The 44,796-nt window shown below is 68.6% G+C and carries 45 protein-coding genes and 2 tRNA genes (1 of these 47 cut by a window edge); 18 read left to right on the top strand and 29 right to left on the bottom strand.

Annotated elements, in window-relative coordinates:
* Positions 1 to 186 precede the first annotated feature (186 nt).
* Together E5K04_RS10480 and E5K04_RS10475 are read right to left on the bottom strand one after the other, a co-directional pair.
* Positions 187 to 262 (bottom strand) — tRNA-Asn (locus tag E5K04_RS10480).
* 14 nt (positions 263 to 276) lie between these two features.
* Positions 277 to 367, bottom strand: a tRNA-Ser gene (locus E5K04_RS10475).
* 213 nt (positions 368 to 580) lie between these two features.
* Between E5K04_RS10475 and E5K04_RS10470 the strand changes: the two genes are divergently transcribed.
* Positions 581 to 2,173 (top strand): NAD+ synthase, encoded by a 1,593-nt coding sequence (locus E5K04_RS10470; protein WP_136553759.1) that lies wholly within the window; start codon positions 581 to 583, stop codon positions 2,171 to 2,173.
* Positions 2,174 to 2,782, top strand: coding sequence for an outer membrane lipoprotein chaperone LolA (gene lolA / locus E5K04_RS10465; protein ID WP_136553757.1), 609 nt, complete (start codon positions 2,174 to 2,176; stop codon positions 2,780 to 2,782).
* 71 nt (positions 2,783 to 2,853) lie between these two features.
* Here the strand turns inward: lolA and E5K04_RS10460 are convergent, their stop codons facing one another.
* The 10 genes from E5K04_RS10460 to E5K04_RS10415 form a co-directional block, all read right to left on the bottom strand.
* Positions 2,854 to 4,116 carry a dicarboxylate/amino acid:cation symporter gene (locus E5K04_RS10460; protein ID WP_136553755.1) on the bottom strand — a complete coding sequence of 421 codons (1,263 nt, stop codon included), beginning with the start codon at positions 4,114 to 4,116 and terminating at the stop codon, positions 2,854 to 2,856.
* A 134-nt stretch (positions 4,117 to 4,250) separates the two neighbouring features.
* The gene (locus E5K04_RS10455; protein WP_136553752.1) at positions 4,251 to 5,027 is read right to left on the bottom strand and encodes an MBL fold metallo-hydrolase; all 777 of its coding nucleotides are present in this window, start codon (positions 5,025 to 5,027) and stop codon (positions 4,251 to 4,253) included.
* Positions 5,020 to 5,793 (bottom strand): TatD family hydrolase, encoded by a 774-nt coding sequence (locus tag E5K04_RS10450; protein WP_136553750.1) that lies wholly within the window; start codon positions 5,791 to 5,793, stop codon positions 5,020 to 5,022. Before E5K04_RS10450 ends, E5K04_RS10455 begins: the two co-directional genes overlap by 8 nt.
* 40 nt (positions 5,794 to 5,833) lie before the next feature.
* A complete protein-coding gene (locus tag E5K04_RS10445; RefSeq protein WP_136553748.1) occupies positions 5,834 to 6,205 on the bottom strand; it encodes a PilZ domain-containing protein in 372 nt (123 codons plus the stop codon).
* A 12-nt stretch (positions 6,206 to 6,217) separates the two neighbouring features.
* The gene (holB, locus tag E5K04_RS10440; protein WP_136553746.1) at positions 6,218 to 7,204 is read right to left on the bottom strand and encodes a DNA polymerase III subunit delta'; all 987 of its coding nucleotides are present in this window, start codon (positions 7,202 to 7,204) and stop codon (positions 6,218 to 6,220) included.
* Positions 7,204 to 7,824 (bottom strand): dTMP kinase, encoded by a 621-nt coding sequence (gene tmk, locus E5K04_RS10435; protein ID WP_205700340.1) that lies wholly within the window; start codon positions 7,822 to 7,824, stop codon positions 7,204 to 7,206. Before tmk ends, holB begins: the two co-directional genes overlap by 1 nt.
* Positions 7,824 to 8,816: an endolytic transglycosylase MltG gene (gene mltG / locus E5K04_RS10430; protein ID WP_136553742.1), complete on the bottom strand. Its 993-nt coding sequence runs from the start codon at positions 8,814 to 8,816 to the stop codon at positions 7,824 to 7,826. The genes tmk and mltG overlap by 1 nt, the downstream gene beginning before the upstream one ends.
* A gap of 53 nt (positions 8,817 to 8,869) precedes the next feature.
* Positions 8,870 to 9,397 (bottom strand): DUF2946 family protein, encoded by a 528-nt coding sequence (locus E5K04_RS10425; protein ID WP_168929207.1) that lies wholly within the window; start codon positions 9,395 to 9,397, stop codon positions 8,870 to 8,872.
* Positions 9,398 to 9,406: 9 nt separating this feature from the next.
* Entirely contained in the window at positions 9,407 to 11,899 is a 2,493-nt protein-coding gene (locus E5K04_RS10420) for an ABC transporter permease (protein ID WP_136553738.1), read from the bottom strand.
* Positions 11,896 to 12,594: an ABC transporter ATP-binding protein gene (locus tag E5K04_RS10415; RefSeq protein WP_136553736.1), complete on the bottom strand. Its 699-nt coding sequence runs from the start codon at positions 12,592 to 12,594 to the stop codon at positions 11,896 to 11,898. Before E5K04_RS10415 ends, E5K04_RS10420 begins: the two co-directional genes overlap by 4 nt.
* Between E5K04_RS10415 and E5K04_RS10410 the strand changes: the two genes are divergently transcribed.
* Complete coding sequence (locus tag E5K04_RS10410; protein ID WP_136553734.1) at positions 12,593 to 13,189, top strand: arylesterase; 597 nt, start codon at positions 12,593 to 12,595, stop codon at positions 13,187 to 13,189. The two genes, E5K04_RS10415 and E5K04_RS10410, sit on opposite strands and share 2 nt — an antisense overlap.
* 376 nt (positions 13,190 to 13,565) lie before the next feature.
* Here E5K04_RS10410 and selD read toward each other — a convergent pair whose 3' ends face one another.
* Positions 13,566 to 14,606, bottom strand: coding sequence for a selenide, water dikinase SelD (gene selD, locus E5K04_RS10405; RefSeq protein WP_136553732.1), 1,041 nt, complete (start codon positions 14,604 to 14,606; stop codon positions 13,566 to 13,568).
* Positions 14,607 to 14,624: 18 nt separating this feature from the next.
* Here selD and mnmH point away from each other — a divergent pair, with 18 nt between their 5' ends.
* Positions 14,625 to 15,665, top strand: coding sequence for a tRNA 2-selenouridine(34) synthase MnmH (mnmH, locus tag E5K04_RS10400; protein WP_136553730.1), 1,041 nt, complete (start codon positions 14,625 to 14,627; stop codon positions 15,663 to 15,665).
* The gene (gene mnmC / locus E5K04_RS10395; protein ID WP_136553728.1) at positions 15,665 to 17,623 is read left to right on the top strand and encodes a bifunctional tRNA (5-methylaminomethyl-2-thiouridine)(34)-methyltransferase MnmD/FAD-dependent 5-carboxymethylaminomethyl-2-thiouridine(34) oxidoreductase MnmC; all 1,959 of its coding nucleotides are present in this window, start codon (positions 15,665 to 15,667) and stop codon (positions 17,621 to 17,623) included. Before mnmH ends, mnmC begins: the two co-directional genes overlap by 1 nt.
* Here mnmC and E5K04_RS10390 read toward each other — a convergent pair.
* Entirely contained in the window at positions 17,620 to 18,048 is a 429-nt protein-coding gene (locus tag E5K04_RS10390; RefSeq protein ID WP_136553726.1) for an acyl-CoA thioesterase, read from the bottom strand. The two genes, mnmC and E5K04_RS10390, sit on opposite strands and share 4 nt — an antisense overlap.
* 156 nt (positions 18,049 to 18,204) lie before the next feature.
* On the opposite strand from E5K04_RS10390, the gene E5K04_RS10385 reads away from it, so the two are divergent.
* The 8 genes from E5K04_RS10385 (at position 18,205) to E5K04_RS10350 (ending at position 26,238) form a co-directional block, all read left to right on the top strand.
* The gene (locus E5K04_RS10385; protein WP_136553724.1) at positions 18,205 to 18,771 is read left to right on the top strand and encodes an isochorismatase family protein; all 567 of its coding nucleotides are present in this window, start codon (positions 18,205 to 18,207) and stop codon (positions 18,769 to 18,771) included.
* Positions 18,762 to 19,652 carry an EamA family transporter gene (locus tag E5K04_RS10380; RefSeq protein ID WP_136553723.1) on the top strand — a complete coding sequence of 297 codons (891 nt, stop codon included), beginning with the start codon at positions 18,762 to 18,764 and terminating at the stop codon, positions 19,650 to 19,652. The genes E5K04_RS10385 and E5K04_RS10380 overlap by 10 nt, the downstream gene beginning before the upstream one ends.
* Complete coding sequence (locus E5K04_RS10375; RefSeq protein WP_136553721.1) at positions 19,649 to 20,605, top strand: GlxA family transcriptional regulator; 957 nt, start codon at positions 19,649 to 19,651, stop codon at positions 20,603 to 20,605. The genes E5K04_RS10380 and E5K04_RS10375 overlap by 4 nt, the downstream gene beginning before the upstream one ends.
* 113 nt (positions 20,606 to 20,718) lie before the next feature.
* Positions 20,719 to 21,645, top strand: a complete 927-nt coding sequence (locus tag E5K04_RS10370) for an alpha/beta hydrolase family protein (RefSeq protein ID WP_136553719.1) — start codon at positions 20,719 to 20,721, stop codon at positions 21,643 to 21,645.
* Between the two features lie 59 nt (positions 21,646 to 21,704).
* A complete protein-coding gene (locus E5K04_RS10365) occupies positions 21,705 to 22,349 on the top strand; it encodes a 2OG-Fe(II) oxygenase (RefSeq protein WP_136553717.1) in 645 nt (214 codons plus the stop codon).
* A 70-nt stretch (positions 22,350 to 22,419) separates the two neighbouring features.
* The gene (aroC, locus tag E5K04_RS10360) at positions 22,420 to 23,526 is read left to right on the top strand and encodes a chorismate synthase (RefSeq protein WP_136553715.1); all 1,107 of its coding nucleotides are present in this window, start codon (positions 22,420 to 22,422) and stop codon (positions 23,524 to 23,526) included.
* A gap of 20 nt (positions 23,527 to 23,546) precedes the next feature.
* Entirely contained in the window at positions 23,547 to 24,866 is a 1,320-nt protein-coding gene (locus E5K04_RS10355; RefSeq protein WP_136553712.1) for an EAL and HDOD domain-containing protein, read from the top strand.
* Between the two features lie 19 nt (positions 24,867 to 24,885).
* Entirely contained in the window at positions 24,886 to 26,238 is a 1,353-nt protein-coding gene (locus E5K04_RS10350) for an EAL and HDOD domain-containing protein (protein ID WP_136553710.1), read from the top strand.
* 1 nt (position 26,239) lies between these two features.
* Here the strand turns inward: E5K04_RS10350 and corA are convergent, their stop codons facing one another.
* From corA to E5K04_RS10305, 9 genes are all read right to left on the bottom strand, one after another.
* On the bottom strand, positions 26,240 to 27,238 hold the full coding sequence (corA, locus tag E5K04_RS10345; RefSeq protein ID WP_136553707.1) for a magnesium/cobalt transporter CorA: 999 nt from the start codon (positions 27,236 to 27,238) through the stop codon (positions 26,240 to 26,242).
* Positions 27,231 to 28,733, bottom strand: a complete 1,503-nt coding sequence (locus tag E5K04_RS10340) for a Ppx/GppA phosphatase family protein (protein ID WP_205700339.1) — start codon at positions 28,731 to 28,733, stop codon at positions 27,231 to 27,233. Before E5K04_RS10340 ends, corA begins: the two co-directional genes overlap by 8 nt.
* A gap of 79 nt (positions 28,734 to 28,812) precedes the next feature.
* On the bottom strand, positions 28,813 to 29,520 hold the full coding sequence (gene phoU / locus E5K04_RS10335) for a phosphate signaling complex protein PhoU (RefSeq protein ID WP_136553780.1): 708 nt from the start codon (positions 29,518 to 29,520) through the stop codon (positions 28,813 to 28,815).
* Between the two features lie 77 nt (positions 29,521 to 29,597).
* Entirely contained in the window at positions 29,598 to 30,257 is a 660-nt protein-coding gene (rpiA, locus tag E5K04_RS10330; protein ID WP_136553705.1) for a ribose-5-phosphate isomerase RpiA, read from the bottom strand.
* A gap of 71 nt (positions 30,258 to 30,328) precedes the next feature.
* Entirely contained in the window at positions 30,329 to 30,805 is a 477-nt protein-coding gene (gene ispF / locus E5K04_RS10325; protein WP_136553703.1) for a 2-C-methyl-D-erythritol 2,4-cyclodiphosphate synthase, read from the bottom strand.
* Positions 30,793 to 31,497, bottom strand: a complete 705-nt coding sequence (ispD, locus tag E5K04_RS10320) for a 2-C-methyl-D-erythritol 4-phosphate cytidylyltransferase (RefSeq protein ID WP_136553701.1) — start codon at positions 31,495 to 31,497, stop codon at positions 30,793 to 30,795. Before ispD ends, ispF begins: the two co-directional genes overlap by 13 nt.
* Complete coding sequence (gene dnaQ / locus E5K04_RS10315) at positions 31,494 to 32,216, bottom strand: DNA polymerase III subunit epsilon (RefSeq protein WP_136553699.1); 723 nt, start codon at positions 32,214 to 32,216, stop codon at positions 31,494 to 31,496. The genes ispD and dnaQ overlap by 4 nt, the downstream gene beginning before the upstream one ends.
* Positions 32,217 to 32,256: 40 nt before the next feature.
* Positions 32,257 to 32,700, bottom strand: coding sequence for a ribonuclease HI (rnhA, locus tag E5K04_RS10310; RefSeq protein WP_136553697.1), 444 nt, complete (start codon positions 32,698 to 32,700; stop codon positions 32,257 to 32,259).
* Positions 32,697 to 33,428, bottom strand: a complete 732-nt coding sequence (locus E5K04_RS10305) for a methyltransferase domain-containing protein (protein WP_235844340.1) — start codon at positions 33,426 to 33,428, stop codon at positions 32,697 to 32,699. The genes rnhA and E5K04_RS10305 overlap by 4 nt, the downstream gene beginning before the upstream one ends.
* A gap of 18 nt (positions 33,429 to 33,446) precedes the next feature.
* Here E5K04_RS10305 and gloB point away from each other — a divergent pair, with 18 nt between their 5' ends.
* A complete protein-coding gene (gloB, locus tag E5K04_RS10300; RefSeq protein WP_136553695.1) occupies positions 33,447 to 34,202 on the top strand; it encodes a hydroxyacylglutathione hydrolase in 756 nt (251 codons plus the stop codon).
* 161 nt (positions 34,203 to 34,363) lie between these two features.
* Entirely contained in the window at positions 34,364 to 36,391 is a 2,028-nt protein-coding gene (locus tag E5K04_RS10295) for a lytic transglycosylase (RefSeq protein WP_136553693.1), read from the top strand.
* Positions 36,392 to 36,448: 57 nt separating this feature from the next.
* Here the strand turns inward: E5K04_RS10295 and dtd are convergent, their stop codons facing one another.
* Entirely contained in the window at positions 36,449 to 36,901 is a 453-nt protein-coding gene (gene dtd, locus E5K04_RS10290) for a D-aminoacyl-tRNA deacylase (RefSeq protein ID WP_136553691.1), read from the bottom strand.
* A gap of 84 nt (positions 36,902 to 36,985) precedes the next feature.
* Here dtd and yaaA point away from each other — a divergent pair, with 84 nt between their 5' ends.
* Positions 36,986 to 37,762 (top strand): peroxide stress protein YaaA, encoded by a 777-nt coding sequence (gene yaaA, locus E5K04_RS10285; protein ID WP_136553689.1) that lies wholly within the window; start codon positions 36,986 to 36,988, stop codon positions 37,760 to 37,762.
* Positions 37,763 to 37,818: 56 nt separating this feature from the next.
* Here yaaA and E5K04_RS10280 read toward each other — a convergent pair whose 3' ends face one another.
* The 4 genes from E5K04_RS10280 to E5K04_RS10265 form a co-directional block, all read right to left on the bottom strand.
* Positions 37,819 to 38,094 (bottom strand): acylphosphatase, encoded by a 276-nt coding sequence (locus E5K04_RS10280; RefSeq protein ID WP_136553686.1) that lies wholly within the window; start codon positions 38,092 to 38,094, stop codon positions 37,819 to 37,821.
* A 167-nt stretch (positions 38,095 to 38,261) separates the two neighbouring features.
* Complete coding sequence (locus E5K04_RS10275) at positions 38,262 to 38,456, bottom strand: hypothetical protein (protein WP_203525597.1); 195 nt, start codon at positions 38,454 to 38,456, stop codon at positions 38,262 to 38,264.
* A gap of 191 nt (positions 38,457 to 38,647) precedes the next feature.
* The gene (gene metG / locus E5K04_RS10270) at positions 38,648 to 40,702 is read right to left on the bottom strand and encodes a methionine--tRNA ligase (protein WP_136553684.1); all 2,055 of its coding nucleotides are present in this window, start codon (positions 40,700 to 40,702) and stop codon (positions 38,648 to 38,650) included.
* Positions 40,703 to 40,763: 61 nt separating this feature from the next.
* Positions 40,764 to 42,029 (bottom strand): MFS transporter, encoded by a 1,266-nt coding sequence (locus tag E5K04_RS10265; protein WP_136553682.1) that lies wholly within the window; start codon positions 42,027 to 42,029, stop codon positions 40,764 to 40,766.
* 284 nt (positions 42,030 to 42,313) lie between these two features.
* On the opposite strand from E5K04_RS10265, the gene apbC reads away from it, so the two are divergent.
* Positions 42,314 to 43,405: an iron-sulfur cluster carrier protein ApbC gene (apbC, locus tag E5K04_RS10260; protein ID WP_136553774.1), complete on the top strand. Its 1,092-nt coding sequence runs from the start codon at positions 42,314 to 42,316 to the stop codon at positions 43,403 to 43,405.
* Between the two features lie 60 nt (positions 43,406 to 43,465).
* Entirely contained in the window at positions 43,466 to 44,248 is a 783-nt protein-coding gene (gene murI, locus E5K04_RS10255) for a glutamate racemase (protein WP_136553680.1), read from the top strand.
* On the opposite strand, the gene E5K04_RS10250 is transcribed toward murI, so the two are convergent.
* Positions 44,240 to 44,796, bottom strand: partial view of an aminotransferase class I/II-fold pyridoxal phosphate-dependent enzyme gene (locus E5K04_RS10250; protein ID WP_136553678.1) — the final stretch only. The gene runs 604 nt beyond the window's last position; 557 of the gene's 1,161 nt are visible here — the last part of the coding sequence; its start codon lies beyond the right edge, outside the window; the stop codon is at positions 44,240 to 44,242. The genes murI and E5K04_RS10250 overlap by 9 nt on opposite strands.

Raw genomic sequence — 44,796 nt, 5'->3', positions numbered from 1 at the left:
ACACCTCCTTGTGGCGCCTAGTGTGAGGCTCTCGTGGTGTCTAGGAAAGGAGGGGCGATTCAAGCTGCGGTGCGGGAAGGGGCGGGAAATTTGCAGCAGGCTGCAACGAGTGCAGCAAAAATGCAGCAAAAAAGGCGGCGCAAAGCAAAAAGCCCACCTAAAGGCGGGCTAAATGCTTGAATCTATTGGCTCCCCGAGCAGGGCTCGAACCTGCGACCTGCGGATTAACAGTCCGTCGCTCTACCAACTGAGCTATCAGGGAACAAAACCTTAAACTGGCGGAGAGGGGGGGATTCGAACCCCCGTCAGGGTATTACCCTGAACACGCTTTCCAGGCGTGCGACTTAAACCACTCATCCACCTCTCCAGGTGCTCCGACTCGCCGGTTGACAGCATTTCGTCGTCAGAGGCTGCGCATTGTATAGGCCATTTTTTTACAAGGCAAGCCTTTTGTGAAATTTCCTGCGAAAAACCCGCGATTGCGATGTTTTGCCAGCGAGCGCCGGCGGCGCCCGCGCGCCCGCCGGCCGGGTAAAACGGGGTAGAATGGCGCGTCTACTTCACTCAGCCGCCCTGCCCCATGCGCATCGCCCTTGCCCAGTTCAACCCCGTCGTCGGCGACATCGCCGGCAACACCCGCAGGATCCTCGAACTCGCCCGCGAGGCGATGGCCGCCGGCGCCGACGTGCTGGTGACGCCGGAGCTGGCACTCACCGGCTACAGCCCGGAGGACCTGCTGCTGCGCGGCCACTTCTTCCGTGCGGTCAGCGCGGCGATGGACGAGCTCCTGGAGCTGGACGGCATCACGCTGGTGATCGGCCACCCGGTGCGGCTGGGCGCGGAGACCTTCAACGCGGCGACCGTGCTGCGCGACGGCAACCGTCTGGGCCAGTACCACAAGATGCTGCTGCCGAACGACCAGGTATTCGACGAGTGCCGCTACTTCACGCCGGGCGCGGCGCCTTTGGTGTTCGAGCAGGACGGCGTGAAGCTGGGCGTGCTGATCTGCGAGGACATCTGGTCGGTCGAGCCGGCCGCCGAGGCGGCCGACGCCGGCGCCGAGGTGCTTGTCGCGCTCAACGCGTCGCCGTTCCACCGCGACAAGGTCGCCACCCGTCAGGAAACCGCGCGCTACCGCGTGCAGGAAACCGGCCTGCCGCTGCTTTACGTGAACCTGGTCGGCGGCCAGGACGAACTGGTGTTCGACGGCGCGTCGTTCGCGCTTGATGCCGAGGGCGAGGTCGCGGTGCAGGCGCCGGCGTACGACGAGGCGCTTATCTTCGTCGACGTCGAGTGTGGCCGGGTGATGCCCGGCGACCAGGCGAGCCTGCCCGCGCCGACCGAGAGCGTGTACCGCGCGCTGGTGACCGGCGTGCGCGACTATATCGGCAAGAACGGCTTTGCCGGCGCCCTGCTCGGCCTCTCCGGCGGCGTCGACTCGGCGCTGACGCTGGCGGTGGCCGTCGACGCGCTCGGCGCGGACAAGGTGCACGCGGTGATGATGCCCAGCCGCTACACCGCCGACATCTCGCTGATCGACTCGCGCGACATGGTGAAGCGGCTGGACGTGCGCTACGACGAGATCGACATCTGGCCGACCTACGAGAGCTTCATGGCGGCGCTCTCGCCCGCCTTCGCGGGGCTGGCGGCCGACACCACCGAAGAGAACCTGCAGGCGCGCATCCGCGGCACCTTGCTGATGGCGCTCTCCAACAAGAGCGGCAAGCTGGTGCTGACCACCGGCAACAAGTCGGAGATGACCACCGGCTACTGCACGCTGTACGGCGACATGGCCGGCGGCTTCGCCGTGCTGAAGGACGTCGCCAAGACCCTGGTGTTCGAGCTGTGCCGCTGGCGCAATACGGTGGGCGAGGTGATCCCCGAGCGCATCATCACCCGGCCGCCGTCGGCCGAGCTGCGCCCCGACCAAAAGGACCAGGACAGCCTGCCGCCTTACGAGGTGCTCGACGCGATCATGCAGCGCTACGTCGAGGAGAACCGCTCGGGCGAGGAGATCATCGCCGAGGGCTTCGCCGAGGCCGACGTGCGCCGCGTGGTGCGCCTCTTGAAGATCAACGAATACAAGCGCCGCCAGGCGCCGGTCGGGCCGCGCATCACCCACCGCGCGTTCGGCAAGGACTGGCGCTACCCGATCACCAACCGGTTCAGCTAAATGAAGAAATCCCTGCTTTTCGTGCCGCTGCTGGCGGCGCTGGCGCTGCCCGCGCACGCGGCGGCCGTCGCCCAGCTCAAGGCCTTCGTCGCCGGCACCCGCACCGTGTCGGCGCAGTTCGAACAGACCGTCACCAGCCAGGGGCGGCAGGAGCGCGCACACGGCACGCTGGAGATCTCGCGCCCGGGCAAGTTCCGCTGGAGCTACGCCAAGCCCTACGAGCAGCTGATCGTCGGCGACGGCAAGCGGCTGTGGATCTACGACAAGGAACTCGCGCAGGTCACCAGCCGCGCGCTCGACGCGGCGCTGGGCTCGAGCCCGGCCGCGCTGCTGGCCGGCGACAACGCGATCGAGGCCAACTACAAGCTGCGCGAGGCCGGCAAGCAAGGCGGCGTCGAGTGGCTGGTCGCCACCCCGCGCCAGGCCGACAGCGGCTTTTCGTCGCTGAAGATGGGCTTTTCCGGCAATACGCTCAAAGAAATGCAGCTGACCGACAGCTTCGGCAACGTCACCGACATCCGCTTTGACGCGCTGAAGAAGAACCCGCCGCTCGCGGCCGACCGCTTCCGCTTTGCCGCGCCGCCCGGCGTCGACGTGCTGAGCGAATAAGCGCAAGCCTGCACAAGAAAACAGCCCGGCCGCTTGCGCGTGCCGGGCTGTTTTTATGTGAGAAGCCGTGTTCAGGCGTTCTCGGTGGCGACCGCAGCCACTTCGGGCTCGATATCGCCCGCGTAGACGTCGCGTTCCAGTTCGCCCTCGCTCTTGGCGACCAGCACCGCCGAGAGGGTGTCGCCGGAGACGTTGGTCGGCGTGTTGATCATGTCGATGATGCGGTCGACTGCGGCGATGGCGGCGATCACTTCCAGCGGCAGGCCGACCGACGCGAGCACCAGGCTCATCACCACCAGGCCGGTCCCCGGCACGCCGGCTGCACCGATCGCTGCGAGCGTGGTGGTCAGCACCACGGTGACCTTCTGCATCAGCGTAAGCTCGATCCCGTAGGCGTTGGCGGCGAAGATCGCCACCGCGCCCAGGTAGGTCGCCAGGCCGTTCATGTTGATGGTCGCGCCCAGCGGCAGCACGAAGGACGCGATGCTGTTGTGCACGCCGAGCTTCTCTTCGGCGACCTGCATGTTCAGCGGCAGCGTCGCGTTCGAGCTGGTGGTCGAGAACGCGAACAGCTGCACCGGCAGCATCTTGCGGATGAAGTGCCACGGGTTGAGGCCGAACACGGTCAGCAACAGCGCGTAGACGACAACCAGCATGGTCAGGCAGGCCAGATAAATGGTGCCGACCAGCGCCGCCAGCTCGGACAGGATCGCGAAGCCATTGTCGGCGGTCACGTAGGCCATCAGCGCGAACACGCCGTAGGGCGCGAACGACAGCGCGATGTTCACCAGCTGGAATACCACATGGTTGAGCGAGCGGAAGAAGTCGGCGACCACTTCGCCCTGCTTGCCGGCCAGGTTGATCGACAGGCCGAAGAAGATCGCGAACACGATCACCGGCAGGATGGCGCCGTCGGCGAAGGCCTTGAACGGGTTGGACGGCACGATGGCCATGATGGTGTCGACGAAGGACGGCACTTCGGCCACCTTGGCCACCGCCGGCATTTCGTAGCCCAGCCCCTGGCCGATGCCGAAGAAGCTGGCCAGCGTCATCGACAGCGCGCCTGCGGCGGCCATCGTCACCATGTAGATCAGCAGGGTCTTGCCTGCGACGCGGCCCATCTTCTTCAGGTCGCGCATCGCGGTCACGCCGCACACCAGCGACACGAAGATCACCGGCATCACGACCATACGGATCAGGGTGATAAACAGGTCGCCGACCGGCTTGAGGACCATCGCCCAGTCGCCGGCGATAAAGCCGGTGGCGACGCCCAACACTAGGCCAAGCAGAATCTTGGCCCACATGGGCAGGGGCGCCCGGGATGCCTTGCTCATTCTCTCCACTCCCTTTTATTCGGTTCTGAATACCCGAATGTAGTGGGGAGCGTCACCCGCCGTCAACTTCGAAAGCACTTGCTTTTGGCATAATGGGCTAAGAAAACGCGTTATATAGCAACCGAGTAGCGCGATCAGACCAAATGAAAGTCGAAAGATGCGCCGTCGTGCGCTACCTCGACCCCGCGCGGGCAGCGCGCGGACAAGGCGTGGTATTCGAGTTCGTGGGTCATGTGGATCAGTACGGTGCGCTCGGCGCCCAGGCACTCGGCCCACGCCAAAGCCTCGTCCACCGACAGGTGCGACGGGTAGGGGCGCTCGCGCAGGCAGTCGAGGAACAGCAGCCGCACGCCAGAGAGCAGGGCGACGCTGTCGCCGGGGATGTCGGAGACGTCGGTCAGCCACGCCATGTCGCCGATGCGCCAGCCGGTGCACGGCCAGCTGCCGTGCTTGAGCGGCACCGGCGTCACCACCGTCGTGCCGAGCGAGAATGGCCCGTCGACGTCGTGCGGCACCAGCACCGGTTTGTCCCACACCGGCGTCGCCGGCATCAGCGTGTAGCCGAAGCGGGTGCGGATGTTCTCCATGCTGAAGGCGTTACCGAACAGGTCGATCGGGCCGCGCTTCACGTAGCAGAACGCGCGCAGGTCGTCGATGCCGCCCAGGTGGTCGGCGTGCGGGTGCGTGTAGAGCACCGCGTCGACACGGGTAATCCCCTCGCGCAGCGCCTGCGCGCGCAAGTCCGGCCCGGTGTCGATCAACACGCCCGCGCCGGGCACTTCGACGTAGGCCGAGCAGCGGGTGCGGCGGTTCTTCGCATCGGCCGACACGCAGGTCGGGCATGTGCAGCCGATCGCCGGCGTGCCGGAGCTCGACCCGCAGCCAAGGACGGTGATGCGCCCCTTAAGCACGACGCGCCTTGGCGAACAGCCTGAAGAAGTTTTCGGTACTCGCCTCGCCGATCGCCTCGGCGCTCACCCCGCGCAGGGTGGCGATATGTTCGGCCACATGCGCGACAAAAGCCGGCTCGTTGGTCTTGCCGCGGTAAGGTACCGGCGCAAGATACGGCGAGTCGGTCTCGATCAGCAACCGGTCAAGCGGCACCTTCTGCGCGACCTCGTGGATCTGCTTCGCGTTCTTGAAGGTGACGATGCCGGAGAACGAGATATAAAAGCCCAAGTCGAGCGCCGCACGCGCGACATCCCAGCTTTCGGTGAAGCAGTGCATCACGCCGCCGGCCTCCCCCGCGTTTTCAGAGCGCATGATGGCGAGGGTGTCGTCGGCCGACTCGCGGGTGTGGATCACCAGTGGCAGGGCGGCGCGGCGCGCGGCGCGGATATGGCGTGCGAAGCGCTCGTGCTGCCAGGAGAGGTCTCCCTTGCACCAGTGGTAGTCGAGGCCGGTCTCGCCGACGCCGACCACCTTGGGGTGCGCCGCGTATGCGACCAGCTCGTCTTCGCTGGGGGTGAACGCGTCTTCGCTGTCCGGGTGCACGCCGACGGTGGCGAACAGTTCGTCGTTCTGCTCGGCGAGCGCGAGCACGTCGGGGTAGCTGTCCATCGCGACGCCGATCACCACCGCGTGCGTCACCCGCGCCACGCGCATATTGGCAAGGACCTCGGGCAGGCGCGCCGCGAGGTCGGGAAAATTCAGGTGGCAGTGCGAATCGACGTACATGGCAGGCCCGGTGTCGCCGCCCCTTGGGCAGCGGTATGCATTACATGGTGTGGGTGGTGCGGCTCGAGTTGAGCACGCCGCCCAGCAGTTTCTCGATCTTGTCGCGCGCCTGGCTGCCGGCTTCGTCGGCGGCAAACTCGACGCCGATGCCCTGCGTGCGGTTGTTGTTGGCGCCGGCGGGGGTGATCCACACCACCTTGCCCTTGACGGCGACCTTGGCCGGCTCGTCCATCAGCGTCAGCAACAGGAACACCTCGTCGCCCAGCTGGTACTCGCGCGCGGACGGGATGAAGATGCCGCCGTTGCCGACGAAGGGCATGTAGGCGGCGAACAAGGCGCTCCGCTCGCGGATCGACAGCGACAGCACGCCGGCCCGGCCGGCGTCGGCACGCTCTGGGGCGTTGGCTTCCATGCTAGGTCTCCTTCAGGCAAAAACCTTCAGATACTCCACCAACAGCGCCTCAAGCTGCAAGCGCACGTTGAGCGTGTGTTGTCCGAACGGTACCAGGCGGGTCAGCGCGTCCTGGCAGCGCATCAGCGCGGCCAGGTTGGCGCGCCGCGCCAAAAGCGCCACGGCGTCCGCCTCGTCCGGATGGTAGCGCACGCGGTGCGCGAGCCTTTGCGCGGCGATGTCGGCGAGCCACTTGGCCAGCCACTCCAAGGGCTGGGCGAGCGGCAGCTTGTGGCGGTCGACCTCTTCAGCGGCGGCGAGCACGCCGACCAGCGTCGGCGTCTTCAGCGCGGACAGGAACTGCGCGCGCAGGCGGTACAGCGCCTCGTCGTGTTCGAACACCGGCGCGCCGCCATGCCAGGCCAGCTCAGCCTCGGCGTGGGCGACGCCCTGCGCCTTGAGCCAGGCAAGCGCGACCTCGTGCGACGGGCGCGACAGCGAAAACTTGCGGCAACGGCTGCGGATGGTCGGCAGCAGGCGCTGCGGACGGTCGGCGACCAGCAGGAACACCGTGTTGTCCGGCGGCTCCTCGAGCACCTTGAGGATGGCGTTGGCGGCAGCCAGGTTCAGCTTCTCGGCCGGCTCGACCAGCACCACGCGGCGGCCGTGCCGGTGCGCGGTCAGCTGCGAGAACTCGATGATCTCGCGCACCGCCTCGATCTTGATCTGGGACAGCTTGCGGGCGCTCTTGCCGCCCTCCTCCTTGCCCTCGTCGGCGGCTTCCGGGCACAGGTGGCGAAAATCGGGGTGGGTGCCACTGGCGAGCCAGCGGCAGGACTCGCAGCGGCCGCAGCCACGCCCGTCTTCCAGCGGCGTGTCGCACAGCAGCGCGCGGGCGAGCGAATACGCGAAGTCGACCTTGCCGATGCCCTCGGGGCCGGTCAGCAGCCAGGCGTTGGGCAGGCTGTCGAACTCGCGCACGATGCGCCGCCAGTCGTCCTCTTGCCACGGGTAGCGCATCAGGCCTGCTCCGCGAAGCGTGCCAGCAGTTGCGCAAGCGCCTGCTGGATCACGGTAATCGGCTGCGTCGAGTCGATCACCACGAAACGCGGGTCGTCCTTGGCGCGCGCAAGGTAGGCGTCGCGCACCCGGCGGTGGAAGTCGGCCGCCTCGCGCTCGAAGCGGTCGAGGTTGCGGCTCGCGGCCATGCGCGCCGCGGCGACCTCGGTCGGCACGTCAAACAGCAGGGTCAGATCCGGCTGCAGGCCGCGCTGCACCCATTCTTCCAGCACCTCGATGCGATCAAAGGCAAGGCCTCGCCCGCCGCCCTGGTAGGCGAAGGTCGCGTCGGTAAAGCGGTCGGACACCACCCAGCGCCCGGCCGCAAGCGCCGGGCGGATCACCTGGGCCAGGTGCTCTTCGCGCGCGGCGAACATCAACAGCGTCTCCGTCTCCAGCGACACCCGGGTGTCGACCGCGAGCAGGAGTTCGCGCAGGCGCTCGCCAAGCGCGGTGCCGCCGGGCTCGCGGGTAAACACCGCGTCGACGCCAAGCTGTGCGAGGGTGTTCTGGATAAACGAGAGATGGGTGCTCTTGCCGGCACCGTCCACGCCTTCGAGCGTGATGAAACGCGCGCGCATCACTCGCCTTTCTTCAGGATGAACTTGCGGACCGCCGCGTTGTGCTCGGGCAGCGATTCGGAAAAATGGGTGGTGCCGTCGCCGCGCGCGACGAAATACAGCGCACGGCTCTCGACGGGCTGGGCGGCGGCGGTCAGCGCCGCCTGCCCGGGCAAGGCGATCGGCGTCGGCGGCAGGCCCGCGCGGGTATAGGTGTTGTACGGCGTGTCGCGGCGCAGGCCTTCCTTGCCGATGCGGCCCTGGTAGCGCTCGCCCATGCCGTAGATCACCGACGGGTCGGTCTGCAAGCGCATGCCGATCTTCAGGCGGTTGACGAACACCGACGAAACCTGCGGCCTGTCGGCCTCCTTCGAGGTCTCCTTCTCGATCAGGCTCGCCATGATCAGCATCTCGTACGGGTTCGAGTACGGCAGCCCCTCCTGGCGCGCGTCCCACGCGCTTTGCAGGTGCTGCTGCATGGTGCGGTAAGCGCGGCGCATCACGTCGACGTCCGAGCTGCCGGGCACGAAGAAATAGGTGCTCGGGAAGAACATGCCCTCGGCGCTCTGCCCGGTCGCGCCGAGTTCGGCCATGACCCTATCCTCGCTCCAACCGGCGCTGACCGGCTTGAGGTCCTTCTCGCGCGCGAGCGCCTGGCGGAACTGGCGGAAGGTCCAACCCTCGATCACCGTCACGCTGGGCTGGTCCGGGCTGCCCTCGGAGAGGCGGCGCAGGATCTGCCACATCGCGACCGGGCTCGAGAATTCGTAGAGGCCGGCCTTGAGCTTGCGGTCGGCGCCGCTCGCGCGCGAGAGCGCGATCATCACCCAGCGGTTGCGGATCGCGCCTTCCTCTTCAAGGGTGCGGGCGACCTGCGAGAGCGTGCGGTTGGGGCCGACGGTCACGCTGTAAGGCGTTGTCGGCAGGGAGACCGGCACGGCGACGACCCAGGCGAGCCAGAGGGCGCCGGCGGCCAGCAGTGCGGCGAGCGTACGGATGAACAGGGAACGCATCAGGCGGAATACGGATCGGGTGAAAAAGTGGCTGCCATGATACCACCACGCGACTAGGGCCCGCGCGGGGTCAGTTGCAGGCCAAAGCGCGCGGCGAGTGCATCGTGGCCGGCGAGCGCGAGCGGCAGTTCCACCCCGCCCAGCATCACCGTCGCAGGCAGGCCCGCCGCCTCGCCGTCCCAGCCGGGCAACAGCTCGTCAACCAGCGGCAACAGCTCCCTGTCGTCGATCAGCGCGAGCGAGCCTGCGAACGACGCGTAGAGCTCGCCCTCGGGCGTCAGCCACAGCGCGTCAACGCTGCCTGTCACGCCATCGGGCGCGGCACGCCAAGCCCCCGCCTCGCGGCGGATCACCCTTGGCGCGCGCGCGCACGCGACAAACACCTGCTGCGGGCCGTTCTGCACGTAGGCACGCCCGGCGGTGTCGAGCGCGTAGTTGCGCGCAAGAAAGTCCGTGAGCGCGGCGTTGCCCACCCGCTCGCCGGTGAGCCACCAACGCCCGCGGGCGTCCAGCGCGAGAAAGCCGTACACCGCCGGCACGTCGGGCCACTTGGCCATCGCGGCCAGTACCATCGCGTCCATCATTGCTCCTTAACCCTGCTCGTTCCTGAGTACCGCCAGGGGCGGCACCCGCGCGACCTTGCGCAGCAGCGGCCAGCCAGCGGCGAACACCAGCAAGAGTCCAGCCAGCACGCCGCCGGGGACCAGCCAGAGGGCCGGCCAGTGCGCGAGCGCGAGCACCTTCACAGAGACCACCGCGCCGGCCGCCCACGCGCCGGCACCGGCGATCAGGCCCGCCAAGGCGCCGACAAAGGCCAACTCGCCGGCAAGCATCGCCGTCAACTGGGCGCGCGAGGCGCCCAGCGCGCGCATCAGCGCCATGTCGACCTCGCGCTCCTGCCGCGTCGCGGCGAACACCGCCCACATCACCAGCACGCCGGCGGCCAGCGCCAGCACGAACATCAATTCGATCGCGTGCGCGAGCCGCTCGACGATGGCGCGCACCTCGGCGATCACATTGCCCACGTCGATCACCGTCAGGTTCGGCAGCGCGTGCACCAGTTCGCCGACAAAGCGCTCGCGCGCAGGCGGCAGGTAAAAGCTCGCGATGCGGCTTGCCGGCAGGTGCTCGAGCCAGGCCGGTGGCGCGAGCACGAAGAAGTTGGCGCGGAAGCTGTCCCACGCGACCTTGCGCAGGCTGGTCACCTTCGCTTCGAAGCGCTCGCCGCCCGACTCGAAGGCGAGCGTGTCGCCCATGCGGATGCCCAGCGTAGCGGCGATGTCCTCCTCGACCGAGAACTGCGGCGTTGCCGGCGTGCCCCACCAGCGCCCGGCGCTGACCGTGTTGGCGGCCGGCAGGCCGGCGCTCCACGACAGGTTGAATTCGCGCTCGGCCAGGCGCCGCGCACGCGCGTCCTCGTAACGCGCGGGGTCGAGCGGCACGCCGCCGATCGCAACCAGCCGCGCGCGCACCATCGGGTAGGTCGGTGGCGGCACCAGGCGCGCCCTGGCGAACGCCGCGTCGAACGCCGCCTGCTGGTCGGCCTGCAGGTTGATCACGAACTTGTTCGGCGCGTCAGCCGGTACGCTCGCCTGCCAGGCGCCGACCAGGTCGGCGCGCACCACCGTCATCAACAGCAGCGCGAACAGCCCGACCGACAGCGCGACGATCTGCGCGAGCGCGAGCGTCGGCCGCCGCGCGAGGCTGGCCACCCCGTAGCGCCAGCCCGGCCGGCTGCCGGCGCGCGGCGCGCGCATCAGCTTCAACAGGCCCCACGCCATCAGCGCGGCGAGCGCGAGAAAGCCAGCGAGCGCCGGCAGCAGCCACAGCGCGATCAGCGCGTCGCCTAGTTGCAGCGCGGCGAGCAGCAACAAGGCCGCCAGCGACAGCAGAGGCCAGGCAACGCCGGCCCTGGGCGGCGGCAACTCGGCGCGCAGCACCGCAAGCGCCGGCACCTGGCGCAAGGCGAGAATCGGCGGCCAGGCGACGCCGAGCGTCAGCACCAGCGCCGCGGCGAAGCCGACCAGCACCCCGGCGGCCGACGGCGCAGGCAGCGGCAACGACAACAAGGGCGCGACGGCCGCGGCAAGCGCCGACTGCACCGCAAAGCCGGCGAGCACGCCGACCACGCCGGCGGCCACGCCCAGCCAGGCGAGCTGCCAGCCGAACAGCGCGCCGATCGCGCCGGACGACTGCCCCTGCGCGCGCAAAAGCGCGACGGTGCGCCAGTGGCGCGCGAGATACCGGCGCACCGCGAGCACCACCGCGGCAACCGACAGCGCGACGGTCAGCAGCGCGGTCATGCCCAAGAAACGGCGCGCGCGCTCGAGCGCGACGCGCACCTCGGGCCGCGCCTCTTCGACGTTCTCCAGCCGCGCGCCGTTTGGCAGCCTGGGCTTCACCCAGGCGCCGAATTCGGCGACGCGCGCGCTGTCGCCGGCGACCAAGAGCCGGTAGCGCACGCGGCTGCCCGGCCCGATCAGGCCGGCGGCCGCCAGGTCCGCCTCGGCCATCATCAGCCGCGGCACGAAGCCGTACATGTCGGCGATCGCGTCCGGCTCGCGGATCAACAAGTTGCCGACCGTCAGCCTGAGGCGGCCGACGCTGACCTTGTCGCCGGCCTTGAGCCCCAGCCGCTCGGCGAGCCGCGCGTCGACCCACGCCTCACCCGGCGCCGGCCCCCGCGCGAGCACCCGCTCGCGCCCCGCCGCGTCGGCGATGGTCAACTCGCCACGCAAGGGGTAGGCCGCGTCGACCGCCTTGATGTTGGCGAGGGTCACCCCGGCGTCGGTGCCGGCCATCGACGGGAAGGTGGTGGTGTGCGCGAGCGTCAGCCCCAGCCGCGCCGCCTCGGCCTGCCAGGCGGCAGGCGCCGGTGCGCCGGACGACACCGACAAATCGGCCGCCAACAGTTGCGCCGCCTGCTCCGACAGCGCGCGCTCGAAGCGCGACGCGAACATCGACACCGCGCTGATCGCGGCGACCGCCAGCGCGAGCGACAAGGCGAGCACCGTCAGTTCACCCGCGCGCGCCTCGCGCAGCAACAGGCGCCAAGCAAGCGCCGCCTTCGGGAAGCGATTCATGCGCCGGCCCCGCCCAGCACGCCGTCCTCGATACGCAATACCTGCTCGCAGCGCGCGGCCAGCTTCATGTCGTGGGTGACCAGCACCAGCGCGGTGCCCGCCTCGCGGTTCATGCCGAACAGCAGGTCGCCGACCTCGTGACCGGACGCGGCGTCCAGGCTGCCGGTCGGCTCGTCGGCGAACAGCAAGGCCGGCTCGCCGACAAAGGCGCGCGCCAGCGCGACGCGCTGCTGCTCGCCGCCGGAGAGGTGGCGCGGGTAGTGGCCGAGGCGGTGGCCAAGCCCCACCCGCCCGAGCATCGCGCGCGCGGCCGCCTCGGCGCCGGGATAGGCGGCCAGCTCCAGCGGCAGCAGCACGTTTTCCAGCGCGGTCAGTTGCGGCAACAGCTGGAAGTTCTGGAACACGAAGCCGACCCTCGCGAGGCGCAGCGCGGCGCGCGCGTCTTCATCCAACGCGGAGAGCGGCTGCCCGAACAGCGTCACCTCGCCGCCGCTGGCGTGATCGAGCCCGGCCAACAGCGCGAGCAGCGTCGACTTGCCCGAGCCGGACGCGCCGACGATCGCCAGCGACTGGCCGCGCGCGAGGGAAAGCGACGCTTCCTTAAGGATGGTCAGGTGCTCGCCGTGGTAGTCCACTTGCCGACTGAGTGCGCTCGCCACCAGAATCGGGGCATTGTCATCGTGAAGGTTGGTCATGCTGCGTCTTTTCTTTTGCCTGTGGGTAGCCCTCGCCGCGCCGTGGGCGGCGGCCAAGACCGTACTCGTGTTCGGCGACAGCCTGTCGGCCGCGTACGGCATGAAGACCGAGGCGGGCTGGGTCGCCCTGCTGGGGCAGCGCCTCGCGCCGGCGCACCGCGTGGTCAACGCGTCGGTCAGCGGCGAGACCAGCGCGGGCGGCCTCGCCCGCCTGCCCGCCACGCTAGCACGCGTGAAGCCCGACGTGCTGGTGCTGGAGCTGGGCGGCAACGACGGCCTGCGCGGCCTGCCGCCGGCTGAGCTCTCGCGCAACCTTGCGCGCATGGTCGAGCTGGCGCGCGCGCGCGGCACCCGCGTGCTGCTGGTCGGCATGGCGCTGCCGCCCAACTATGGCCCCGACTATACGGCAAGGTTCCGCGCCGTTTATGACGACTTGGCAAAAAAGGCACGCCTCGCCTACGTGCCGGTGCTGGTCGCCGGCTTCGAGACGCGCATGGACTGGTTCCAGGCAGACGGCATCCACCCGACCGCCACCGCGCAGCCGGTGATGGCGGCCACCGTAGAGAAGGCGCTGCGCCCGCTGTTGAAACCGTAGGGCAACAAAAGCGTCATCTTGCCCACAAGGCGGGGGGACAAGGCTGGGGAGCAGCTGTGGATAAGCCGCGCGGATGCCCGCCCCACGGGGCATCGCCAGCTGCTGCGCAAAAAACGGGCAATCCACCATACGCCCCGAAATCCACGGCCACCGGCATGGCCAGACAAAAACGGCTGCAAACGCGCAACCCCGTTGCGCCCTTGCAGCCGTTTGTTTGGTTTGGGGAGAAGGATTCAGAGTGTATTCACGCGCTCGCGAGCGAAGGCGAGACAAGGCGAAAACGGCGGAGAAAGCGGAATGTACAGAGGGTACATGAGCATTTCGCAGCCGTTTTCAACGCCGTATCGTCGATGCGCAGCAGATCGTGGACAGTTTCTCAGCGTACCGCGACGCGCGGCGCCCCTTCGGTCAACCGGCCGATCACCGCCGCATAGCCGAAGCCAGCGGCGTGAAACAGCGCGAGCACTTCGTCGGCGTGCGCCGCGTCGACCGTCGCCAGGAGGCCGCCGCTGGTCTGAGGGTCGACCAGGATGCGCTGCTGCCAGCTTGCGACATCCGGCGCGAAGTCGACGTCGTGGCCGAAGCTCGCCAGGTTGCGCTCGATCGCGCCCGGGCCGACGCCCGCCTCGGCGAACGGCCGCGCCTCGGCGATCACAGGCACGCGGGACATCTCGACCTCGGCGCCCAGCTTGGCGCCGCGGCACACCTCGAGCAGGTGGCCCAACAGGCCGAAGCCGGTGACGTCGGTCAGCGCGTGCACGTCCGGCCGCGCGGCCAACTGGCTGCCGACGCGGTTGAGCTGGGTGGTCGACGCGATCAGCGCGTCGTAGCCGGCCTGGGAGAGTTCGCCGCGCTTCATCGCCTGCGCGAGCACGCCGACGCCAAGGCCCTTGCCGAGGATCAGCACGTCGCCCGCACGCGCGTCCGAGTTGCGCTTGAGCTCGGCCGGGTCGACCACGCCCAATGCGACCAGGCCGTAGATCGGCTCGGGCGAGTCGATCGAGTGGCCGCCGGCGACCGGGATGCCCGCCGCGTGGCAGACCGACTCGCCGCCGTCGAGGATGGCGCGGATGGTTTCGGGCGGCAGCACGTTCACCGGCATGCCGACGATGGCCAGCGCCATGATGGGCGTGCCGCCCATCGCGTAGATGTCCGAGATCGCGTTGGTCGCGGCGATGCGGCCGAAGTCGAACGCGTCGTCTACGATCGGCATGAAGAAGTCGGTGGTCGCGACGATCGCCTGCCGCTCGTTGAGCTGGTACACCGCGGCGTCGTCGGCCGTCTCGCGGCCGACCAGCAGGTTGGGGAACGCCATCTTCTCGCGCGCGCCGGAGAGAATGGTCTCGAGCACCGCCGGTGCAATTTTGCAGCCGCAACCGCCGCCGTGCGACAATTGCGTCAATCTGATATCCGACATGAAAAGTCCTTCAAAATCATGCTTTACAAGCAGGCCAACGTAGCACAGCTGGTGGAGTTTGACGAGGTGATCGACGTGCGCTCGCCGTCCGAGTTCGCCGAAGACCATATCCCCGGCGCGATCAACTGCCCGGTGCTGGACGACGACGAGCGCCGCCTCGTCGGCACGCTCTACAAGCAGGATTCGCCGTTCGCCGCGCGGCGGGTCGGCGCGGCCCTGGTCGCGCGCAATATCGCCCGCCATATCGAGGAGAAGTTCGCCGACCGCCCCAAGCGCTGGAAGCCGCTGATCTACTGCTGGCGCGGCGGCCAGCGATCCGGCTCGATGGCGCTGATCTTTTCGCAGGTCGGCTGGTACGCGCACCAGCTCGACGGCGGCTACAAGGCGTACCGGCGCGACCTGCTCGAGCGCTTCGACACCCTACCCGCCACGCTCGACTTGCGCGTGGTGTGCGGGCCGACCGGCTCGGGCAAGAGCCGGCTGCTCGGCGCGCTTGAGCGCGCCGGCCGCCAGGTGCTCGATCTCGAAGGCCTCGCCCGCCACCGCGGCTCGGTGCTGGGCAAGCTGCCGGACGCGCCGCAACCGTCGCAGAAGCACTTCGACTCGCTGTTGATGCAGGCGATGCTATCGCTCGACCCGGCGCGCCCGGTCTACATCGAGTCCGAGAGCAAGAAGATCGGCACCGTCGCGCTGCCGCAGGCCCTGTTCGACCGCATGCACGAGAGCCGCTGCGTGCTGGTGGAGGCGCCCTTGGCCGAGCGCGTGCGCTTCCTGCTGGAAGACTACGACTTCTATGTGGCGGAGCCGGCGCGCCTGATCGAGCAGCTGAACTGTCTGAAGGCCCTGTACCCGAAGGAGACGCTAGCCGCGTGGCGCACGCTGATCGAGGGCGGCGACTTCGACACTCTGGTTTCACTGTTGCTCACCGAGCACTACGACCCGCTGTACCGCCGCTCAATGGGCAAGCACTACGCGCACCTGGCCCAAGCGACGCCGCTTGCGCTTGCCACGCTGGACGACGCCGCGCTCGACACGGCCGCACGCTTGCTGGACGCCTGATGCAGCACGCCGACCTCGACTGGGAAGACGGCCAGCCGCGCTCGCGCGCCTTCGGCGACGTCTATTTCTCGCGCGACAGCGGGCTTGACGAAACCCGCCACGTCTTTCTCGCCGGAAACCACCTGCCCGAGCGCTTCGCCGCGCTTGCGGCCGGCGAGCGGCTGACCGTCGCCGAGACGGGTTTTGGCACCGGCCTCAACTTCCTCGCCGCCTGGCAGTTGTTTGACGCGGTGGCGCCCGCCGGCGCCCGCCTCGACTTCGTCAGCACCGAGAAGTACCCGCTCTCGCTCGCGGACCTTACGCGCGCGCTCGGCGCGTGGCCGGCGCTCTCCCCTTACGCCAACGCCTTGCTCGCCCTGTACCGCGGCGTGGTACCGGGCTTTCAGCGCTTCGTATTCGCTGGCGGCCGCGTGGTGCTCACCCTGCTTGTCGGCGACGTGCTCGAGACGCTGCCGCAGCTTGATGCGCGCGTTGACGCGTGGTTCCTCGACGGCTTCTCGCCGGCGAAGAACCCCGACATGTGGGTGCAGGCGCTGTTCGACGCGATGGCCGCGTGTTCGGCGGCAGAGGCAAGCTTCGCGACCTTCACCGCCGCCGGCTTCGTGCGCCGCGGCCTGACGGCCGCCGGTTTCGCGGTGAAGAAGGTGCCGGGTTTCGGCAGCAAGCGCGAGATGAGCGTCGGCACCCTCTCGCACGCGCCCGAACGTCTCTGGCGGGCGCCGTGGCTGGCCCGCCCTGCCGTCGTAACCGGCCGGCGCGCGCTGGTCATCGGCGCCGGCATCGCCGGCGCCAGCGCCGCAGCCAGCCTCGCCCGCCGCGGCTTCGCGGTGACGGTTATCGAGCGGCACCCGCACGCCGCGCAGGAGGCGTCGGGCAACCCGCAAGGCGTGCTCTACCTCAAGCTCTCCGCGCACGGCACCGCGCAGACGAGCCTGCTGCTCGCCGCGTACGGCTACGCGCTGCGCACGCTCTCTTGCACGCTCAACAAGGGAGAAGACTGGGATGACTGCGGCGTGCTGCAGCTCGCCTTCGACGAGGCCACCGCGCACAAGCAGGACGCGCTCGCCGCAGCCTTCCCCGAAGCGCTGCTCAAGCGTGTCGACGCTGCCGGGGCGAGCGAGCTCGCCGGTATCGCGCTCGCCGAAAAAGCGCTGCACTTCCCGGAAGGCGGCTGGATCAAGCCGCCGGCGCTGGTGAACGCGCTGCTCGCGACACCCGGCGTCTCCTGCCACTACGGCGTGGCGGCACAGGCGCTCGCGCGCATGGATGATATCTGGCGGCTGACGCTGGCAAACGGCGAGACGCTGGACGCGGACCTGGTGGTGGTCGCCTGCGCCAACCAAAGCGGCGCGCTGCTGCCGGACGCGCTGCTGCCGCTCAAGCCTATCCGCGGCCAAGTGTCGGTCGCGCCGGCCACCCCTCAAAGCGCTCGGCTCAAGACCGTGCTGTGCGGCGAAGCCTACGTCGCGCCGGCCGCCGACGGCGCGCACACCTTCGGCGCGACCTTCGACTTCAAGTCGACCGACACCACGGCGACACTCGCCGACCACCGCGCCAACCTGGCCGCGCTGACCGAGCTCTGCCCCGCGCTGTTTGCGGCGCAGGGCGGCGACGCGCCCGCGCCCGGGGCACTCGGCGGCCGCGCCGCGCTGCGCTCGAGCACGCCGGACTACCTGCCGCTGGTCGGCCCGCTGGCAAGCAGCGCGGGCATCAGCGAGGCCTACGCCGAACTTGCCCGCGACGCGACGCTGCCGCTGACCACGCCCATGCCCTGGCTGCCCGGCCTTTACATCAGCGCCGGCCACGGCTCGCGCGGCATGGTCAGCGCGCCCCTGGCCGGCGAGCTGATCGCCAGCCTCGCCTGCGGCGAGACGCTGCCGCTGCCCGGCCCCATCGTCGACGCGCTGTCCCCGTCGCGCTTCGCGCTGCGCGCGCTGATGCGCAGGAAAAAGGCCTAAACCGGGGCGGCCACTGCCGCCTCGCACAGCGCGCGGATCTTTGCCGGCAAGGGCACGCTCTTGCCGGCGGCGTAGTCGACCCACACCAGCGTCACCTCGCCCAGCGCGTAGACGGTGTCGCGGTCGTCGCCCACGTAGAAGTGGTGGCGCAGCCTGAGGCTGGAGCGGCCCAGATGCTCCAGTTCGATCGACACGGTGACGGTCGCCGGGTAATTGATCTCGCGCTTGAAGTGGCAGGCGGTGTGCGCGATCACCGGGCCGACCGCGCCCGGCTCGATCGGCAGGCCGATGTCTTCCAGCCACTGCACGCGCACTTCTTCGAGCAGGCGGAAGTACACCGTGTTGTTGAGGTGGCCGATCGCGTCGAGGTCGCCCCAGCGCACCGGCAACTGCTTCTCGCCCAGGCTGGGCAAAGTTTTCTGCATCGCGTACCCTTTCCTTTTAATGCAAAAAGAATAACACGCCGCACCACGGCATGGCCGGATCCGCCCCCCGTCCTGTCCGGGTACGCCCTCGCCGCGGCGCTTGCCGGCGCGCATGCTGTGGCCGTCAACCACACGCCCCGCCACCAAGGAGAGACCATGCCCGCCGCCCTGATCGTGATCGACGTCCAGCAATCCTTCCTGCACCGCCCGTACTGGTCGGATGAGGACCTGCCCGCGTTCCGCGCGGCCCTCATCCGGCTGGTCGCCGGTTGCCGCGCGCGCGCCGTGCCGGTGGTGCATGTGCTGCACGAAGACGGCGAGTGGCCGTTCGACGCGGCAAGCGGCCTGGTACGCCCGCTTGACTGGCTGCCCGCAGAGGCTGATGCGACCTTCATCAAGCAGGTGCACAACGCGCTGACCGGCAGCGGCCTCGCCGACTGGCTCGCCACGCGCGGCGTCGACACCCTGCTGATCGCCGGCATCCGCACCGAGCAGTGCTGCGAGACGACCGCCCGCGTCGCCGCCGATCTGGGCTACCGGGTCGACTTCGTCAGCGAGGCGACGCTGACCTTCGCGATGCAGGATGCGCACGGGCACTCCGTCAGCGCGGCCGCCATCAAGGCGCATACCGAGCTGGTGCTCGCCGGCCGCTTCGCGACCATCCGCGACGTTGACGCTGCGCTCGCGGCGCTGGACGCACGGGAGGGCGCAGCATGTCCATAAGGGACCGCCTGCTCGCGCTCGCCGTCGTCGCGGTGTGGGGCTTCAATTTCGTGGTGATCAAGTGGGGCGTCGCCGGCGTACCGCCGTTCGGCCTGGGCGCGCTGCGCTTTGCCGCCGCCTTCGGCTGCGGGGTGTTCCTGGTGCGTGCGCCGGCACTGCCTTGGCGCTACCTCGCCGCCTACGGGCTGACCATGGGCTTTGGCCAGTTCGCCTGCCTGTTCTGGGCGATCAAGGCCGGCATGCCGGCGTCCGCCGCGTCCATCGTGCTGCAGGCGCAGGCGCTGTTCACCCTGCTCCTCGGCGCCTTGTGGCTTTCCGAGCCGGTCAGCGCCCGCCAGTGGCTGTCGCTCGTGGCGGGCAGCGCGGCGCTTGCACTGATCGCGCTGGACGGCGGCAAGGCGCTGCCGTGGCTCGGCCTCGCGCTGACGCTCGCCGGTGCCGCCAGCTGGGCGATGTCCAACCTGGTGGTGCGCCGTGCGGTGCGCGACGGCTACCGGCCGGACGCACTCGCGCTGGTGGTCTACGCAAGCGCGGTGCCCATCCTGCCCTTCGCGCTGATGTGGGCGCTGTTCGAGCAGGGCGCGACCGACTGGCCGTCGGTGTTTTCCGCGAAGAGCGTGTTCGCCGTCGCCTACCTGGCGCTGGTCGCCACGCTGTTCGGCTACGGGGTGTGGAGCCGGCTGCTCGCCCGCCATCCGGCAAGCCAGGTCGCGCCGTTCAGCCTGCTGGTGCCGCTGTTTGGCGTGCTGTTCTCGGTACTGCTCTTGGGCGAGCGGCTGAGCCCCCTGCAGATCGCCGGCGGCGTGCTGCTGATCGGCGCGCTGTTGGCCGGTAGCGGCACGCTGCGCCTGCCCGCCTTTCGGCGCAAGGCGGCCGGATGAATACACCCGTCTATTTCGTGCTGACGCCGAACTACCTCGCGCTCGACTTCGCGGGCCCCGCCGAGGTGCTGCGCGTCGCCGCCGACGAGGGGCTCGCGCTCACCCTGTCGACGGTCGGCCCCGAGCGGCGTTGCCAAAGCTCGCTGGGGCTCGTCAGCGAGATCGACCCGCTGCCGGACGCGCTGCCCGACAACGCGCTGCTGGTGCTGGTCGGCACCGTCAACGAGGCGCACGACTATCAAACCGAGCCGGCCCTAAGGCTGGTGCACTGGCTTGGCAGTAGCCTGCGCACGGACACCCGCGTCGCGTGCATCTGCTCGGGGGCGCTCATCGCGGCGATGGCCGGCCTGCTGGATGGCCGGCGCTGCACCACCCACCACGCGCTCACCGCGACGCTGCGCACGCTCGCGCCTACCGCGCTGGTCGAGGAAAACCGCCTGTTCGTCGAGGACGGGCCGCTGGCCACCTCGGCCGGCATCACCGCCGGCGTCGACCTTGCGCTGCGCCTTGTCGAGCGGCTGGGCGGCGTGGAACTGGCCGCCCGCGTCGCCCGCCGCATGGTGGTGTGGGCGCGGCGCAGCGGCGCCGACCCGCAACTGCCGCCGCAACTGGCCGCGCGCAAACACCTGCACCCGGCGGTGCACCGCGCGCAGGACGCGCTGGACGCGGACCCCGCGCGTGGCTGGACGCTCGCCGAACTCGCCCGTCTCGCCTGCGTCAGCGAACGCCACCTGAGCCGGCTGTTCCGCGAGCACGCCGGCTGCAGCGTCGGCGCGTACCGGCAGGCGCTGCAGCTGGCACGCGCCCGCGCCGCGCTCGAACAAGGCGCGACGGTCGAGGCGGCGGCGAGCGAGGCAGGCTTCGACAGCGCGCGCACGCTGCGCCGGCTGTGGCGCGCGCGCTACGGCGACCCCCCTGCCGCCGGCCGCGTACACCGAACCCGTGGGCGATAGCGCTCGCACACGCCATGCCAACGTGATTCAATCGTCCGTTTGAAAGACTGCCGCCGCTACACGGGTGCGGCAGGCCGATGGCGCGCCAGACGCCGCAGACGAGAAAGAGGGTCATGCACACACGCGAAGAAAGCCTGTATATCGACGTGGGCGGCGGCGAGCGCCTGCACCTGCGCCGCATCCGCCACGCCACGCAAGAAGACGGCCCGCCGCTGCTCATGCTGCACGGGGTGATGGGCAACGGCCGCATCTTCTATAGCGATTCGGGCAAGGGGCTCGCGCCGTGGCTCGCCGCCCAGGGCTGCGACTGCTTCGTGCTCGACCTGCGCGGGCGCGGCCAGAGCACGCCGCCGATCAGCCGCGCGAGCCGCCACGGCCAGCACGAGACGATCTGCGCCGACCTGCCCGCCGCGCACGCACTGGTGCGCCGCCTGCGCCCGGACAGGCCCGCGCACTGGGTCGCCCACTCCTGGGGCGGCGTGCACATGCACAGCTGCCTCGCGCGCCACCCCGAAATCGCCGCCGGGGTCGCCAACGCCGTCTACTTCGGCAGCAAGCGCAGCGTGCACGTGAAGAACCTCAACAAGCTGATCGAGGTCGACCTGTTCTGGAACCTCGCCGCGCGCGCGCTGGTCCGCGCCGTCGGCTACCTGCCGGCCAGAAAGCTGCGCTTGGGCGCCGACAACGAGAGCGACCGCAGCCACCTGGACAGCAAGCGCTGGGCGAAGGTCGCGCCGTGGGTCGACGCCGACGACGGCTTCGACTACCGAGCGGCCGCCCAGCGGGTGGCGCTGCCGCCTACCCTCTACTTCGCCGCGCCGCGCGACCCCTGCCGCGGCCACGTCGACGACGTGCGGCGTTTCCGCGACGAATCGGGCGCGCACCTGGGACGCGTGCACCTGCTCTCTCGCGCGCTCGGCCACCGCCACGACTACGACCACGTCAGCCTGCTCACCCACCCGGACGCCGCCGCCGACCACTTCCCGCTGGCGCTTGCGTGGCTCTTGGGCGACTACGCGCACGTCAGGGAAAATATCTAGCTGTATTTCATCATTCAGGCGATCTGCTTATGGCAACATGGAGCCAAAGGAGAACGCAGATGGAAACGCTGTACCGCACACAGGCTGACAGCCTCACCGACCGCATCGTCGACGCGCTCGCGACCCAAGGCTGGGTCGTCGTCGACGACGTGTTCACGCCCGCAGAAGTGCAGGCATTGCGCGAGGCGTGCCTCGCGCGCTGGGACGGCGGCGACTTCCGCGCGGCGGCCGTCGGCAAGGGCGGCGGCGAGGCGGTGCGCAGCGAGATCCGCTCCGACTCGGTACTGTGGCTGAACGAGGCAGACGACGCGCCGGCGATCACCCGCTACTTCGACACCATGGACGCGCTGCGGGTCGCGGTGAACCGCGGCCTCTACCTGGGCCTTGCCGACCTCGAGGCGCACTTCGCGGTCTACCCGGCCGGCAGCTTCTACAAGAAACACCTCGACCGCTTCCGCGACGACGACGCGCGCACGCTGACGTCCGTGTTTTACCTGAACGAGGGCTGGCCCGCCGGCGCCGGCGGCGAGCTCAGGCTGTATCTGGACGCCGATTGCCGGCAATCGGTCGACATCCGCCCGCAAGCGGGCACCATGGTGCTGTTCCTGTCCGACCGCTTCTGGCATGAGGTACTGCCGGCACGCCGCCAGCGCCTGTCGCTGACCGGCTGGTTCCGCCGCCACGGCGGCGTGATGACGTGGTAATCACCAATCGCGTGGTAGAATCCCTAGATAATTAAACGGCCCGGCGGCGCCGGGCACAGCAGGGGATTCTATGTCTGGCAATAGCATGGGACTGTTGTTCACGGTCACCTCCTTCGGCGAGAGCCACGGCCCGGCGATCGGCTGCGTGGTCGACGGCTGCCCGCCCGGCCTCGAGTTGTGTGCCGAAGACATCCAGCAGGACCTCGACCGCCGCAAGCCCGGCACCAGCCGCCACGTGACGCAAAGGCGCGAGGCGGACGAAGTCGAGATCCTCTCCGGCGTCTACGAGGGCAGGACCACCGGCACGCCGATCGCGCTGTTGATCCGCAATACCGACCAGCGCTCGCGCGACTACGGCAATATCGCCGACACCTTCCGTCCTGGCCACGCCGACTACAGCTACTGGCACAAGTACGGCGTGCGCGACCCGCGCGGCGGCGGGCGTTCGAGCGCGCGCGAGACCGCGGTGCGCGTCGCCGCCGGCGCCATCGCCAAGAAGTGGCTGACCGAGAAGTTCGGCATCGTGATCCGCGGCCACCTCACGCAACTGGGCGAGATCGAAATCCCGTTTACCGGCTGGCCGCACGTCGCGGCCAACCCCTTCTTCGCCGCCGACGACGCCATCGTGCCGCGCCTCGAAGACTATATGGACAGCGTGCGCAAGTCGCTCGACTCGGTCGGCGCCCGCCTGCGCGTGGTGGCGGAAAACGTGCCGGTCGGCTGGGGCGAACCGGTGTACGACCGGCTGGACGCCGACATCGCGTGGGCGATGATGAACATCAACGCGGTCAAGGGCGTCGAGATCGGCGCGGGCTTCGCGTCGGTCGCGCAAAGGGGCTCCGAGCACGGCGACGAGCTGACCCCCGAGGGCTTCGCCAGCAACCACGCCGGCGGCATCCTGGGCGGCATCTCGACCGGGCAGACCATCGAGGTCGGCGTCGCCATCAAGCCGACCTCCAGCATCGCCCAGCCGCGCCGCTCGATCGACAAGGCAGGCAACGCGCTGACCATGGAGACGCACGGCCGGCACGACCCCTGCGTCGGCATCCGCGCGGTGCCGGTCGCCGAGGCGATGCTCGCGCTGACGCTGATCGACCACGCGCTGCGCCACCGCGCGCAGAACATGGACGTCGCGGTCGGCACTCCGCGCATCGCCGGCCCTGCCCGTTCGATCTGACCCAGGCAAGAGGCCGGCCCATGCTCAAGACCCTTTTCGGCGCCCGCGACAGCACGCGGCACGCGCAGGCGGACGACCAGCCGCTACCTTCGGCGATCGGCTTCGCGCGGCAGCAAGCGCTGTTCGACGCAAGGCTCAGGCTGTGCGGCAACGACTTCTCGCTCAGCCGCGCGCTGGGCGAGACGGGCGCGCACGGCGCGCACTTCGACCGCCAGCTGTTGCAGGTGCTCGCCAACCTCGGCGCGGTACGCGAGAACTCGCCGCGTTTCGCGCTGGTGCGCCTGCAGACGGCCGCTTCCGTCGACGCACCCGAACTCTTAGCGCTGCCCGCGTCGCGCCTGATCCTCTACCCAGCACTCGATAGCGCAGACTTCACCGCGCTCGAGGCGACCTCGGCGCGGCTCTCGGCGTTCAAGTCCCGCGGCGGCCGCCTCGCGCTGCCCGCCACCGACCACGGCCAGCCGCTGCCCGCGTCGCTGCTCGCGCTCGCCGACCTGGTGGTGCTCGACCTCGCCGGCGACAGCCGCAGCGTCCTGGGCGCGCTCGCCGGCCGCGGCCTGCCCGCCGCCCCGACCCTGCTGGCCGACCGGATCGGCTCCGAGGAGGCGCTGGCGGCCTGCCTGAAGCTTGCCGGGCACCGCCGGCTGCTGCTCTCGGGCAGCGTCTTCGCCCAGCAGCGCCCGCGCGTCGACGCGCGCGCACAGGCGTCGAGGCTGCGCGTGCTCGAGATCCTGCGCCTGCTGCGCTCGGGCGCGCCGGTCGCCCAGATCGAGGCGCAGTTCAAGCTCGACTCGACGCTGCTCTTCAAGTTGCTGCGCTACATCAACTCGCCGGCGATGGGCTTCTCGCGCCGCATCCAGACGCTGGAAGAGACGCTGATGCTGATGGGGCGCGATGCACTGCTGCGCTGGCTGTCACTGCTGTTGTTCACCGCCGGCGACGAGGACGCGGCCGCCGGCGCGCTGATGGAGCGCGCGCTGCGCCGCGGCCGCTTCATGGAAACGCTGGGCGGCGAGCTGGGCGCCAAGCGCATCGAGTGCGAACACCTGTTCCTCGCTGGGATGTTCTCCGAGCTCGACAAGCTGCTGGGCATGCCGATGGCCGAGGCCGTCGCCCCGCTTGAATTGCCGGTGCCGGTGCGCCAGACCCTGGTCGACGGGCGCGGCCTGTTCGCGCCACACCTCAACCTTGCGCGCGCGCTGGAAACGGGCGACGACGCGCAGGCGGGCACACTCGCGCGCATGCTGGGCGTCGGGTTCGCCCGCGCTGGCATGCTGGACGTCGAGGCGGCACAATGGGCGGAATCGCTCAGCTGCGCGCCAGAGACCGCCCCCGACTGAACTTCCACCAGGCAAGCCCATGCTCAAATCCCTGTTCGGCAACCGCGCCGACGCGGCCCCCGCCCCGGCCACGCCGGAAAACGGCGAGGCGCCGCTGCCGGCGACGCTCGGCTTCGTCGGCCACCAGCCGATCTACACCGCCCGCCACGAACTGGTCGCCTACGAGTTCGCGCCGCGTGACGCCGGCCACCGCAACATGATGGCGGCCGGCACCCTCAACCGGCACGACCAGCTGCTGCTGCAGACGCTCGAAAACCTCGACATCTTCAGGCTGCTCGAGCGCCGGCGCGCGTTCATCAACCTGTCGCTGGACGCGCTGGACGACCCGCTGCTGCCTTCGCTCGCAGAGAAGCGCGCGATCTGCATCGTGTCGCCGGCCGAAAACGACGGCGCGCTCACGGCCGCGCTGCCCGCGATCAAGGCGCTGCGCGCGGCCGGGCTGTCGTTCGCGCTGGAGCCCGCGCTGTTCCCGGAAACCCGCTTTTCGCCTGCCGTGCTCGACGTGCTGTTCGCCGAGATGAATTTCCTCGTGCTCGACTTCTCGGCGCAGACGGAAGACCTGCTCGAGCCCCTGCTCGCCCGCCTGCCGCAGCGCTACCCGCACGCGCGCTGGTACGCGCGCAACGTCAACTCGATGGAGGCTTACGAGGTGTGCCGGCGCAGCCAGGGCGCCAGCGAGCGCTTCGTGCTGTTCAGCGGCCCCTACCTGACCCGGGCGCCGGCCCGCCACGGCAGCGGCAAGGTCGACACCGGCCAGTTGAGGGTGATGGAAATCCTGCGCCTGTTGCGCAGCGGTGCCGACAACGAGGCGATCAACGCGCAATTCAAGCTCGACTCCGTGCTGCTGTTCAAGCTGTTGCGCTTCATCAATTCGCCGGCCAACGGCCTGAGCCGCCAGGTGCAGACGCTGGACGAAACCTTGTTGCTGCTCGGCCGCGAGGCGCTGTTCCGCTGGCTGTCATTGCTGCTGTACACCGCGCCGCGCGAGGATGGCCGCAACCGCACGCTGCTCGAGCGCTCGCTGTGGCGCGGGCGCTTCCTGGAAAGCCTGGGCCGTGCGCAGGGCAATAACCGCCTCGAGTGCGAACACCTGTTCGTCACCGGGATGTTCTCGACGCTGGACGCGCTGTTCGAGCAGCCGTTGTCCGACGCGATCGCCCCGCTGTCGCTGCCACCCACCATCTCGTCGGCGCTAATCGACGGCCAAGGCCTGTTCGCGCCCTACCTCGCGCTCGCGTTCTCGCTGGAAAAAGGCGACAGCGCACGCGCCGCCGCGATCGCCGCCCGGCTGGGCTGCCAGCCCGAAGCGGTCAACCGCCTGCAGCTCGAGGCGATGGCCTGGGCGCAGAAGGTCGCCGCCGAGGGGGGTTGAACTACAGCCAGCGCCGCCGCCAGAACGTCCCGACGATGGCGGCGGCGATCACCCCCATCAGGCCGAGCACGCCGAAGTAACCCCAGCGCCAGCCTAGCTCCGGCATGTACTCGAAGTTCATCCCGTAGATGCCGGCGATCAGCGTCAGCGGCATGAACACGATGGAGATGATGGTCAACACCCGCATCTGCTGGCTCAGGCGGTTCGACTGGATGGACAGATAAAGGTCGAGCATGCCGGAGACCATGTCGCGCGCCGCGTCGAGCGACTCGCTCAGGTGCAGGCAATGGTCGTACGCGTCGCGCAACCACAGCCTTGTCTCGTCGCCGAACAGTGCGTGTTCGCCGCGCGTCATCTGCGCGAGCATCTCCCTCAAGGGCAATAGCGCGCGGCGCAGGCGGATCGCGTCGTACTTCAGCCGGTGGATGCCGCGCAGCACCAGCGTGCCGCGGTCGGCGACCAGCTGGCGGTCGAGCGACTCGACCCGGCTGGTGAACGCGTCGAGCACGTCGAAATAGGCGTCGATGATCGCGTCGATCAGCGCGTACGCCAGAAAATCGGCGCCGCGCGCGGCCAGCAACCCGTCGCCGCGGCGCAGCCGCTCGCGCAGCTGGCTGAACACGCCCAGGGGATGCGGCTGGAAGCTCAGCACGAAGTCCCGCCCGACCACCAGCGAGACCTGCTCGTAATGCAGGCGGACGGAGGCGCCGCGTTCGGAGAACACGCGGGTGGACAGGAACAGGTAACCGTCGTACGCCTCGACCTTGGGACGCTGGCGCGCATTGAGGATGTCTTCCTCCACCAGCGGGTGCAGCCCGAAGCGCTCGCCGATCGCGCGCATGGTCGCGGTGTCAGCGACGCCGTACACGTTGAGCCAGCGCACCGGCGCGCGGCTCTGGTAGGCGAGCCCTTCCTCGACGCTGGCGAACCGCGTCTCGGTGAGCGCGCCGCCGCCGTACTCGAACAGCAGGACTTCCGGGGCCGCTGCAGGCTCAGTCATCAGCCTGCCGCACGTCGAGCGCCAGCTTCAGGCCGATGCGCCGCCACTGCACGGCCTCCTGCTCGAGCGCGCTGGCGGTCAGCGGGTTCTCCTCCAGCCAGGCGGCGGGCAGCTCGAAGCGCACGCCGCGCGGCTGGGCGAACAGCACCGCGCCGGCCGGCAGGGCCAGCGGGCGTCGGCTACGGCAGAACAGCACGGCCATCCTCAGCGCGAGCACGCTGTACCACAGGTCCGGCTGCTGCGCGAAGTCCCTCATCTTGCCGCTGTCGCCGCGCTGGCACAGCACCAGCGTCGAGAGCGCTGCCTGTTCGGGGCGCGAGAAGCCGGGCATGTCCGCGTTCTGCAGGATGTAGGCCGAATGCTTGTGGTAGGCGGTATGCGCAATCGACAGCCCGATCTCGTGCAGCGCGGCCGCCCAGCCCAGACGCCTGAGCGTCAGCACCTGGCAATCCTCGCCGGCGAGCTGGCGGTAGAAGTCGAGCGCCAGCGCCTTGACGCGGGCCGCCTGCGCCGGGTCGGCGTGGTAGCGCCGCGTGAAGGTCGCTACAGTCTGTTCGCGCTGGTCGCGCTCGCGGCCGCGGCCGAGGATGTCGTACAGCACGCCGTCGCGCAGCGCGCCGTCGGCGATGGTCATCGCGTCGACGCCCAGTTCCTCGAACACCGCGAGCATCACTGCGAGCCCGCCGCAGATCACCGGCGCGCGGTCGGCCTTCAGCCCGTTCAGTGAAATCTTGTCGATGCGGCCGATGCGGATCAGCGCGTTGCGCAATTCGCGCATCCCGCCATAGGTGATGTTGCCGGCCGACCAGTCGTTCAGTTCGAGCAGGTCACGGATCGAGCGCGCGGTCCCCGAGGTACCGACCCCCAGCTCCCACGACGTGCGCGGGAACACGTGCGCGACGCGCTGCAACTCGGCGCGCGCGGCGTACACCGCGCGGTTGAACGAGGCCGAGTCGATCCGCCCGCCCTCGAAGAAACGCAGCGTGTAGCTGACGCAGCCTAAGGGCAGGCTCTCGGTCACGTGCGCCTGGAAGTGGCTACCGACGATCAGCTCGGTCGAGCCGCCGCCGATGTCGACCACCAGCCGCCGCTCGCGGGTATTCGGCAGCGAGTGCGCGGCACCCAGATAGATCAGGCGGGCCTCTTCGCGGCCGGCGATGATCTCGATCGGGAAACCCAGCAGGCGCTCGCCCTCGGCGATCAGCTCGGGCGCGTTGCGCGCGACGCGCAGGGTATTGGTGCCGACCACGCGCACCTGCGCGCCTTCCAGCCCGCGCAGGCGCTCGCCGAAACGGGCGAAGCAGGCGAGCGCCCGTCCGACGCTCGCCTCGTCGAGCACCTTGTCCGGGCCCAGGCCCGCGCCCAGCCGGGTCGTCTCCTTCAGCGAGTCGAGGGTGAACAGCTGGCCGTCGACCACGCGCGAGATCTGCAGGCGAAAGCTGTTCGACCCCAGGTCGACCGCCGCCAGCACCGGATGGGGAAAATCGGCACGCATCAAACGCAGGCTCCCAGCAAAAAGAAAAAAGCGGCAACCATGTTACCGCTTTCCTTCCACCTACATGAAGCCCGATCGCTTACACGGACTGGCCAAGTTCCCGCTTGATCGCGTCGATCGAGGTGTGGCGGATGTCCTTGCCCTTGACCAGATAGACGACGTACTCGGAAATGTTCTTGGCGTGGTCGCCGATGCGCTCGATCGCCTTGGCGATGAACAGCGTGTCGATCGACATGCTGATGGTGCGCGGGTCTTCCATCATGAAGGTGATCAGCTGGCGGACTTCGGCGCTGAAGTCGTCGTCGAGCTCGCGGTCCTCCTCGGCGAGATCCAACGCCGCCGTCGCGTCCAGCCGGGCGAACGCGTCGAGCGCGCGGCGCAGCATCGCCACCGCCGCCTCGGCCATCTTGCCGATCTCGCGCAAGCGCGGCGTCTGGTAGCGCTCGGCGCTGTGGATCACCTTGCCCATGCGGGCAATCTTGGACGCCTCGTCGCCGATGCGCTCGAGGTCGGTGATGGTCTTGATCACGGTGATCACCATGCGCAAGTCGGACGCCGCCGGCTGGCGGCGCGCGATGATGTGCTGGCAGTCCTCGTCGATCGCGACTTCGAGCGCGTTGACCTGCGCGTCGTCGACGATCACCTGGTCAAAGCGGGCGATGTCGCCGCTGGCGAGCGCGTCGAGCGCGCCCTGAATCTGCTGCTCGACCAGCCCGCCCATTTGCAGCACGCGGGTACGGATGGTTTCCAGTTCGAGGTCGAATTGTTTGGAAATATGGTCGGGCATGATGCTCTCGTGGCAGGACAGGATGGACAGGATTGCCATCTTGCCAGCGCAAGATGACAACCCTGTGACAGGCAGGCTCAGCGCAGCACTTCGACGCCGCCCTGGCGGGCGAGCACCAGCACGTCGGCGCGGCGGCGGGCAAACAGGCCGCAGGTGACGACGCCCGGCAGCTGGTTGATGCGCTCTTCCATCTCGACCGGCTTGGCGATGGCCAGGTCGTGCACGTCGAGAATGATGTTGCCGTTGTCGGTCAGGAAGTCGTGGCGCATTTCCGGGTGGCCGCCCAGCTTGACCAGCTCGCGCGCGACGTAGCTTCTGGCCATCGGGATCACCTCGATCGGCAGCGGGAACTTGCCCAGCACGTCGACGTACTTGCTCTCGTCGGCGATGCAGATGAATTCCTGCGCCGCCGCAGCGACGATCTTCTCGCGGGTCAGCGCACCGCCGCCGCCCTTGATCATGTGCAGGTAGTGGTTCACCTCGTCGGCGCCGTCGACGTAGATCGGCATCTCGTCGATGGTATTGAGGTCGTACACCGGGATATGGTGCGCCTTCAGGCGGACGGTGGACGCCTCGGAGCTGGAGACCACGCCCTTGATGCGGCCCTTGATCGCGGCCAGTTCATCGATGAACAGGTTGACGGTGCTGCCGGTACCGATGCCGATCACGGCGTCGTCCGGGACGAACTCCAGGGCTTTTCGCGCTGCAGCCAGCTTCAATTCATTGGCGGTAAGCATCTCGCTGCTCCTTAAACGGTTGGTCTTGACTCACTCCGATTATCCCACAACGGCACACATATGTCGTTTTGCTAGCCTCTTGTCAGCAAACAGACCGCCTGCGCCTCGATGGCCTCGCAACGCCCCAGGTAGCCGAGCTTCTCGTTGGTCTTGCCCTTGACGTTGACGACGTCGACGCCGACCCCAAGGTCTTCGGCGATGCGCGCGCGCATCGCGTCCACATGCGGCGCGAGCTTGGGCTGTTGCGCTATCAGCGTGGCATCGATATTGACGACCCGCCAGCCGGCCGCGCGCACGCGCGACACGGCCTCGCGCAACAGCACACGACTGTCGGCGCCCGCGTGTTGCGGGTCGGTGTCCGGGAACAGCCGGCCGATGTCGCCTAGCGCCGCAGCGCCCAACAGCGCGTCGGTGATCGCGTGCAACAGCGCGTCGGCGTCCGAGTGCCCGAGCAAGCCCTTGTCGTGCGGGATCACCACCCCGCCCAGCACCAGCGGCCGCCCCTCGACCAGCCGGTGCACGTCGTACCCCTGCCCTACCCTGAACATGCGCCATCTCCCGTCTGTTTGCGCGCGGCAAGAATGGCGCGTGCGAGCGCCAGGTCGCGCGGATAGGTCACCTTGAAGTTCTGCGCGTCACCCTCGACCAGCCGAGGCGCGAAGCCCAGCATTTCGATCGCCGAGGCCTCGTCGGTGACTGCGCCCTTCCCGTCGAGCGCCAGCGCACGGGCCAGACGCGCGGCGCGGAACATCTGCGGCGTCTGCGCGAGCCACAGACCGTCCCGCGCGAGCGTGCGCTCGACGCGGCCGCCCTCGCCTGCCCGCTTGACGGTGTCGGCCACCGGCAAGGCGAGCAGGCCGCCAACCTCGTCGTCCGCCAGCGCGCCGATCAGCCGCGTCACCAGCGCCGGCGTCACGCAGCAGCGCGCCGCGTCGTGCACCAGCACCCAGTCGTCGGGCGCCGGCGCGAGCGTGGCAAGCCCGGCCGCGACCGACGCGGCACGGCTCGCGCCGCCGACGCGCAGCACCTCCAGGTTCGGGATGTCCCACTCGAAGTCGTCGAACCACTCGTCGGCCGGCGAGATCACCACGGCGAGGCGGTCGATCTCAGGCACTTGCGACAGCGTGCTCAGGGTGTGCCACATCAGCGGCCGCCCTTCTAGTTGCAGGTACTGCTTGGGGCTGGGCGCGCCGAAACGGCTGCCGGAGCCGGCCGCCGGCACCAGGGCGATCACGCTCATGCCGCCACATCCTTGTCCGCCGCGAGCTTGCGCCACAGGCACGTCCCCTTGACCGCCTTGTCCAGCGCATCAAGGTAGGCCTCGTGCTCGGCGGCCTCGGCTTCGCTCGCGCGCAGCACCTTCAGCGGCTTACGCACGAAGTCGGCCGGCAGGCCCGAGGAAGCGGCACCGGCCTCCGGCTCGATGTCCATCATCAGGCTTTCCTGGCCGCGGGTCATCCACAGGTAGACCTCGGCCAAGAGTTCGCAGTCGATCAGCGCGCCGTGCAGCGTACGGTTCGAGCGGTCGACGTCGAAGCGGTCGCATAGCGCGTCCAGGCTGTTGCGCTTGCCCGGGAACTGGTCGCGCGCCATCGCGAGGGTGTCGATCACACCGGCGCACTGGCGCACGGTCGGCGGCAGGCCCAACCTCGCGAACTCGGCGTCCATGAAGCCGACGTCGAACGGCGCGTTGTGGATGATCAGCTCGGCATCGCCGATGAAGTCGGAGATCTGCGAGGCCACCTCGGCGAACCTGGGCTTGCCCTCCAGGAAGGCAAGCGAGATGCCGTGCACGCGCTCGGCGTCGGCGTCGATCTCGCGCTCGGGGTGCATGTAAAGGTGCAGGTGGCGGCCGGTCAGCTTGCGGTCGACCATCTCCAGGCCGGCAAACTCGATGATGCGGTGACCCTGCGAGGGCTCGAGGCCCGTCGTTTCGGTGTCGAGGATGATTTGTCTCATGATGCAGCCTGAGTGGCGGGCGCAACCGCGCCCGCGAAAGTCATGCCGCGGCCGCTACGCCGCGGTTGGCGAGCGCGTCGGCGCGCTCGTTGAATTCGTGGCCGTTATGGCCGCGCACCCAGCGCCACTCGACCGACAGGTGACGGCCACGCGCGGCGTCCAGCAGCTGCCAGAGGTCGGCGTTCTTCACCGGCTCCTTGGCGGCGGTGACCCAGCCGCGCTTCTTCCAGCCGTGGATCCACTCGGAAATGCCTTTTTGCACGTACTGCGAGTCGGTGTAGACGACAATGTGGCAGGGACGGTTGAGCGTCTCGAGCGCGCGGATCACCGCCATCAGTTCCATCCGGTTGTTGGTGGTGCCGGCCTCACCGCCGAACAGCTCCTTTTCCTTGCCCTTGTAGCAAAGCAGCGCGCCCCAGCCGCCGGGGCCCGGATTGCCCTTGCACGCGCCGTCGGTATAGATTTCGACCTTGTCCTGGTTCATAACGTCTCGTCGTGGGGCTGGCACGCCGCGTGGCGTCGCTCGCCAGCGGTCACCAGCTGGGCCGCGGGCCTGGCCAGCTGCCAGCGCGGCGTGATCAGTCGCATCCCGCGCTGGCGCTTGATCGCGCATACGCCGTAGACGCCGGCGGCCAACGGCCACCAGCGTTCGCCCGGCGCTTCCATGAAGCGGCAGCGGGTGAGCCAGTCGCCCCGGTTAAAGGGCGGAGCGTAACACATGAAGGCATCGTCCGCGCGCTCGAAGCCCAGCAGTTCGAGCCAGTCGCGCAGGCGGGACAGGCGCAGGAAACGGCCGCTCCACGGCGGCCGGCGCGCGCCCTGCACCAGCCGGCGCCCGCCCCACAGGGACAGCGGGTTGAAGCCGGTGAGCACCAGCCGCCCCTCGGGCAGCAACACGCGCTCGGCCTCGCGCAGCACCTGGTGCGGATGCGCGTTGAAGTCCAGCGTGTGCGGCAGCAGCAGCAAGTCGACGCTGCGGCTGTCCAGCGGCAACTGCGCCGCGTCGCACACCACGCCGACTTCGCCGTCCTCGCCGATGCGCGCACGCCACGGGATGCGGTTCTCGCGCAGGAAGTCGTGCCGGCTCGCGCCGAACTGCACGGCACGATAGCCGAAGGCGTCGGCGACCGAGCGGTCGAAGAACGCCTGTTCACGCTCGAGCAGGTAACGGCCCAGTTCGGAGCCGTCGAGCCAGTTAGAAAACGCAGTCATCAGAGTAAGGAAGTACGAATGTTGTCGTTCATTCCGTTGCCGGCTTTTGCCGACAATTATATCTGGCTTTTGCCGCAGCCTTCCGGTGCCTGCGTCGTCGACCCGGGCGAGGCGTCCCCGGTACTCGACTATCTCGCGGCGCACGGCCAGCAGCTCGGGGCCATCCTCGTCACCCACCACCACGCCGACCACACCGGCGGTATCGGGCGCCTGAAGGCGGCGTTTCCGCACGCACTGGTACACGGGCCGGCCGGCGTCGCCAACGTCGACATCATCCACCATGACGGCGACAGCTTCGTCGTCGGCGACGTCCGCTTTCAGGTCATCGCGACGCCGGGCCATACCCTCGACCACCTGTGCTACTACACGCCCGGGGCGCTGCTCAGTGGCGACACCCTGTTCGGCGCCGGCTGCGGGCGACTGTTCGAAGGCAGCGCCAATCAGATGTACGCGAGCCTTGCGCGTCTGGCCGCCCTGCCGCCCGACACCTGGGTCTACCCGGCGCACGAATACACGCTGGCCAACCTGGCTTTCGCCCGCGCCTGCGACCCGGACAACCCGGCTGTCAGCGAGCGGCTGTTGCAGGACAGCCAACGCCGCCAACAGGGAAAACCGACGCTGCCGGTGCGGCTCGACGTCGAGTTGGCGAGCAACCCCTTCCTGCGTTCTGGCGAGCCAGCCCTGCTTGCGGCAAGCAGACAGCATGATGGCAACCCCATTAACAATGCACTGGAATCATTTGCCGTTCTGCGCCGCTGGAAAAACAGCTTCTAAAAAAACAGAACACGGTCTCTTTAGATTAGAACTGCATACCCGGCGCAGGGCACTGCATGACGTGCAATAGCTTTGATTTTGTTTGATTTATTGCGTTGACACACCTGTTGCGCGTGGTAGCATCGGCCACAATCGAAAAAGAATGACCGGGCGCCCTCCTGATGAAAAAATTCTCCATTGCCCTGTCGCTGTCGCTCGCCTTTACGGCCTGGGCGGCACCGGCCAAGGCAGCTACCATTTTTGGCAAGCCCGAACGCTTAGCAGTTGACGAAGCACTCGCCGTTGGTCTGGACATGATGTTGCAGAACACCAGCTTGCTGCGTAATGGCGACAACCTGATCCTGCGTATGCGCGAAGGCTTCCAGATGAGCGAGGTCAACCCCGAGCTTGTCCGCCGCCTGGAGCGACAATACGCGGCGAATCCCGCCGGTTTGCGCCGTTCCATGGACCGCAGCAGGAAATATCTGTTCTACATCATGAACGAGGTCGAACGGCGCGGCATGCCGACCGAGCTTGCGCTGCTGCCGGTCGTCGAGAGCGCCTTCGTGCCGACCGCGCGCTCGCACGTCGGCGCCGCCGGCCTGTGGCAGTTCATGCCGGCCACCGGCCGCCAGTACGGCCTCGAGCAGACCTGGTGGTACGACGGCCGCCGCGACGTGGTCGAGTCGACCAACGCCGCGCTCGACTACCTGCAGATGCTGTACGGCATGTTCGGCGACTGGAGCCTTGCGCTGGCCAGCTACAACTGGGGCCAGGGCAACGTGTCGCGCGCGATCGAACGCGCCCGCGCGCAGGGGCTCGAGCCGACTTACGAAAACCTGAGGCTGCCGAACGAGACGCGCAACTACGTGCCCAAGCTGCTGGCCGTACGCAACGTGGTCCTCGAACCCGAGCGCTTTAACCTCTCGCTCGGAGACTTCCCGAACAAGCCCTATTTCGTCGCGATCTCGACCGGCCGCCACATGGACATCGACGTGGCAGCCCGCCTCGCCGAAATGCCGGTCTCCGAGTTCAAGGAACTGAACCCGGCGTTCAACCTGCCCGTCTACGCGCACAAGAGCGGCCGCCAGATGCTGCTGCCGGCCGACCGCCTGCACCGCTTCGAGCGCAATGTCGCCAAGTGGGACAAGCCGCTGATGAACTGGGAAGTCCACGTGCCGCAGGACGGCGTCGAGGCGTCGACGCTGGCCGGCGAGTACGGGATGAACGTCGGCGAGCTCCTGGCCGTCAACAACGCGCGCGGCGGCCGTTTCGCGCCGGGCCAGCCGGTGCTGGTCGCCTCGCGCAACGCGCGCGTCGAGCCGCTGACCCTGCGCGTCGCCAACGAACGTCGCGCGACCGCGTTCGAGGTGCCGGTGCTGGCAACCCTCGACAGCTCGCAGGCCAACCCGCCCGCCAGCGCGCCAGCCGTGCTGGCCGCCGCCGAGCCGGCAGCGGTCGCCCAGGTACAGCGCGTCGCCGTCGCCGAGCAGGCCGCGCCGGCGATCCAGCCGCTGGCGATCGCACCGCTGCAAGCACCCGCCATGGCCACCACAACGCAGACCGTCGCCGTAGCCGAACCTGCAACACAGGCCACGCAGACTTTGGCCATCGCGCCGCTGCAAGCGCCTGCCGCTGCCCCCACGGCGAAAGTCGTCGCCCTGGCCGAACCGGCCACACCGGCCGCAGCGATCGCGCCGCTGGTGGCGTCTGCCACGCAAGCCGCGCCGCAAGGACTCGTCGTCGCCGAACAGGCCAAGCCGGTCAGGGTGGCCGCCACCGAACGCAAGGTCGCGACCCGCGCGGTCGAAGCCGTCGCCAGCGCGCAGCAAGCGAACGTCGCCAACCTGCACACGGTGCAAGGCGGCGACACCCTGTACAACATCTCGCGCCGTTACGGCATGAACGTCGCCCAGCTACAGGCGCTGAACGGGCTGGAAGACAGCCGCCTGCAACTGGGGCAGACGCTGAAGGTCAGCGGCACGCCGATCATCGGCACACCGGTCAGCGCAGAGGCCGACGCGGTCAGCGAACTGGCATCCCTGACCGGCGGTCAGCCGCAGCGCGAGTACATCGTGCAGACCGGCGACACCGTCTACGGCATCGCCCGCAAGTTCGGCGTCCATCACACCGACATCAAGCGCTGGAACGCAGCGGCCCGCCTCGCCGCGCTGCAGCCAGGCCAAAGGCTGATCGTGCAGGGGCTGTAAGCCTCAAACTTGCCAGACCAACGGCCCGCACACGCGGGCCGTTTTTTTGCGTATGCCCTACTCCGGCGCGCGGCTGTCCAGCCACAGGGTGACCGGCCCGTCGTTGCAGAGGTTCACATGCATATGCGCGCCGAACACGCCGGTCGGCACCGGCTTGCCGAGCACCTTGCCAAGCTCGCCGACAAACGCCTCGAACAGCGGCGCCGCGTGCGCGGGTGGCGCCGCACGGCTGTAACCCGGGCGGTTGCCCTTGCGCGTGCTCGCGAACAGCGTGAACTGGCTGACCGCCAGCGCCTCGGCGCCGGTGTCGAGCAAGGACAGGTTCATCACGCCGGCTTCGTCGTCGAAGATGCGCAACTGGCTGATCTTGCGCACGAGGTAGGCGACATCGTCCGCCCCGTCTGCCGGCTCGATGCCGACCAGCAGCAACACCCCCGCGCCGATGCGCCCGACCGTCCGGGCATCCACCTCCACGCTTGCCTTACTGACCCGCTGCAACAACACTCTCATGCAACCCGCTCCCTGGCTTCAAACGGCTTATTCTATGCCAGAGTGCGCTACAATCATGCTCGCTTTCACCACAGGGTTCCTGCCATGCTGATGGTCGTCTCGCCTGCCAAGATGCTAGACTTCGAGCGCCCGCTCCCGCCCCTCCCGCATACCCAGCCCGAACTGCTGGACAAGAGCAGCAAGCTGGTCGACATCCTGCGCGGGAAGAGCCCGGCTGAACTGTCGGCGCTGATGGGCATCAGCGACGCACTCGCCCGCCTCAACGTCGGCCGCTTCCACGACTGGCAGCCGCCCTTCGACACCGGCAACGCGCGCCAGGCGGTATTCGCCTTCATGGGCGACGTCTACGAGGGGCTCTCCGCGGCAAGCCTGGACGACGCCGGGATCGCCTACCTGCAGGACCACCTGCGCATCCTGTCCGGCCTCTACGGCGTATTGCGCCCGCTCGACCTGATGCAGGCCTACCGGCTGGAGATGGGCACCCGCCTCGCCAACCCCGCCGGCGCCAACCTCTATGCGTTCTGGGGCGCGCGCATCGCGCAGCTGCTCGCGCGCGAGCTAGACGGCATGGCGGAGCGCACGCTGGTCAACCTCGCCTCCGAAGAGTATTTCAAGTCGGTGCGCCGCGACGCGCTGCCCTACCCGGTGATCACCCCGGTCTTTCGCGACAGCAAGGACGGCGGACCGTTCAAGATCGTCAGCTTCTACGCGAAACGCGCGCGCGGCCTGATGGCGCGCTGGGCCGCCCAGCACGGCGTCGAAGATCCACAAGCGCTGAAGGACTTCGACGTCGACGGCTACCGCTTCGACGCGGCCCGCTCCGGCGAACACGAGTGGGTGTTCTGCCGCTCGCACGGCTGAGCCGGCCAGCCATGAAAAAAGCGCGCCCACGGCGCGCTTTTTTCATGGCGATCTCCTTACAGGGTCGGCTTGCGCTCGAAGCCTTCCGTCGCCTCGGCGGTGACGTCGCTCGCGTCGACGCGGTCGACCCGCGCCGCCTGCGGCCCCTGATGCGCCCATTCGACAAATTCCGCGACGGCCAACGGCTCGCCTTCTACCCAGGCCTCGACCGTGCCGTCGACCCGGTTACGCACCCAGCCGGCCACGCCCAGTTCACGGGCGCGGGCAACCGCGCTGTCGCGGTAGTAGACGCCCTGTACCTTGCCGTGGATGCGCAACAAACATGCCTTCATTTTCTTCCGACTCCAGATTACTTGCGCGCGCCCCGCCGCGCCGCCACGTCTGCCGCCACCCGAACGGGGCCAGGGCTGCGGCCAAAAAGACCAAGGGCCGCAATGCGGCCCTTTCGTCATCCGCTTGCGGCACAGCAGCGCCGCAAGTCATCCAGTCTAGCAGGCGCTCAGCCGTTGGCCGCGTTCAGGTACGCCTCGGCCGGGTAAATCGCGCTCTCGCGGCCGCCCTTGGTGTCGAACGTGACTTCGACCATGCGGCCGGCCGGGGCGACCTGCAATACGGTGAAACGGTCGACTTCGCCGTTGTCCTTGTGTTCGTGAACCTCGTGGCCGGGCTGCAGCTGGCTTACCTTGATCATCATCGTCTCATTCCTCTCTTTTATTTTCGATATCTGTAGAAAATTGCAACAAAGCATTCGATATCTCGCAATCTTCAAGTAAAACGAATTAATCACCTTCTGTCAACAATAGACGACCTTCTGCCCGAATGCTGTAGATAAAAGACAACCCCCTGCTCCTTGCGAAGACAGGGGGTTGCGAAGAGGCGCAAGTTTTAACCGATTCGCATACCTGGCGCTGCGCCAGCGTCGGTGTCCAGCAGGAACAGCCCCTGCGCGTCGTCGGCACCGGACGCGCAGACGATCATGCCGGCCGACACGCCGAAGCGCATCTTGCGCGGCGCGAGATTGGCGACCACGATCACGCTGCGGCCGACCAGCTTTTCAGGCTCGCCGTACGCCTTGCGGATGCCGGAGAAGATGTTGCGGGTCTCGAAGCCGAGGTCGACGGTGAACTGCAGCAGCTTGTCCGAACCTTCGACGAACTGGCAGGCAAGCACCTTGCCCACGCGCAGGTCGACCTTGGCAAAGTCGTCGATGGTGATGGTCTCGGCCAGCGGTTCACACTGGACGGCTGGTGCGCTCGTCGGTTCCATGCTTTGCTTGTTCGCTTCTATCAGTTTGTCGACCAGTGCAGGCTCGATACGCTGCATCAGGTGCTGGTAAGGCTGGATCACGTGCCCCAGCAGCAGGGTCTCGCTGTCGGACCACTGCAGCTTCTCGAGGTTGAGGAAGGCCTCGACACCTTCGGAGAGCTTGGGCAGCACCGGCTTGAGATAAATCGTCAGCAGGCGGAAGGCGTTGATCAGCACCGAACACACTTCCTGCAGCCGCGCGTCCTGCCCTTCCTGGCGCGCCAGCTCCCACGGCTTGTTGGCGTCGACGTAGGCGTTGACGAGGTCGGCCAGTGCCATCACGTCGCGCAGCGCCTTCGCGTACTCGCGCGCCTCGTAGGCGGCGGCGATAGTCATGGCCTCACGCTGCAGGCGGACCAGCAGTTCGTTGTCGGCGATGGACGACGCGAGCTGGCCGCAGAAGCGCTTGGCGATGAAACCGGCGGCGCGGCTGGCGATGTTCACGTACTTGCCGACCAGGTCCGAGTTCACCCGCGCGATGAAGTCGTCGAGCGACAGGTCGATGTCCTCGATGCGCGCGTTGAGCTTGGCGGCGATGTAGTAGCGCATCCACTCGGGGTTCAGCCCGCACTCGAGGTAGCTCTTGGCGGTGATGAAGGTGCCGCGCGACTTGGACATCTTCTGGCCGTCGACGGTCAGGAAGCCGTGCGCGAACACGCCGGTCGGCGCGCGGTAGCCCGCGTACTTGAGCATCGCCGGCCAGAACAGCGCGTGGAAGTACAGGATGTCCTTGCCAATGAAGTGGTACATCTCGGCGGTCGAGTCGGGCTTGAAGTACTCGTCAAAGTCGATGCCGGTGCGCTCGCACAGGTGCTTGAACGAAGCCATGTAGCCGATCGGCGCGTCCAGCCACACGTAGAAGTACTTGCCCGGCGCATCCGGGATCTCGAAGCCGAAGTACGGTGCGTCACGCGAGATGTCCCAGTCCTGCAGGCCGCCTTCGATCCACTCGTTCATCTTGTTGAGCGATTCGTGCTGCAGGTGCGGCAGGCTGACGCCGTCGGCGCGCAGCGTGGCACCGGCGGTCCATTCCTTCAGGAAGTCGGCACACTCGCCCAGGCGGAAGAAATAGTGCTCGGAGCTTTTCAGCACCGGCGTCGCGCCGGACACCGCCGAGAACGGGTTCTTCAGCTCGGTCGGGCTGTAGGTCGCGCCGCACACCTCGCAGTTGTCGCCGTACTGGTCCTTGGCGCCGCACTTCGGGCACTCGCCCTTGACGAAGCGATCCGGCAGGAACATCTGCTTTTCCGGGTCGAACAGCTGCTCGATGGTGCGAGAAACGATCTTGCCGTCGGCCTTGAGCTTGCGGTAGATGGTCTCGGCGAACGCCTTGTTTTCCGGGCTGTTGGTCGAGTAGTAGTTGTCGTAGCCGATATGGAAACCGGTGAAGTCGGCCAGATGCTCGGTGCGGACCTGCTCGATCAGCGCCTCCGGCGTAATGCCGCGCTTTTCGGCCGCCAGCATGATGGGCGTGCCATGGGTATCGTCGGCGCACACGTAGTGGCAGTCGTGGCCGCGCATCTTCTGGAAACGCACCCAGACGTCGGTCTGGATATGTTCGACCATATGGCCAAGATGGATCGCACCGTTCGCGTACGGCAGCGCGCTCGTCACCAGTATCTTGCGTTTTGTCATCTGTCTGTCCTGAACCGGAAAACCAATCGGCCGATTATATCAGCGCCCGGCGATGCTCGCCTCAGCCCTGCTCCGCGCACAGCGCAAGCTCGCCCTCGGCGGCTTCCGGCTGCGGCGCAGGCTCTGCACGCGCCGCCATCGCCAGCGGCACCATGCGGCTGGCCAGCAAGGCGAAGGCCAGCGCGTAGCCAAGCGCCAGCGCGCCGAAGCCGGCGAGCCCACCGGCGCGGTACGCCCAGCGCAGCGTCTCGATGCCCAGCGCGTAGGCGCCCATGCACAGCATGCTCATCGCCGCCGACACCGTGCCCTTGCCCTCGTCGCACGAAGTCAGCGCGAAACGGTAGAGCACGCCGAAGGCCATGCCCTCGGCGAACGCCATCAGCGTCATGCCGCCGGCCATCCAGTACTGCGGCGCATCCGAGAACAGCACGCCGCCCAGCAGCACGGCGACACCCAACGCGACCGGCCCGCGGGCGAGCAGCGCCGAGCGGCCGAGCGGCCAGCGCTCGGCAACCGCCGCCAACACCAGGTTACCGAGGATCAGGCCGCCGAACACCGGCACCTGCAGCACGCCGTACTCGAACGACGTCAGGCCCAGGTCCTCGATCAGCAGCACCGGCGAGAGCGCGATCCAGCCCATCAGCGGCATCGCGATCAGCGGGATGCACAGCGCGGAGAGCACGAAGCGGCGGTTGGTGAACACCTTGCGGTAGTCGCGCGCGAAGGCGGAGAGCGGCAGTTTGTCGTGGCTGGGCTTGACCGTCTCCGGCATGAAGCAGGCAAGGCCGATCAGCGCGATGAAGGACACAGCGGCGATCATCGCGAAACCCAGACGCCACGGCGCGAACTCGATCAGCGTCGCGCCGGCCAGCGGGCCGGCCAGGGGCGCGATCAGCGCGACGTTCGCCATCAGCGCGGTCACGCGCACCGCGGTGTTTTCCGGGAAGGCTTCCTGCACGGCGGCGTAGCCGACCGCGTTGATGAAGCAGAGCCCCACCCCCTGCAGCACGCGCAGCGCCATGAAGCTCTCGATGTCGTCGACCAGATAAGTCGCAAGGCACGCCAGCGTGAACCACGCGACGCCGAACAACAGCACCGGACGGCGGCCGATGCGGTCGGACAGCGGGCCGGTCAGCCACGGCAGCAAGGCGCCGCCGGCAAGGAAGGCAGTCATCGACAGCGGCGCCCACGACACGTCGACCGCGAATTCGCGGGTGACGGCGAGCATCGCTGGCTGCACCATGTCGTTGCAGATGTAGACGGCGAACTCGAACAGCACGAGGGCCAGCGGGAACAGCAGGGAAATGCGGGGATGGGCTTTGTTCATTCTGTAAAGATCGGGCGCGCGTCGCGCGCACAGCAAAGGGAAAAAGGGCGCGATTCTACGCCCGCGCGCCCCGGGCGGCCAGAGCCGCCCGCGCTTTTACCCACAGCGCATTGCCGGCGAGCGCGATGGTTCACAATGCCATCTTGCTCGTCGTATCATCGCGCCAGCAGCCGGCATCCGCCACGCCTAACAGAACAAGCAGCCATAGCGACTTCAGCCCACCCATGTTTTCCAAGATCCTCGCCCACTTCAGCGCCAAAGACGCGCAAGGAGAAACCGCCGCCATGGAACTGACCGCACAGACCGTACTCGATGCCGTGAGTACCCTCGTCGACCCCAACACAGGCAAACCCTACGTCGCCGGCAAGGCGATCAAGCCGCCGCGCATCGACGCGCACACCCTCGCACTCGACGTGGTGCTGCCCTACCCGGCCGCCAGCCAGCTTGACGCCGTGCGCGAGCGCTTCGAGGCGGCGCTTGCGCCCATCGCGGGCGGACGCAAGGTCGAGGTGACGGCCAGAAGCCAGATCGTCAGCCACAGCGTGCAGCGCGGCGTGCCGCTTCTGCCCGGCGTCAAGAACATCGTGGTGGTCGCCTCGGGCAAGGGCGGCGTCGGCAAGTCGACCACCGCGGTCAACCTGGCGCTGGCGCTCGCGGCCGAGGGCGCGCGGGTCGGCTTGCTCGACGCCGACATCTACGGCCCGTCGCAGCCCCTGATGATGGGCGTCGCCGACGCCAAGCCGGAATTGCTCGAAGAGAAGGGGCTCGCCCCGGTGCTCAGCCACGGCGTGCAGGTGATGTCGATCGGCTTTCTGGTCGACCCCGACCAGGCGATGGTGTGGCGCGGCCCGATGGTCAGCCAGGCGCTGCAGCAACTGTTGAACGACACCCGCTGGGACGACCTCGACTACCTGGTCATCGACATGCCGCCGGGCACCGGCGACATCCAACTGACGCTGTCGCAAAAGGTGCCGGTCACCGGTGCCATCGTCGTCACCACGCCGCAGGACATCGCGCTCCTGGACGCGCGCAAGGGCTACACCATGTTCCAGAAGGTCGGCGTGCCGGTGCTGGGGCTGGTGGAGAACATGGCGATCCACGTGTGCTCCAACTGCGGCCACGCCGAACACATCTTCGGCGAGGGCGGCGCGTCGAAGATGGCGGCCGACTTCGGCGTCGAGGTGCTTGGCGCGCTGCCGCTGGACATCCGTATCCGCGAGGCGGTCGACGCTGGCACGCCGACCCTGGTCGCCGACCCGGACGGGGAACTGGCCGCCACCTACAAGGCGATCGCGCGCAAGGTCGCGGTCAAGGTCGGCGAAAAGGCGCAGGACTTCTCCGGTCGCTTCCCGAAGATCGTCATCCAGAACGGCTAAAGGCCGCCGGCGCGGGCATGCCCGCGCCGCTTTCAGACACACCCAGGCAGGATTCAAGGCATGATCGGCATGTTCGATTCGGGACTCGGCGGGTTGTCGGTGTGGCGTGAGCTCACCCGGCAGTTGCCTGACGAGCCGGTCATCTACTTCGCCGACCGCGCGTGGTGCCCGTACGGGCCGCGCTCGCATCAGGAGATCGCCGCGCGCAGCGAGCGCATCGCACGCTGGCTGTTCGACCAGGGTGCAAGCTCGCTGGTGATCGCGTGCAACACGGCGACCAGCGCGGCGGCGGCGCCCTTGCGCGCACGCTACCCGCACGTGCCCATCATCGGCATGGAGCCGGCGATCAAGCCCGCCGCGCTCGCGACCGAGACCGGCGAGATCGCGGTGCTGGCCACCCGCGCGACGCTCGCCGGCGACAAGCTCGAACAGCTGGCCGCGCGCTACCGCCAGCAGGCGCGCATCCGCCTGTTGCCGGGCGACGGCTTTGTCGAGGCGGTCGAGGCGGGCGAGCTGGATACCCCCAACGCTCGCCAGGTCGTCGCGCGCGCGCTCTCGCCCCTCGCCGGCACCCGCACCGACCAGATCGTGCTCGGCTGCACCCACTACCCCTTCCTCGCGCCCCTGATCGCCGAAGCGGCGCCGCAGGCGACGCTGATCGACCCGGCTTCCGCCGTGTGCCGTCAGGTGCACCGCCTCATCGCGCTGAACGCGCTGGAGACGCCCGCTAGCGAGCCGCCCCGCTACCGCTTCGTCACCACCGCCGGCGCCCCGGACATGCAGGCCTTCATCGGCCGGGTGCTCGGCCGCGACGCGCGCGTCGAGACGCTGGCCCTAGACTGAACGCGCGCCCAGCGCCGCGATGCGTTCGATCGCCTCGGCGAGCCGCTCGATGCCGGTGGTGTACGCGATGCGCAGGTGCGCGCCGGCGCGGTGCGTGCCGAAGTCCGTCCCCGGCGTCAGCGCGACGTTCGCCTCCTCGAGGATGCGCGCGCAGTAAGCGTAGCTGTCGCCCGTCACCGCGCTCACGTCCGCGTACACGTAGAACGCGCCGTCCGGCCTCACCGGCAACTGCCAGCCAAGCCTGGGCAGCGCCGCCAGCAAGAAGTCGCGCCTGGCCGCGAACACTTGGCGGCGGCGCTCGACCTCCTCGGCCACCTCGGGCGTGAACGCGGCCAGCGCCGCCTGCTGCGCGATCGCGCTCGGGCACAGGAACAGGTTCTGCGCGAGGCGGATCGCCGGTTCGACCAGCGCGTCGGGCACCACCAGATAGCCCAGCCTGAAGCCGGTCATCTGCCAGGTCTTGGAGAAACTGTTGATCACCAGCGCGTCCGGCGCAACGGCGAGCGCACTGACCGGCGCACCGTCGTAGCTGAGCCCCTGGTAGATCT

Source organism: Crenobacter intestini (assembly GCF_004919095.1).
In the GTDB taxonomy this organism is placed as follows: domain Bacteria; phylum Pseudomonadota; class Gammaproteobacteria; order Burkholderiales; family Chromobacteriaceae; genus Craterilacuibacter; species Craterilacuibacter intestini.
This window is presented reverse-complemented; position numbering and strand designations above follow the sequence as displayed.

Coding starts and splice junctions, on each gene's coding strand:
- E5K04_RS10470 (WP_136553759.1), top strand. CDS start 581: ATGCGCATCGCCCTTGCCCAGTTCAACCCCGTCGTCGGCGACATCGCC.
- lolA (WP_136553757.1), top strand. CDS start 2,174: ATGAAGAAATCCCTGCTTTTCGTGCCGCTGCTGGCGGCGCTGGCGCTG.
- E5K04_RS10460 (WP_136553755.1), bottom strand. CDS start 4,116: ATGAGCAAGGCATCCCGGGCGCCCCTGCCCATGTGGGCCAAGATTCTG.
- E5K04_RS10450 (WP_136553750.1), bottom strand. CDS start 5,793: ATGTACGTCGATTCGCACTGCCACCTGAATTTTCCCGACCTCGCGGCG.
- E5K04_RS10445 (WP_136553748.1), bottom strand. CDS start 6,205: ATGGAAGCCAACGCCCCAGAGCGTGCCGACGCCGGCCGGGCCGGCGTG.
- holB (WP_136553746.1), bottom strand. CDS start 7,204: ATGCGCTACCCGTGGCAAGAGGACGACTGGCGGCGCATCGTGCGCGAG.
- tmk (WP_205700340.1), bottom strand. CDS start 7,824: ATGCGCGCGCGTTTCATCACGCTCGAAGGCGTGGACGGTGCCGGCAAG.
- mltG (WP_136553742.1), bottom strand. CDS start 8,816: ATGCGTTCCCTGTTCATCCGTACGCTCGCCGCACTGCTGGCCGCCGGC.
- E5K04_RS10425 (WP_168929207.1), bottom strand. CDS start 9,397: ATGGACGCGATGGTACTGGCCGCGATGGCCAAGTGGCCCGACGTGCCG.
- E5K04_RS10420 (WP_136553738.1), bottom strand. CDS start 11,899: ATGAATCGCTTCCCGAAGGCGGCGCTTGCTTGGCGCCTGTTGCTGCGC.
- E5K04_RS10410 (WP_136553734.1), top strand. CDS start 12,593: ATGCTGCGTCTTTTCTTTTGCCTGTGGGTAGCCCTCGCCGCGCCGTGG.
- E5K04_RS10415 (WP_136553736.1), bottom strand. CDS start 12,594: ATGACCAACCTTCACGATGACAATGCCCCGATTCTGGTGGCGAGCGCA.
- selD (WP_136553732.1), bottom strand. CDS start 14,606: ATGTCGGATATCAGATTGACGCAATTGTCGCACGGCGGCGGTTGCGGC.
- mnmH (WP_136553730.1), top strand. CDS start 14,625: ATGCTTTACAAGCAGGCCAACGTAGCACAGCTGGTGGAGTTTGACGAG.
- mnmC (WP_136553728.1), top strand. CDS start 15,665: ATGCAGCACGCCGACCTCGACTGGGAAGACGGCCAGCCGCGCTCGCGC.
- E5K04_RS10390 (WP_136553726.1), bottom strand. CDS start 18,048: ATGCAGAAAACTTTGCCCAGCCTGGGCGAGAAGCAGTTGCCGGTGCGC.
- E5K04_RS10385 (WP_136553724.1), top strand. CDS start 18,205: ATGCCCGCCGCCCTGATCGTGATCGACGTCCAGCAATCCTTCCTGCAC.
- E5K04_RS10380 (WP_136553723.1), top strand. CDS start 18,762: ATGTCCATAAGGGACCGCCTGCTCGCGCTCGCCGTCGTCGCGGTGTGG.
- E5K04_RS10375 (WP_136553721.1), top strand. CDS start 19,649: ATGAATACACCCGTCTATTTCGTGCTGACGCCGAACTACCTCGCGCTC.
- E5K04_RS10370 (WP_136553719.1), top strand. CDS start 20,719: ATGCACACACGCGAAGAAAGCCTGTATATCGACGTGGGCGGCGGCGAG.
- E5K04_RS10365 (WP_136553717.1), top strand. CDS start 21,705: ATGGAAACGCTGTACCGCACACAGGCTGACAGCCTCACCGACCGCATC.
- aroC (WP_136553715.1), top strand. CDS start 22,420: ATGTCTGGCAATAGCATGGGACTGTTGTTCACGGTCACCTCCTTCGGC.
- E5K04_RS10355 (WP_136553712.1), top strand. CDS start 23,547: ATGCTCAAGACCCTTTTCGGCGCCCGCGACAGCACGCGGCACGCGCAG.
- E5K04_RS10350 (WP_136553710.1), top strand. CDS start 24,886: ATGCTCAAATCCCTGTTCGGCAACCGCGCCGACGCGGCCCCCGCCCCG.
- corA (WP_136553707.1), bottom strand. CDS start 27,238: ATGACTGAGCCTGCAGCGGCCCCGGAAGTCCTGCTGTTCGAGTACGGC.
- E5K04_RS10340 (WP_205700339.1), bottom strand. CDS start 28,733: ATGCGTGCCGATTTTCCCCATCCGGTGCTGGCGGCGGTCGACCTGGGG.
- phoU (WP_136553780.1), bottom strand. CDS start 29,520: ATGCCCGACCATATTTCCAAACAATTCGACCTCGAACTGGAAACCATC.
- rpiA (WP_136553705.1), bottom strand. CDS start 30,257: ATGCTTACCGCCAATGAATTGAAGCTGGCTGCAGCGCGAAAAGCCCTG.
- ispF (WP_136553703.1), bottom strand. CDS start 30,805: ATGTTCAGGGTAGGGCAGGGGTACGACGTGCACCGGCTGGTCGAGGGG.
- ispD (WP_136553701.1), bottom strand. CDS start 31,497: ATGAGCGTGATCGCCCTGGTGCCGGCGGCCGGCTCCGGCAGCCGTTTC.
- dnaQ (WP_136553699.1), bottom strand. CDS start 32,216: ATGAGACAAATCATCCTCGACACCGAAACGACGGGCCTCGAGCCCTCG.
- rnhA (WP_136553697.1), bottom strand. CDS start 32,700: ATGAACCAGGACAAGGTCGAAATCTATACCGACGGCGCGTGCAAGGGC.
- E5K04_RS10305 (WP_235844340.1), bottom strand. CDS start 33,428: ATGACTGCGTTTTCTAACTGGCTCGACGGCTCCGAACTGGGCCGTTAC.
- gloB (WP_136553695.1), top strand. CDS start 33,447: ATGTTGTCGTTCATTCCGTTGCCGGCTTTTGCCGACAATTATATCTGG.
- E5K04_RS10295 (WP_136553693.1), top strand. CDS start 34,364: ATGAAAAAATTCTCCATTGCCCTGTCGCTGTCGCTCGCCTTTACGGCC.
- dtd (WP_136553691.1), bottom strand. CDS start 36,901: ATGAGAGTGTTGTTGCAGCGGGTCAGTAAGGCAAGCGTGGAGGTGGAT.
- yaaA (WP_136553689.1), top strand. CDS start 36,986: ATGCTGATGGTCGTCTCGCCTGCCAAGATGCTAGACTTCGAGCGCCCG.
- E5K04_RS10280 (WP_136553686.1), bottom strand. CDS start 38,094: ATGAAGGCATGTTTGTTGCGCATCCACGGCAAGGTACAGGGCGTCTAC.
- E5K04_RS10275 (WP_203525597.1), bottom strand. CDS start 38,456: ATGATGATCAAGGTAAGCCAGCTGCAGCCCGGCCACGAGGTTCACGAA.
- metG (WP_136553684.1), bottom strand. CDS start 40,702: ATGACAAAACGCAAGATACTGGTGACGAGCGCGCTGCCGTACGCGAAC.
- E5K04_RS10265 (WP_136553682.1), bottom strand. CDS start 42,029: ATGAACAAAGCCCATCCCCGCATTTCCCTGCTGTTCCCGCTGGCCCTC.
- apbC (WP_136553774.1), top strand. CDS start 42,314: ATGGAACTGACCGCACAGACCGTACTCGATGCCGTGAGTACCCTCGTC.
- murI (WP_136553680.1), top strand. CDS start 43,466: ATGATCGGCATGTTCGATTCGGGACTCGGCGGGTTGTCGGTGTGGCGT.